Consider the following 57,671-nt stretch of genomic DNA (forward strand, 5'->3'; position numbering starts at 1 on the left):
TAGAGGAAGTCTCCTAAACACTGATGAAGGAGTCTAATATGAGTGATAAACGAGATGTTTTGTTAGAGAATAGGAATATTCTGTCTGATAAACTAGTCAGCAGAATTAATGCTTTTCTGAATTATGAAGATTCATCAAGCGTAAGAATTGTTGCTATTAGCAATGAAGAAAAGCTTAAGGCAAAGGCTTGTTCGGCATTAGAATCTGAATCAAGTTTTATTGTTGAAGGGTATGCAACTTCGCAGACTGAGGTGGAGGTATATGATTTACTTTTGGCGGATTACATCGTGGTGCATACCGCTGCGCTCAGAATGGCGCCGTTACAATTAGTTAATACGTTAAGGTTAGTTGACAGATTTAATAAAAAAGCATTTGTTATAGTTGATAAATGGGATATGCTGACCCCGACAAAAGAGAATATTGAAAAGGTTAGGAAAAATGCAATAAAGGAATTCTCTATGCTAAATATTGTTGGGATCTATAATGTTGGGGAAAGCAAAGATTTAGGTTTGGAGACAATTGAAGAAGTAATTGGGAAAATTCAGGCATATGTTGCGACGAGTGGTGAACAAGTAAAAGGACAACAAGTGGATAAAATCTATGAGTTTTATTTGGATGCTGTTAAATCAGAGTATCTGAATGTGAAGGGACAAGCAGATGAAGTTAGAGCTAAAATTGAAAGCTATATTACAAGTGTAGATAGTTTTCACTCTGCTAATAGCGTAAAGATAAAGAGCGTTAGTTCTGAATTGAACATGTATTCACAAGATCTATATACTAAATGGAATTTGATTAGTATTGAAGAGTGTGTAGGAGATATGTCTTACGATGACGTAGATGGATTGCGTAAGCATATTTTGAATGAATATGTACAGCGTGTTATGAAAGATTACACTGTAATAACCAAAACGGTATTAGATAATTATAAGAGAAGATTGGGCGCTATTAGAGAAAAGGTATTAGAAGAATTGTATCAAATCATCGATAAGATAGAAGGACTTAAATACACTAGCGATGAGTTGGTAGAGAAGTTTAGAAGAGATGTTGATGAATTAGAAACAATAGACAATATCATGAATGATATTCAGAGTGTAGCTAATGAGAGCATGGCAGAATTGGAAAGGAAAGTAAAACAAATTGCCTCGAAGACATTTGATGAAGAAACACTCCAAGCTACGGTTAGGAAAAAAATAGAAGAGCTAATATCAATGATCAAATCAGAGGGTGAGAAAGACAGTGTATCACAAAATATAATGGGGGAGGCTTCAATACGTAAGTATTATGCGGATATTCTAGAAAAGTGTACTACCCAACTGTTTTCTACAGTAGACGAATTTGTTTCTGTATTAAAACAAAATTTAAACAAAAAATCTGAGAATATTTTTGATACATATTACACATTGTTAGGGAAGGACCTTTCTGAAATAGAGACAGCTGTTGAAAAGGAATACATTGTTTTATGATTGACGGATTGACAGAATATGAATCATTAGTAGCTGAGGTTGAACAGAATCAGGACTTTGCTGATTGGACAAGAACTAAGATTGATATTGGATATGATCGTTTGAATTATGGAATAGATGATCGTCTCATGGCAAAAATGGGACGATCATCTAAAAATACTGCCTTTTATAGAAATCATATTTACGGAAACAAGAACGATTATAGCCTAATAATTTGCGATGAAAATGATATTTCTAGTGACGATAAATCAAAGCTGTTATATAAAAAGGCTAATACGAAATGTTTGTTTATTATAATGGTGTGCCCTACAAAAATGTTAAAAGAAGTACATGACGTCCATGATATTCCTAGTATTATACGCGAAAAAAGTGAAATATCTGGATTCCCTGTAGGGATAACTACTGAGAGCAGTTTTGCACAGCATATCAAGCAATACATGAGCTTGATAGAAAAATATGTGATGGTAAAGCATATTTCATTCCAAATTGAAAATAGAATAAATTCGTTGGAAAGCGTATTAGCAAGCCTTGCTAATAACGATAGTGATTTGTTCCAAAAAATGTACATATGGTGGAGCGTACAGTCTATAAAAAAGAGTTTAAAGAAACTATATGATTTATGGCAGGAGTGTGAAGCTGTCCTTAAGAAATTAGAAGCAGATTATTATAGATACTCAATAGATTGTAAGAGTGAAATTGCGGAAGAAATTTTTCATAAGGCTAATGTGGGTGATTGGGCAGCTGATATTGCATTCAAGTATGGAGGAATTCAAAATTTATTCAGCGAAAGCTTAAACGCTTTGAGAGATAGTCAATGCTCGGAAGATGATGCATTTAAATTGACTGTTAGTAACTGTATTACAAGGTTGGATGAGAAACCACAAGTTGCCTTTGTCGGAAACTTTTCATCTGGTAAAACATCATTTATTAATTGGATATTATCCATGGAAGGAAATAGGCAATTACGAACATCTGGGAAGCATAACACTGCCATTCTCACGTCTGTAAAATACGGGAATCCAGAAAGGGTTGTCGTGGAGTATAAAAAATCTCCAGATTTATTTCAGTGGAAATTGCTAGATGTGGAATATGAAAAGCAATTTGCAGATTATTATAGGGGAGAAAAAAAAGCAATTGTAACAGCAGTTGATGATGAAAAAAGAATTATAAAGTATAAGTATCAAGGAAAAAGTAAATATATTGTATTACAGAATAAGTCAGATCGAATCCTTGTTAAAAAGAATGATGTATTAAGACATGGTATGCAACTTACAGAGGGAGCAAGAGACCATGTTGACATGCCAAAATCCAATGCAAATATAAAACTATGTAATGTAGAAGAATATAAAGAGATTATTAAGTCTATAAATAATCAATCGTTAACAAATTGTACGTTGATAATATCATATGTTAGTCAGAAAAACGTGAAACAGAGACTTGGTGCGGAAACCAAAACTATTGAAAAGAATGCTAGCTATGAAATACTAAAGTTTTTATCTTTGCTAGAGAGCATAAGTTCCGAGATTGGTACGAATATAAGCTTTAATAAGCTAGAAGAAAATGGAGGATGGTCGCATAATGAAGTTTTCAACTTCCCTGAAAACGTAAATTTTATCTATGATGTAGTGATAAAAGGTGAGTGCAACTTTGGGGATACAAAAGAAGAATTAAATGAAAAAACATGGATTAAATATGGCGGTTCGGGCCAAGAAGGAGAAAATGTCTTTACAGAAACTCCTAAGTGCTATTTATATGCTAGCCAGATAACTTATTATTTAAACAAAGGTTTTTTAAACTATTCTGATATCATTGATACTCCTGGTTTGGGCTCAGTGAGTGGTGAACACGATGCAATTACGGAAAGATATATAAGAAAGAACATTAGCAATCTGCTAGTTATGATACGAATAGATAAAAACGGGAAGGATAGAAAAAAAAGAAAGTTTATAATTGACATCTCTTCAATTTATGATGACTCAAATAGGGATAAAAATACTGTATTCTTCGTGTGTAATATTTGGAGCAAAGATTATGGGACTAGCGATTTAAGGGAATTAGAAAGAATATGCGATTATTATTACAACGATATTATAGAATATGGATTTAGCAAAGATAATTTCTATGTTATAGATATTCTAAAAATGCAAGCTGGCTATAAAAATGATGAAATCTTTAAGAGATATCAATCTGCTGAAGTTTTTAGGGGGAACTTTATTGAACGCATTGCAAATGATGGGATTAAACAACAATTAAAGAAAATAGACAATGAAATAGTTAATCTATTTATCATGCAAATAAAAACCTATGAGAAAATTATTTCTGAAATACGTGGGAATGCTTTAGAAAAAGAGATAAAAATTGAAAAATTAAATTTGGCGCGAAAGCATATTAATAAAATTGAGTTTAAAAAGACATTTGAAGAATTGTTCTTCGAAAATGAAGTTTTACAGTATCTTTCTGATTTATCAAGTCAAATTCGAAATCTATCATATAGGCATGAATGGATTAAATTTGCATCAGAAGTACTCCTTAAGAATTATGGAGATGATAATTCAAAAGATGAGCTTGATGCGATAGAGTCATTATGTACAGATCCGGATGATGTTAGTAAATTTGAGGATAAAATAGCTACCTATTATGTTTTGCTAATTGAAAAGATCAAAAGAATCATAGTGTCTGATCTTGATTATGATAATACTCATCCAATTTGTGTATACATAGAAAATGAAAAAAGTGAGATTCGCTATATTGGAATGGGGTCTTTTCCTTTTAATGATTTTAAAAAAAGGATTAAGGCTCAACGTGATCATTTTGAGAGCATAATCCGTTTTATTCACAACACAAAAGTTAGCAAAAGAGATGCAGAGGAGATTTCGAATTATATTGATCAACAGATTGAGAAATGCCGACAGGAAAATCTGAAAAACTATAATCTTCTTATTGGAAAATTTAACGATATTAAAAATGCAGCACTAAGTAATATTGGCAAGCAAATAGATGGTTTTTCGGTTGATTCAGATGAAAGCTTATTAGTATGTAAATACGAGGACAATATTCGCGAATTAACCAGCTTACAAGATAAATGGACAAGAACAATTAGTAATACTGTACTAATGAAGGAGATTTTAGCATGAATGATCCGGTTGAAAACATGGTTCAAAAGATAAAACAAGATGCAAAAAAAAGTGAAGAGTCATTCCTTCAAGAAGTTGATAATGCGGTTAGGAGTGCAATAGCAGAGAATATAGATAACGCAAATTTTCAAGATTCTGTAAAAGCTTTGAAAGAAAATGCTGAAGAACTAGGGCAATTGAAGAATATCCCAGATATCATAAGGACAAATAACGAGAGCTGGCAGAATATTAAAGATATAAAGGCATCAGAAGAACAAACAGCAAATGAAATACAATTCATTAAGAATACTTTAAAACCTGAAGATGTCACTGATTTTAAAGCAAAAATGAAAGGAATTAGTGATAAAAATGAAAGTATTCTGGAAAAGGTTCAGAAGCTTGAAAGTACTTTGACTCCTAAAGATATTATAGACATAAAAACAAATTTGGATACCTTAGATAGCACAATTAAAGGAATAAGTGCTTCTGAAACTGACATTATTGCTAACATTAAGACTTTAAATGATGTTATAAAAGCAGAAGATATAGCAAGCATTTTAACTAAATTAAATGGAATAAGTGAAAGCAATGAGTCTGCATTAGAGATAATAAAGTCAATCCAAACATGTGTTATATCGGACAATGAGACTAGTGTTAAGTCAATATTATTAAAAATAAAAGAGTTACAAAGTGAAAAGTTTTCAAGCATCATAGTGACGCTGAACGATATAAAAGGTGATGTTACTGAACTTGAGGCAAGACAAGATGCGTCTACAAGTATAGAAGAATTACAAAAGAAGATAGAAGAGATTTGTGACACAGTTAATAAAATACATGATAAAAATGATGAAAGACTAGATAGAATAAGTAAAATAACGCAATGGGGATTATATTTGAATATGGTTTCTATTATAGGTATTATCGTTTTGTTTATTTTAAGGTTTTTGGGGTAATCGTTAGCTAAGGGGTTGTAAGAAATATGGATAAAGAATCAAAGAATTTAAGGACTTTAGACATGTATGTTCGCTTATGTGAGGGGAAAGTTCTTAACAAACACGAAGAAGCTCTTCGATTTGGCGTTGATGAACGCTCTATTCAGCGAGATTTAAATGGTATTCGTGAATATCTTGCAGATCATGCAGGAGAATCTAAGGGTGTTCGTGAAATAGTATACGACCGCGCTAAAGAAGGGTTTGTCATGAATGGTTCTGATGGCTCTCTTATGTCAAATGATGAAATACTTGCAGTGAGCAAGATTATGCTTGAGAGTAGGGCTTTTACCAAAAAGGAAATCAGTATTATTCTTGATAAGCTCATTTCTGGCTGCGTCCCTCAAAAGAACATGAAACTTGTTTCTGATCTTATTTCCAACGAAAAATATCACTATGTTGAGTTGCATCATAAATCTACTGTCAAAGATAAGCTATGGGCACTTGGAGAGGAAATAAAGCAGACCAATCTTCTCGAAATTACCTATGCAAAGCAGATTGCATCAAAAGAAGTTGTTACTCGTGTCATTCAACCACTTGCTATCATTTTTTCTGAGTATTATTTCTATCTTAATGCTTTTATTGTAGAGAAAAATGATGATGGAGAGTATATAAAGAAGTATGATTATCCCGCTATTTTTCGCATTGATAGAATAAAAAACTATCGTGAGATAGGAGAGAAGTTTGCTATCATCTATTCCAATCGATTTGAAGAGGGTGAGTTTAGAAAAAAAGTTCAGTTCATGTTTCCAGGCAAGCTGATGCGTCTTCAGTTTAAGTATACTGGGCGAAGTCTAGAAGCAATATTGGATAGATTGCCAACCGCAAAGGTTGTTTCTGAAGACGGTGAATCGAGTTTGATAGAGGCAGAAGTATATGGCAAAGGTATTATTATGTGGCTTTTGAGCCAGGGAAGTTCTATAGAGATTGTTCGCCCTAAAGAGATGAGAGAGGAATTTAAACAAATATTGGAAGATATGCTTTCAATGTATAATTAATCGGATTTTTTCGTTTCTTCTACGTCCTCCGACAGTAATGGCCCAATAATTTCTGTTAAACCAGGAAGATACTCCACATAAGTATTGTGAGCGGAATTATAATATGTAAAAGCCCTGATATTTACATCATGTGTAAGCTCAGCCAAAGCTATATCAAGACCAGATGTATGATATAGTTCTTTGTAATAACTAATTGGAAATAGCCTGTAATAATCATGGTTATCCAATAGTTCTTTTGCCAACATAGATTCAAAAGAATCGTTGCTCTCGCGCATAAACAGATTTATTTTACAATAAGCTTGAAGAAGCTTTGATATGGCTAGATAGTCATCCATTCCGTCTGTATAAAGCTCGATTGCTTCATCTATATGTTGCATGTAAAAGTTCAAAGTAAAAGAAACAATTGAAGTCTCTGATTCTGAATCAAACAGATCAGAGGCTTTTTTGTATGCCTGATTTATGATCTCCGAAGAATTTGTCTCGCTGGCATAGTCATTCCGGGAGAAAGTGTACTCAGAAGCAAGTTTTTCGCTCAGAGTATTACTTATTTTTTTTGATATTAGGCGGTTGTTTTTCATATCTGTATTATATTTTTTCACCTGGACAAAATACGTCTTGGGCTGATGATATATTTGCCTTACCACTGAAACAACAGAAGCCAATAATTGTGGGAAGGAGCACTATAGATGGTTCTGAGCAACATTCCAATAAAAGTCATGAATAATGAAATAATGTGGGACACCTTACAAAGTGATAAAGGCTGGAAATTAGAGCAAAACATTATAACAGGTCATGCGCGGATATTAAATCCAGAGGATATCAGGCTTGCTTGGGGTAGTGTTCAGGATATGACGGAAGCCTTTGAACGATTTGTAAAGCCATGGAAGGGATGTAAAAAGGGTGACATCATTGCAGTTCAAAGAATTGGCGGTGTTTACTCACATTATGCCGTGTACATAGGATATGGTAAGGTTATTCATTACGGAATGGATACTACAGCGGATGATAAAAACAGATGGATATGTACCATTCATAAGGCTGACTTTTCAGAATTCCTCGGAACAGATACCTGTTATGAAGTTTTGAGTTTTCCGGAAGATGGCTCCGATCCTATACATAAAAGCATAAATCTCTTTTCACAAAATGGAACCCTTAGCTTCCGCAGTACCTTTCGAATTTTTCCAGAGCTCAAGGCGATGCTAAGGCATCTGAAAGGATATCATCTGTATTCTGCAAAAGAGACTGTGGACCGTGCCTATACTCGACTTGGGGAGGATGAATACAGCCTGGCATTCAACAATTGCGAACACTTTGCGTTGTGGTGTAAGACAGGACTACGCGAGTCATCGCAGGTAGATGATTTTTGGAAAAGGTTTTGGGTAGGACGAAGCATTTTAGTATAAAAGGAGGTCAATTGATAATGGAAGAAAACGTTACAATGAATGCAACTGAAAACGTGGAGGCACCTAAGAAGAGCATCTATTCTCTGATAGAGGAAGACATCCTTGCGCGAGATTTGGATGAAAAGACTAAAGAGAAGAAGCTCAAGAAGCTAGAGAAACTCAAAAAACAACAAGTAAATATTATGCTCGTAGGCGCGACAGGAAGTGGCAAAAGCTCAACAGTAAATGCGCTGTTTGACATGAACCTCGCTAAGGTGGGCGAAGGAGCAGATCCTGAGACCACAGGAATTTCTCAGTACCAGTTTGAGAACCTGACGGTTTGGGATACTCCCGGTCTTGGAGATGGTGTCGAGAGAGATCAAGAGATTGCTGATGACATCCTTTTGAAGCTACAGGAAAAGGATGAAGACGGCAAGCAAGTGATTGATATGGCGGTTGTTGTCATGGATGCTTCTACCAAGGATTTTGGAAGCTATTATACATTACTTAATGATGTACTAATCCCTGAGTTTGGTGACGACGCAAATAAGAGAATAATAATTGCATTGAATCAGGCGGACATCGCAATGAAAGGAACGCACTGGAATGAAGAGATGAATGAGCCTGATGAAGTACTATCTGCCTTCCTCAAGAAGAAGGCAGCTTCTGTAAGAGCAAGGATTAAAGAGAACACGGGACTTGATGTTAAGCCTGTCTGCTATTGTGCAGGTTTCTTTGAGAATGGTAGTCAGAGAAAGCCCTATAACCTCGCAAAACTTCTCTACTTCATTGTGAAGGCTGCGCCAAAAGCTAAAAGACTCAACATTGCCGCCAATGTTAATGCAGACGAAGACAACTGGGAGTTCAACGAGAACTATGAATATACCAGCAGGCTTAACCGGGATTTTGGTGAGATTATCCTTTCCTGCATTGACGAAGGAATCGAGAATGGAGTTGAGCTGGGAGAGGAACTTCTTGGAATTCCTGGCATTATCATAGGTGGAATTGTCGGTGCTGCAGCTGGTGGTGTAAGAGGTGTGTTTGAGGCAGTATTCTAAAGAAATAGGGGTGGCGCTTCTATTGGGAATAAGAGTAGTACTGAAATCCCTATAGAAGCGACTACATCGGAAGTAAGCCCAGGCCAAGTAGTTTTTGAGAGGTTCGATAATTATTTTATACGACGTATTTTGATATGCTTTTTGAGGAGTAAAACATGCCAAAGTCAACAGAAAAAGCCGCGAGACTATTATGTATAAACGAGTATCTGAGAAGCGGGAAACAAATAAATCTTCAATCACTTGCGACTGAATTCATGGTTAGCAAACGAACTATACAGCGAGATTTGGATGATATTAAAGCTTTCTATGCAAACCAGATTGTTCGAGATGAATCTTACAAAAGTGTCTATTTTGACAATAAAACTAATACATATAGGCTTAAATGAGCGTTTTGTGGCATGAGGAAAAGAGTATGTTAGATGTACTATCAAGAGAAAACACCTGGATCGCTCCCAAATTGAGCGAACAAGATATCTTGAAAGCCACTGCAGAAGCAAGAAAAATCAGTGAGAGAGTAGCACTGCTTACGTTTATAACGATAGAACCTTACATTGACCTGTTTCTTGTGGAGATAATTGATCCAGAAGACAAGATATTTAATGTCTCCCGGTTTACATTTCATGAGGGATTATCTTGGAGTACAGAAGAAGAGGCGCAGTTTGAGAGAAAATGCCTAAAAAGTGAATACCCGCTGCGGTTTTGTTCTGCTGACTTTGATCATATCTACAAGTACTATTCAGAATTACATCCACAGTGGCACTTAAAAAGATATTACACTCATGAAATACGTCTTTTAGATCATATCCATCACTGCATGACTCAGAACACAATTAAAGAGCTTTTGTATAAGTCCGGTGTTGATGAGCTGGCTGTGAGGGCTCCTGAAGCACATGAAATCAATCTTCTGGCAACAAATCCATCGGAAATCTATGATCAAGTTCCCATGCGAGTCATCAGAGCTGTGAATACTGAGTACGGCGCCGAGTTATTGGCGAACAAAGAATATCGGGAATACCTGAAACAGCTGAACAATCAATATCCCGATATCTTCAAAGATCCTTTAAACGATGCCCAATGCGAATATCTTTTACGATTGAAAAAAGGAAACCTGACTAATCCAGAGATATATAGGCTATTTTTGTCGAAGAAGCCAAAGTTGACCAACATCTGGATCCATGCACAGTTTTTAAGATTTATGTATTCTGAGACAGCGCAGAAAACGCTTAATGAAAGAGCTAAAGAGCTTGTGAAGGTTGATCCATTCTATGCAACATATCTGCCCAAGTTAGATTCTTCTAAGATTTCAGAACTTCTTCATTATCTGACAACTTACAGGAAAGACCTTGATAAGGATATTCGAAGATCCAATAGAAAAAGAGATTACAACTGGCAGGAGCGCTATGATGGCTATGTTATCCGGTATCCTCAGACGATAAATGATTTTTGCAAAGAATCAATATACATGAGTAATTGCCTGATGACATATCTTGAGGCTTACATCGAAAATGATACGACCATTATGTTCCTTAGACGGGAAGATAACATATATGAGCCCTTCATTACGCTTGAAATCTATGATCAGGAACTTACTCAAGCCTACCACAGATTTAATACTGAATGCTCAGAAGAAGAGTGGAAGTGGATAAGAGAATTCTGCTTTAGGCACGACATAAATTGTGACTTATAGATAAGGGGAGTTTGCGATGATATCAGACATGAGGTTTAGGACCTCCAAAATACTCGTAATTGGTTTTGGAGAAATAGGTAAGAAGGTAACAGATAAGATACAACAGGATGATTTAGTCGACGTTGACACAGTTTTTGTTAATTCTGGGAAGATTGTTCTTAGACTTAATCAGATGTGGAACCCTGATAATTTCAATGGGGCAGAAATGATCATTATCGTTTTTGATTCCGCTGAAGATAATGAGGGGCTGTCATATATTGCTGCAAGTGCCAGAGATAAGGGGATTCTTGTATTAGGCATGGGAACAAGATCCTTTTTCCCATATAAAGATGAGGACAAAGCTTGTACCGAAGCTATTTCTTGTGGTATTGACGCTCTGAACATTATTTATAAAGATAAAACAGTAGAATATTATTCCGGAAAACAATGCATAAGCAAAAATTATTCTGCCGAGAGGGCCATAATTGGATCGATACAGCAGATTGTTCTCATGATGAATGTTCCAAATGTGATAAACATCGACATTGAGGATTTCAGCAATTTTATGCAGGAAGCGGGCATTATTCATATTGGAAATGGGTATGGCATCGGTGATAATAAGGCCGAAGAAGCAGTGCTCATGGCTTTAGATTCTTGTTCAAGTTCTCCGGATATCCGTAAAGCAACAAGATGGATTTGCTCAGTATTTGGTGACATAACACTTACAGATGCATCAGATGTCAGTGAATATATCAGAAGTTTATCAGGTAAAGATATAGATATTATTTTCGGCGCCAGCTACGACGATAGTCTGGAAGATGTGTGTTATGTTACAATCATTGCTGCGGATTTTGCTGAATCCCCAGTTATTTGTCCTGCTTGTTCCTCCAGTTCCTTGACTCCTTAACCGCTTCCTCCTTATCACTGGCTCGGGCGTAGATGTTGGTGGCAGCCATGGACTTATGACCCATGCGCTGCTGGAGGACCAGGATGTTTTTTTCATGCTTATAAAATTCCATGGCAAAACTGGAACGGAGTTTGTGAACGCTGATATCACTGCGGTTTAGGGAGGCTTTGACGTACTTTTTGAGCATCTGCTGAATCTCGCGGATGGAGAGCCTGGTGCCTTCCAGGGTAATAAAGAGAGGAGTACCCTCCTTAAACTTCTCGCCCTTCATCTCCCGTGAATCAAGATATGCCCTGAGATAATCTTTGGATTCATCAGAAAAATACACCTTACTGGTGTTGTTGCTTCTCTTGTGACCTTTTCTAAGGGCGTTGACATAGCACTCATTTTTCTCTGGGTGATATGGATTCTCGAAGATTACCACGTCATCTACATCAAGAGCCTGTAATTCTGAGACTCTAAGTCCTGTATCAAGGAAAAGGAATACAATCGCCAGGTCACGTTCTTTATATTTCTCATGATAAGCCTGTTGTTTCTTAGTCAGACCAGTTCCATTCTTAATACAATCCAGAAGTACGTTCTGCTCATCAAAGGTCAGGTATGTTACAGTCTCCGGCAGATCAATCTTAATTGATGATGAACCTGAAACCGGATTATATTCAAGCTTTCTTTCCGTATTAATAAGATACTCAAAAAGTACAGATATAGAGGTCCTGCGTCTAGCGAGGGTTTTGTCTTTGAGATGCTGATTTTCAGTCATCCAACTTACAAAGTTATCTATATCAACAGCTGTGATCATCTTTAGATCATCCAGTGATAGCTCTTTTACCGATTTGTCAGGGAAGTAACTATAGAAATTAACTGCATATTCAAAGAAATATCTAAGATCCAGCGCATAGTTCAGCTTTGTAAGTACTGATCGATTGGCAGATCCAAAGTAAAAGAAGTTATTGGTAAATTCCGGTAGCTCCGCGAGTACTGCATATAGCTTTTCTGAATTGGTCTTTGCAACTGGCTTTTCCATGATAAATACCTCGATTTATACGTCTATACCTATATTCTACCATCTGGCACCCGCACTTTCAAATATAACTTAAATTATACGCATACGAACAGGTGTTCCTGCGCCTCTATGCCCTCCGCTCAGATACGCTTTATCTCATAGCAGAACCTCAACCCGGTTCTTGCATGCTTTGATATGCTGTAAAGAGACAGAAATTCTGTTGGCACTCCAAAACGCTGGTACCGTTTGTCTTCGCCTATTGATTCAAGAACTCTCTTGTTGAAGTCGTAAAGATTTTCCCTGATAAACTCATCAAAGTCAGTAAATGTGAGGGTACTCCTTAATAGGATCTCAACATTTATAAAGTCAAAGGTCTTGGTGTTTTTGTTGCCTGTCTGCCTTACAATATCAGGCTTCGATATCGTAATGATCGGATCATTCATATCATAGCCTGCAAAATAGGTCGTATCGACAGGAGGAAATGAAAACCTGTCAGGCTCATGCTCAAACATCTCAAGCGCAGTATCAAAGTCTGTTACGTTAAGGTCATCAATAATGACCTTAAGGAACTTTGAAAACATATAGCGCCTCCTGCCTCCGGGGACTGACAGTCTCTTTCGTAGCGACATGTACCTTTCCTGATAACTGTCATCTGTATGACGCCAGTATATCCTTGGTCCTTTGTCCTCTTTATTGTATTTCCAGATGCCTCTATAATCCTTATAGTAGCTAGTAAATCCCTTGGAGGAATAATCTTCATATATCCTTGTTGCGCTTTTTTCCAACAATTCATCAAGATGATCCCGTAAGTAAACTTCCGCCTTATTTTCCGCATCCACCCAGTTCGCATGTTCATCCAGATAGTAAATGTCTATGAAAACCCCTTTTGCATCAAACTTGTCCCAGAATGAAGGCCAAAATGGTCTTCTGTACGTTTCTGGATTCACCGGAAATTCTAATAAATAATCCCTGCCATCATAATTATAAGTTCCGCTTGCAGTAGCATATTTTCTATATTTGTTTATATCTATTTCAAACATAGGTGTATCCCCATTTTGTGTATTACATAAAAAGCTCTGTATTGCGTTTTCAGAATCCAAAAGTGGATAATTCCACCCTGAGAGCAAAAATCTTTGAACGATTTTTAATCGTTTTGAAGCTTCTTGCAAAATGTGTTAATGGTAAGGTCATTTTGTTCTGTTGGCTTGGCCTTGGGATCGATAAGAATTATGTTTGCATAGAACTCCTCTATTCCAATGAAGTCTCGAAGCTTTGCAAAAGCTTTTTCTGCACCGGCACCACTCTGACATGCAAAGGCAGATATCCTTTTTCCGCCAAGTGCCGCCTTGTTCTCTTTTACAAATGTCCGGATAGGCGGAGTAAAGGTTCCTGCCCATACCGGGAATCCAATTACTACCTGATCATATTCTGAAAGATCTAATGTATAGGGCTCAAGTTCTGGTGTCTCAGCCATTACAGCGCTCTTGCCGCCCCAAAAGAACTTTGAAAAGCCCTTATCTGAATATGCTTTCTTAGGAACAAGCTTTAATACATCTGCAGAAAGCTTGCCTGCAATAACATTGGCTACGTACTCTGTATTTCCCTCAAGTGAATAATAAACAATAATTGTTTTCATCTCTTTTCCTTCTCCTTTAACATAGCATCCCGTATTGCCATGACAATGACTTCGTCTGGAGCTTTCTTGATAGCTTCAGCCTTAGGATTCTCTTTTATTTTGATCTCAGGTTTTGCAGTAGTTGCAGGTAAATTCTTCATCGCGCTCCTATCTGGCGAAAAACAACCTTATGTGATTCCATCTATCCAAACAGTATCTCGGGGCTTGCCTTCCTTAATCCAGCGAAGGATCACATCCGGAGTTGCATAAATGCAGGGCTCATCTCCATCAAGCACAGCATCAGCATTAGGATCTTCGTTTCCATAAGTTGATTCACATTCAGAATCATATAGCCAATAAGGATTGGCGTGGCATCTGAAGATCAGTCGCTCCAAAAGCAGATCTTCCACAGGCGACTCCTCTTCTTCGCTTCGGGAATACCATTTTTCTACCTTCTCAGCCTCTATATATTTGTTAATCGGATATTCGAGGAACTTGGCAAAATCCCTCTGTGTCATAGGCTTGCCATCTGACGCTTTAATCCCCTTCCTGATACGTACAATCTTCTCGTGGACAGAGGCTACATAGTCATACAGATAAAGATCATCTTCCTCTTCTTCCTTTTCTGCCAGCCGCCTCTTCCATTCCTCGTCAAACTGTTTGTATTCCTTCTCTTGCTTTTTGCGACCGAATTCTCCGAGCGCATCATATTCTTTCTGATTGTAGAAATGAGCGCCTTTAGAACCAATAGCTTTAATCAAGGTCATTCTGGCATTTTTGTAAAGAGATGGGGTAAGACCTTCAGTTTTTATCCGCTCTACATACATTTCAAGGTCTTGGCGATCGAACCTGGCATGATATTCGGAGTGCTGAATTCGCTCTTCTACAGGCATCGCCGGAGTATCCCATCCATAGCAGGTATAATAAGGATTTCGTCTGGCGCACTCATTCAAATAATGCTCGCTCAAAGCAGCTGGATCAAATGAATCCAGAATACCTATCCAATCTACGCCTTCTGTCATTTCTTTCGGCGGCAGATTTTTAACCATATCTTCTGTCTTAATCCCCATATCAGCCAATCCCCTTACTCAGATCTTTTCAAGATACTTCACCGGTACACTTTTTGTCAGCCAGACTTTATTTGCTGACAGGAAGAATTCATAACCATCTTTTGTCATCTCTCCTGCTTTGACCTTATAGATGACAGGTTTGCCATGACGAGAGCCAACTGTGACAGCGGTGTCATAGTCCTTTGACAGATGCACATAGAGCCTGGACTTAGAAATCAATCCTTCTTTATCTATTGAAGCTTCAAACTTTACTGCGCTGCCATGATATAAGATGTCCGGTGGAATTGCCCCCTCCAGCTCAACATCTACCGGTATGGAATGGCCTTGGTTAGCTCTGATCAGAGTTTTATCTTCATTAAAAGAGTACCTCTGCTTGTTGTCAGTTCTGACAATCTCTTCAAGCATTTCCATATTAAAGTCATGGTCCTTGGAAATGCCAGCTATAAGCTCATCGACATTTGCCCATCCATGTTCGTCCAGCGTAATTCCTATTGCTTCAGGCTTGTGCCTGAGTATAAGTGCTATATATTTACTAATCTCTGTTAGACTCATTTTCTGTCTTCCCCTTGTTTTCTATATAATTCAGTACTCCCATCATAGATGAATATGCCAGATCATGTTCTTTTTCCCCAAGACTACGGTACTTCTCAGCCGTCTTGTCCATCAACTGAATCGCATTGGACCAGTCCTCGTCTGTCATTTCACTACTACTCTTGTTTAGAGTTTTTGAAAAGTTCCACAGGTCACTACATATATTATAGAAAAGTTTCTGTTGGTCCATCTTTATCCTTATCTAAATCATTCAAATGCCAAAAGTACTACCTTTTAATTGTAGCAAAAATCCGCCCACAAAGTGAGCGGATCCATAGGGTAATCCAAATTATTAGTAAGAATTACTTCTTGTTTACAGCATCCTTAAGAGCCTTACCAGCCTTGAACTTAGGAACAACTGCTGCAGGAATCTTGATAGCAGCTCCAGTCTGAGGGTTCTTACCAGTTCTTGCTGCTCTCTTTGATGTCTCGAAAGTACCAAATCCAACAAGCTGAACCTTGCCCTTCTTCTTAAGCTCCTTTGATACAACATCAACGAAAGCCTTTACTGCCTTCTCAGAAGCTGCCTTTGAAAGGCCTGTGTCCTTTGCGATTGCTTCAACTAATTCTGTTTTGTTCATTGTGTTCTCTCCTCTCAAAAGAAAATCTTGTATGGAAACCTGACCGTGAAAGCCAAGAAACCTACTAAATGAGCGTAGTACAACTACTGTACCCTGTCAAATAATGTGTTTTGGCGGATTAAAGGTCGTAGCTGCCCTCTACACCATCCATAACAAAGTAAACCTTATTCTCTTCAGGTTTTACAAAGAGATCGATCTTCTTTACTGTTTCAGGATCACCGTTCATGTCATACTTGAGGACATTCTTTGCATTCTGTACAAGCTCGTCATATGAAAGATCCTTGTCAGCATACTGAAGAACTACATTAGCCTTAACATCTGTAGTAGCCTCAGCTTTTTTAGCAGAAGCCATTTTGCTCTTTGCTTCTTCTGCTTTCTTTGCAACTGTTTCTACCAGCTTAGTAGCTGCGTTAGCGGCCTTGTTAGCTGTAGCCTTTGTGTTTGTCTTTTTTGCCTTTGCCATTTTCATAATCTCCTCTCACAAAAAATATTAACAACGTTGAATCCATAATAGTCCCTTTAACACGCTAATGCAAGGCAGTGACCAAAAGGAAGGCTTGTCTACAACCGCTCAAACTCTTATCTGGTTCATGATTTTACCAATGCTGTCATGAAATACCAGATCCGCCTTTCCTTCCATTTTGGTCTTGCCCTTATTGATTATGACAAGGTATTTCCCATGATATATGTGCGCAAGTTGCGCAGCAGATCCGACTTCCAGAGATGTGCCTCCAATAATCAACAAATCCGCATATCTAATCCAGGCAACAGCCTGTTCATAATCATTTTGCGGAAGCAGCTCTCCATATAACGTCACATCGGGTCTGACCATCTTACCGCAATTAGGGCAGTGTGGTATTTCTTCGGTGTTTTCAAAGATGAAGTCAGGGCCGTACTCTGTCCGGCAACTTACACAATAACTTCTAAGGGCACTTCCGTGAATCTCACTTACTTTTTTACTGCCAGCCTTCTGATGGAGGCCGTCGATATTCTGAGTAATCACGCCATCAAGTTTGCCCTTTAACTCCATCTCAGCCAGTTTATAATGCGCATCGTTTGGCATTATTGTCCTGCAATCAAGATTCTTTCGGAAATAATCAAAGAATACTGCCGGTTTTTTATGGAGACAGTCGTAGCTAAGAAGATACTCCGGACGATATGCGCAAAATTTCTTATCTTTTCTATGATATAACCCATCCTTACTTCTAAAATCCGGGATTCCGCTCTCGGTAGAAACTCCAGCACCTCCCAGGAACACAATATGCTCCGAAGCACTGATCATATCATTAAGCGCCTCAATCTTCTGTTCATCCGTAAGGCCCTGGAAAAATCTTTCTTTTTCTTTAAGTGACGAAAAGTCCGGTATCATCGATGTGTCCTTCTATTCTACTCAAGAATCAATTGTGGTTTAAAATCCAGATAATCTCCTGATACAAGCGAGTACTTTACACCATTATGCATCCCTTTATAGCTATCGTTAAACCTTTCTTTCCCATGGCAGTGGGCATATATTACCTGCTCTGTTCCATATGCCTCAGCCATAAGTGTGAATCTGCTTCTCTTTTCCCATAGAGATGTAGGCGGATAATGAAGAAACATGATGAATTTCTCATATCCTTCTCTTCTTGCAGCCTCAAAAGACTCTTTTAGTCTCTTCGCTTCTCGCTCAACCAGCATATCCGCATGTTCTCTTGTATCAAGCCCTTCATAACAATAGCCCTTTGTCCCTACCAAAGCATAGTCTTTGTAAGTATAAAAATTGTTCTGTAGAAACAGCAGCCTTCCATCATATAACTGATTTAGCTTTTCCGTCTTCTTCGCATCCCAGAACATGTCGTGGTTCCCTCTCAAAAGAATCTTTCTACCGGGAAGATTCTCAATAAACTTCATGTCCTTTTCGCACTCTGACAGATTTCTGCCCCAACTGTGGTCTCCAACCAGTACCAAAGTATCCTCTTCAGTAAGGAGCTTGTTGCAATTCTTCTCTATTTTTCTTTCGTGATTTCTCCATACCTTCCCAAACATATCCATCTTTTTATCCGTCTGGAAGGAAAGATGAAGGTCTCCAAGAGCATATAGTGCCATTTCTTATTCCTTATTAGTTTTGCAAAAGGCGGCACCGGATGGTACCGCCTCTGCTCCAAAGCCCTCCTTGTAGGGCTTGCTCCTCAATTATAACATCGACGATGACGCTAGAAACGCCCTTCTTTTTGATGCCCTGACCAACACGTTATCATCGCCATAAGGCTGGTCATCATAATCCGGCATCGCAATTTCTCTTGCCTCCATGCCATCAAACTGGGCCTCCGCCCTGATTACGGTAATCTCCTTATCAAGCTGATTCATTATTCTCTTCCCCCTCCAACAAATTCCTTTTTTATTTTATCATCTGAGGGAAAAGAAATAACGTCTTGACTTTGGGGAAACCGGCACTTTAGTTCCAAAGGATATCATTTTCCAAGAGCAGAAAGCAACTCTTCATACTCCATAACACCAGTAATTGGCTTCATCTCATAACTGTTATATTGATCAATCACTGCTTTTACCTCATCTTCTGTCATCTTTTTGTCAGTTTCGTTATAGTATTCTGAGGATCCAACATAATCCCCAGATGCTTCCAGCTCATCTTCTGAAGGCCAGCCATCACCATCAAGATCATTAAAGTTTATGTGCTTCACCCAATAATCAGTGGCAAGCTCACCCTCTTCACGCTTGGACATGTATGACTCATAGTATATTGCGCCGGCATGGTCTGCATTTCCGTTGTAATAAACTCCTGTTCCAGGGATGTATGAATAACCGGCATTGCCCATAGCCCCATAAGCCCAGTCGTTCATCAGGCAATGCGCCTTACCATTCTCGTAAGCATAAAGAGATGCTCCATAGCCTGGAACATCAATTACAAGCTCAGGTATATCGTCATCATCTGCATAAATAAGGTCATACTTGTAACCCTCTCGTGCTACATGGTAGACCCTTGCAAGCTGAGCATATAACTCCTTATAACTTGCAAACGTACCATCGGAATTACCCCCAAGAAGCGTATCCTTAAGACTTGGTATAGTGAATTCTGCCCCCAACTCCGCCATCTTTTTTTCATCCAAATCTGCGAAATACTCAAATAAGTACTTTGTAGAAACAGCCTCATATAGCAGTACGTGCTTGCCGTAATCTGAGTCTCCCACGATGGCAATATCCTTCATGCCATCACAGTTTAGATCCAGGAATCCAATTGCAAGAATCTTGTTCAAATAACCATTGCCATCATCCGTATAGACCGAGGTATAAAGATCCATCAAATACTTTCCATCTTTAACCAGAGTAATGTCCGATTCATCAGGGTTTGCAGAGTATGTAATAAATCGCACAGGACCATCGAACTGCGGAAGCTCCACCTCAAAAGACTGCTCTTCATCGCAATAGTCATCCCACTGGATGGCATTTGACTCTACCATCGCATTTTCACCGGTCTTTGTAAGCGTGAGAACTCTGTCAGCCCATTTGCCATAGTTTTTTCCCGCATTAGATCCCGGAAGGTCCTCGGAATTAACCCTTAACCTCAGCGTATAGTGGTCGCCGTTCTTTTCTCCGGATACACATGTGTAGGTGGACTGATAAGCTGCCCAGTGCGTCTTATAATACGACTCATGTTTATCAACATAATCCCATGTAAGCGCATCTGTCGGAATACTGCTCAATCCAGTGTGCTTTGCAACATAATCCTCAAAGTCTTTCTTCCTTATTACAAAAAGATCTCCATAAAGCTCTTTCTGGTCGGTTGCTTCCAGATAATCGCTAATCTCTTCTCCGCTAATGCCCTCTACAGATAGCCCGGCGCCAAACTCCAGGACGCTTGCCCAGTTGATCTCTTCCGGCGAGCTAAATGATTCTGTCAGAAACCCGTTGTACTCTGCTGTATTGAAAAGAGCTGTAAACTCCCTTAACTCATCGTCGGATACCTCTATCGAAACTACCTCCTCGGCTATTTCAAGGCTTCCCTCTTCATTTGCCTCGCTAACTTCCAACTGGGCAGACTCTGAATCAGCAGCCTCATTATCATTTGAAACATTTGTATTGCCACAGGCTGAAACCATCAACACCGTAGCAAATACGCATAAAATGCTCTTAAACCTCATCTTTTCATTCTCCACAGAATACATCGAATAGCTAGCATTATAATAGCACACAGTACAAGCTATTCGTATTTCTAAAATACAGCAGTAGCTTTACGCTATTCCCGTATATCTGGTCTATAATAGAAATTGAATATTATCGTTGTGATTGTGGAGGCGAAAGAGTAATGAAAACAATCTCAAAGGTCATGTATGCACTATTAGGAATTATCATTGCATTGTGTTTGATTATCCTAATAAGTGCATTTAGTCCGCCTTTTGCAAAGGCACTTTATGGTATTAGAGATGCTTTTTCAAATAACGAGGCAGAAGTGGCCCATAGTTCAGAAGAAGCCTCAGACATTGATATCGATAGTTTATTGGCGCAAATAGAAGGTCACGAAGAAGAACCCAGTGAACTTGTTGATAATAAAGATTTGGGACTAATCGATGAAAATATATACCATTCATTGGATGACTATTATAACAAGCTTATTGAAGTAATACGTGATGAATACCATAAAGGTACTACTATTGCATTCAAATTAAACATCTCTGAAGATGTTTTCACTGAATGGTACAAAACAAACTTCATTAATCAATCAAATAATCATGCTGATTCAAACTTCGATTATTCGGTCTCATACGAGAAAACCGATGATTTCTACATAATAAATCATGTAGTTACTTTTAAATAATCTTCATGCTAAAAATCCCCAAAGGTCAAACATTTTGATCCTTTGGGGATTTTAGTTACTCACTATCAATGTTATCATTTACTGTTTCGTCATTGTTCTCGTCTGTAGAAGGTTCTGGAATTGCATCAAGAATTTCATTTGAAGTGGTATCCTCTTTGCTTTCCTCTTCTTCTGAAGGAGCTTCAGATATTATAAGAGTATTCTGCTCAGCTTCCGGTTCAGTTTCTGGCTCCAGTAATACCTCATAAACCACTTCCTCATCTTGAACATCTTCACTAACAGGCAGAGAAGATTGATCTTCGTTTGGTATTGAATTATTTTCAGCTTTTGGCTCTTGCTCAGCATCATTTTTGTCATGAGATTCATCTGGATCTGAACTTATGATAGTACATCCATTGTCATCAATATCAGCTACTGTTTCAGATAGAGAAGAATCGTCATTCTGAGCTCTCTCACAATTATCTTCTTTGCACTCGCCGCTGTCCAACGGATTAGTACCATCTAACGTGTCACTCTCATTGCTACATTCGTCAGAAGCAATAGATGGGCTTCCAACATCTGTTGAAGAAGTACTATTATCAGATACGTCTTGTTCCTGTACAGCCGATTTATCTACAATATTATCCTCCTCTGTCGCTGAGGCAGTCTCTAATGTAATTGCTAATGAAATGGCATCAGCAACTGATTGTGTATTATCAAGAGGATACTCAGCGCTGTTGTTAGCTTCTAATTGTTCCGATGTTTTTTCGGAATCAATACTTAAATCAGAATTTTCTCTTTCAATATCACATGCTTTATTTGAGTATTCCTCTGTAGCGCCATTTGATTCAATTGCTAATGAAATGGCATCGGCAATAGATTGTGCCTTTTTGCTCTCTGAATTACAGTCATCAAGAACAGGTTGCTCGATGTTTTTTTCATTGGCCGAAGTCTGTGCTGCTACTGTGCCCGCAACTATTTCTGCATTTTGAGCAATTTGCAAAGAACTACCGCTTGTAAGTATCCCTTTTTCGGATGTCCCCCCTCCATTTAGTGCGACATTTTCATCAACTGTAGAATAAACAAAGTCTCTACTGTCGGTCGGCACAAAGGCTTCTTGTGGTTGATTCAAAAGAGATAGATGCAATTGAGCAGTATTAGTGTCTGAAAAATCAAGTAATATGGATCCATTTGCAATATCTGTCCCAGACGAACAGTTCTGCAGATAGTTTAGGAGATCGACGCAAAACGCCAATGAGGTATCATTCGTTCCTGAAATGAACTTCTCTTCAAAATCCTTAGTCCCGGAGTATTGCGAACTGCCATTGCCTGAGATTTCCCTTATTACATCATCAAGCGTTTTTCCTTCATGTAACTTAGTCAAAACGTCATTAAGACCATCCCTAATAACTTCACTGTCCACCCTAAGATTGTTTGTAGCGCTACTTCCAGTAATGGCATTGTTTCCCTTACTAACAGAAGCTAGATACCCTAAATATGCGCAAGCTAAATATCCACTCACATATTTGCTAAAATACGAATCATCATCAAGCTGCATTTGTGAGTAATACTGGTAGTTTGACTTTAAGTCATCAGACACATATGTATTTTTACTCCAGTTATAACCATAATTTGCAATTTTATTTCCATTATCGTCTTGCATTTCATAGTGATAATTATCATATCTGAATTGGAAATTATTTGTAACAGTCGAAGCAATACCTTCCACAAACCATTGGGGATAGCAAACACCTGTCGTATCGCCTTTATCCTCATAATAATAGGTATTATTCTCCTTGTCATACTGTATTCCAGTCATGCCGGCTCTTGTATAATCGTCCATGTAGGCATGCATCATTTCATGAACTAATGTGTTGTCCAAATCAGAATAGGCTTTATCTGGAACAAACTGCCAATCACCAGCAGCATCTTTTTCATAAAAGTACTTGGCATTGATATTAACTCTATACTCTAGGCCTGGCTGATAATACCACCACTGAGTATTGACTGTCGCCAGGAAATCTTTGTAATCCTCCGTCGTACCATTTGGGTTTTCATAATCATCATAAAAAATGTATAGTCCAATATCTTTTCCTATCTCATCATTGTTCACCGCTTTTTCATATGCTGGGAATTTGCTTTCTAAAAGGTTTACAGCTTCTGGCTCCAAAGTTTTCTTTACCCAAACAATTAAGTCAGCCAATTTCTCAACACCAATAATACCAATTACATTTCCATCGCAATGTGCATTGGTAACAACAACTTTTTCAGCAGCTGAAAGACCTGAATCCGGAGGAGCTTTTTCGTTATCTGTTGGTGGAGTAGGATCGGGTTTTATAGGAGCCGGCGTAACGGGATCATCTGGAACAGTGGGATCGTCTGGCACTGACGGGACATCCGGGATAGTTGGGTCATCTGGTGCTGGTGGATCATTTGGTACTGAAGGATCATCAGGGGTCGTGGGATTGTCTGGCGCCTTTGGCGCTTCCGGGGGATTCCCATCATCATACGGATCTCTCATGTTACCGTCTGATGTAGTACTCGATGAATCAACATTAGACTCCACATTGATTTTAAAATCTGTAGTCTCAGGTAATAGTGTAGATATATATGTTCGGCCAGCCTCCGGGATAGATAACGCAGTCACTCCGTTTTGTCGCATAAGTGAAACAACAAAATCAGGCATCTCAATGTTATACCCTGCTTTTTCTCCAAAAATGAAAGAATACCCCTTGGGCATGTAAAAGACAAAGATAGGATAACTTCGAATAATATCATCTATTTCTATGGCAATATGAATGATATCGCCATCTTTATTTACCCATATGACTGGAATATCCCAGCTCACTCCATTATCAGCTACGATAGTTGCAGTATTGTCGAGTAAGCGACCATTTGTAGGTGCTTCAAGATTTGTTATTCTAAATGATCTTATATAGACGGTACTTCCACCAGTCAAATTACTATAAAACTTCTGAACATTGCCCTGCTCAGTATTTTGTATGGCGCCTATGATTTTGGAAGAATCAATATCGCCCAACGGTGCTGCGGTTGCAGTTATAGCATCAAAATGTGCTACAAAGATCAATATGCATAAAAGTAAGCTGAAAAGCTTTGAATGCTTTTTAACAGTCATAACCCTCACCTTTTGAATAAAAAAATACTAATCCATTAAGGTTATCGGCAATTTTATTTCATTTATTGACAATCTTGTGCATTCCTTTTTATGAAAATTAAAAGAAAAATAATTACCCTCTCTACAAATAATATGATTATTTATATTGACTACAACGTTGATTTCCCATGATTAGCCCACCGTCACATATAAATAATAGGTTGAATTATACCTACTATTTATTTATAATTTAATCATAGAAAGAGAGGTACCTCCCATGACAGTAGATACAAGTATCATGGTTTCCATCACAGAAGCCAATCGTAATTTTTCAAAAGTAGCTAAACTTGTTGAGGAGAAAGGCGCAGCACTTATTCTCAAGAATAATACTCCCTGCTTTCTCATCACAGATATAAGAAAGACAGATGAGAATAGCGAAGCCTCTGATGAAGATGTTCTTGCCATTTCTCAGAAGCTAATGGCACAGAACAAGGAAGCTTATGAGGTACTTTCAAAGTGAAAAGACTTACTCAAAAACAGATCCTCATGATGCACAAGCAGCTCGTCGAGCAGACTGGAGGCAGTGACAAGGTCTTGAATTATGACCTCTTGGACTCAGCTCTCGAAAATCCATTTCAGACCTTTGATGGAAAAGAGCTGTACCCTACCATCCAGGAAAAAGCTGCCCGATTAGGATATGGGCTCATCAAGAACCACTGCATGGAGGACGGAAATAAAAGAATTGGCGCTCATACCATGCTCGTTTTCCTGGCACTTAACGGAAATGAGCTCCAATACACGCAGAAAGAGCTTTACGAGATCATCCTTGATATTGCTGCAAGTAAGAAAGAATATGAAGATCTTATGCAATGGGTACTTGGTCACCAGGTCAAACAATGAAGTTGATGTCTCACAAAAACGCGAACTGCTACTACGAACCGCGCTACTCATAATACTCAAAAAGAAAAGCACCAAGAACTGTAATATATGACATATTCGCAGTCCTTGGTGCGTTATTGTACCTGAAAGTGCCAATTTACAAGAGTGGCAAATTGAGCATGCTATCAAAAGGCTTCGTTCTATTTACTATTTGATATGTAAGTAACCTTATCTGTTAAACCAAAGTTAATAGACCACTCGCCATATGATTTAACAACCAAACAATACTTCTTTCCCTTTTTCCCCTTTGAAAACACTTTTTGTCCAGAATAATCACCTATTTCATTTGTGATACCATAACGGTTTCCATCTTCATCATACATATGAGTAATGAAATTACTGCTACCTTTATAATTTATATCAATTGTTAAATTACCTTCATCCAATTCAAAATATGGTGTTACACAATAACCCGTGCCTTGAATATTCGATGTTCCATTATTTCGGATCTGCTCAATAGTTATTGTCCAATCGCCAGACGATTTTACTTCTATCATACCGTCATTAACCGGCCCCTCGGTAATAATATATCCTGTGAAATCTCCTATAACATTCATCCAACCATCACTAGATCCATTATCATCATAAAAATGTATTATAAAATTAGATTTTCCTGCATTCGTAAAGTAGACTTGATATAGTCCCTCAGGAATGCTTACATGTGATATAACGCTATCTCCTTTTCCAGAATACTCAATGGGCTCAGAAACATACTCGCCGCAACGATCACATACACCATTAATTGTTGTATGCCCTAACGCATTTCCAACACTTTTTCCGCAATTCTTGCATTGAGCAGGAGTAGTACATGTTGCCTCTGTAAGATCATGTCCCTTGGCTGGTATTGTCTCCTCAATCAACTCTCCACACCTTGAACACTTACTTATCCTTCGACCATTTTCTTCACATGTTGCGTCAACGACCTCTTGATCTCCTGAAAAAACATGTCCCAGTGCTTCTTCTTCCGTAATTTTCTGATCGGAGCATCTTGTACATTTGTATATCTTCTCCCCTTTATCTGTACACGACGGATCCTTCGAGGATATCATTTGATAGTCATGATCTAATGGGACTCCTTTTTCCTTCCCACATATGCTACAAACATAAGGCAAAACGCAAGTAGGCGGTTGATAATTATGTGCCATGCATATTCCAACCTTGCCATATATCCTTTTAGCTACTTCTGGTCTTCTAGCGTATGATAGCAGGAACGCTCCCGCTATTAGAACTGCTACTACCGCAACTACAATCAGCATAGTAGCCATCTTTTTCTTGTCAATGCTTCTGTGTGTGTGTGTTGTCTCCCCGTTCGAGTTATTTCCGTATGGGACAGTATTGTTTTCAGATATGCTTTCTTGTCCTGGCTGTGATAGAATGCTATTTAATTTATTCTTTTCATCATTATTTTGAGATGAGGCCACAGAGTCTTTTTTTGCCAAAAGAACCTTTATAGTTTTCATATCCACACCACAATGTGGACATCTATCAGCCTTATCAGAAATCCTATTACCACATTCGGGGCAATTAAACAGTGCCATTTTCAACCCTCCACTCAACCGCTAAACAATAAGCATAATGCTGCAGTATCATAATACTTACCGATTAATTACAAGTCATCGGATCCCTGTGAAGCTTGTATCTTTGTGCTTTGATAACCAATGATAAATGTCAAATCATTTGGACAGTATAATCTGCTCTTTATTATCATATCGTCCAAATTCCATAAACTCTCTTTAGCAAGATAACCCAGCTGAAGTGCCATACCTTCAGAACTACAATAGTTCGCCATTGACGAACGCTGATTGTTTGTTTTACTTGCATTCCCATACTTTGCAACAAGTTTCTCTACAATATTGTCATAAGCACTGATATATAAATCATAGTTTGAAAATCTTTCTTCTATTGAATAGACCACCATATATAGTTGATCATCTTCATTAAAGAAGTAACAAACCCACACATCATTTCCATCAAGAGTATCTGCAACAACTAATCCATCAACGCTTTCATCTAATATTTCGCATTTTTCGTATTTCTTTACTGTCTCTATCGAATCACCAAATTTCACATTACGTACATCAACGCTGTCTCGTTCATATTTCTTTTCATCATATAATGCCTTAATCTTGCTTAATTCAGTAGTATTCCCAACAATAGCAATTGCATCATCTATCTTCTCAATTGCCTCATCAAATTTCTTTTCTTTAATCAAGTCCTCAGCCTGTGTGACATAAATGTCCTTAATCTTCTCCGCTAGCTTCTTTACCTTCGCCTGAGCAGACTCATAATTCGGATCATTGCTAATGACTTTCGAATATAAATCATAAGCTTCCTGCAAATTGCTGCTCTCTTCAGCTTCAACAGCCTTCTTATAATTTGCCCGCGAGGTTGCTAAGCCATCAATTTTATTCGAAATAGTCATTACATAATCAGCGCATAATTGTGACTCTCCATAGCTTTTTATTGTTTTCTTTGCTTGTTCCTCGGAAATACTCTCATTCAAGTAACCATCATAAATCGCATCAGAAAGTCTCTTTATTTCACTTTCTAATTCCGTTTCAAGCTCACTTTTTCCTACAATCTTTTTATTGTAAAGCGTCAATGCCTTATCGTAATCATTTGCTACAAGATATTTAATATACTTGTCTACTGGGTCTCCACTTCCCAAATATAGCAATGCCACAACAGCACATACAGCTATTGCTACAGCACCTCCTACTATCGCAAGAGTAATACCTTTGGGTTTTGTATTCTTCTTTAGTGGAAAACCACATTGCGGGCAGGTAACATCTTCTGCTTTAATGACTTGCCCACACTCAGGACAGGTGAGTTCAGTTTTTACTTCTTCTGGTCTCGATTCCTCTATCTTTTTCTCTTCTGCTTTTAACGGATATCCACAATGCACGCAAACTGCCGCTATATCAGAAACATCTTGACCGCATTCTGGGCATTTAATGATTGCCATTTCACACTCCCTCCTTAATCGCTATTGGAAATTCCTTTTTTAATAATGGTCCCGCAACAGTTTCTAACATACTTACCGGCAGGAACTCTGTAAAACTAGTTATCTCTATAGAATCAATATAATCACCAGTAATAAATGCTTTCCATGCTATATAATCACCACTATTTCTATAATTGCTAATCCATGCCCCTATTCTAGATTTACTGTTAACCTCTAAACCATCAAATGTTTCTGTTACTTTCTTCAGTTCATAGTATTCATCTTTTAAAGAAGTATATTCCCCTTTTCTTACATTTTCGCAGACACGCTTCATTGTGGTATAGTACTTTACTGCATCGTCATAAACGCTTCTATCATATTCCAGAACAACCTTTAGTTCAGTCGTATCATATCCAAGATTGTCCAAGGCTTGGATGTTCTTATCAATATCATCAAACCTTGCTTCAGTGTATGCAGTATCTATTTGATCTATATAGTTTTGGATTTTTTCTTGTTTTACAATCTTTTGTTCATTTACTCTTTGCCTTACAAAATATCCGCTTGTGAATATAACTACTATCAGTATAGTTAACGCAACTAAAACATATGGTAATATAGTCTTCTTTTTATAGCCACAGTGAGGACAACTTCTTGCTTTGTCAGAATAGTTCTGATTACATTTGGGACATATTATTAATGCCACTATCCACCTCCAAAAGATTTAAAAGTCTTACTTTTGTGCGTATTAATTCTATCATTTATCATTCAAAAATACGATTAAACATTGATTAAATATAGGTAAAAAGCACATCAAACCAACCATTTCATCTTGGAATAGATTTTTTCCTATGTTACATTTGTTCACCTTAGCCGTTAAAATAATGTAACAACTGTACTTTTAGATATGAATATTTATTTCTCCCTAAAAGGCAGCAATAATCAGCATTTCAGGAGATCCCTGTTATATTTTCAAAATCTTCATTCCGATTTATATGCTTAATACCTCTTTTTTTATATTTTTTTCTATTATGTATTATTTTAAATTTATATTTTTATGGTAAGTTTTCTTCTAAAGAATATCGCTTGTTCCACCTTAAATAATTCAAAAAGATAGGAGAAAACATCATATGAGAGTAATCAGAAACGTAAGTACACTTCTTTTAGTATTTTTATGTTTCAATGTCATTAGCTTATCAGCATTAGCTGCCCCTAAAACAATGCCCGATGGCGGCATTTTCGACGCAGAGTTTTATGCTAAAAACAATCCTGATGTTGTAGCCGCTCTCGGAAGCAATGAAAGCACACTTTATGAACATTATCTAAATTATGGCAAAGCAGAAGGTCGATTACCATACGCAACTGATTCAGCTGGCGCAGCTACACCTCCGGCAAAAAGTGCTGGGAACTGTAGTAAGCAAACCCTCATGGATATTTCAGGCTTAGTGTATAACGCTGCAAGCATCGAAGCTAAACCGAACAAGATATTAGCAAAATTTGAGAAGGGATCAAAAGCAGAAAGATACGCTGCTGCAACAACTGTTGCGCCTGCATTGGCAAATGCCAAAGCAATATATGCACAAGCAGCTGAATTATGTGGAGACTATGATAATTTACAAATAACGAAAACATACTTATCGCAAATGGCAGCATCTATACCAAGCAGTGCTCCAGAGTATACTGATGAATCTATTGCCAAGTATTATAGCGGTATAGTTGCATATTTGCTGTGTGAAAAACCTTTATATGAAGAACTCACAAATCAGCTTGGTAATTACAAATAATCATACGAACAATTAAAGCACATCCTTTTACATGTATAATGGGCGGTACGTTCCAACGCACCGCCCACACTTATGCTCTCTATAAAACAATACTATTATAAAACTCTACCGCACTCATTATCTCTTCATCCGTAGGATGCCCCTTCTGAATTCCACCGACAAGCTTGAAAGGCCCAAAGCTGTCAAAGCCTTTACAGAGATATTTTCCAACTTCTACACACTGCTTATCAGCTGCGATTTTGCTAATTTCCTTGAAATAGCTCTTCATTGGATTACCACATGTGGCCATGAAAAAGACCTTTTTCTGTGGTGGAAGGTTTACCCGGGCGAAGTTTAAAACCTGCTCAGCGAACTCTCCATAGTAAATACCGCTGGCAAAACCGATTACATCATATCCATGAAGATCCTGCTCGCGCTTCTGCGTCACATCAATAAGATCAACCTCTGGATGTTCTGCCTTAATGGCATCAACAAGCTTCTTTGTATTCTCATGGTGCTTGGAATAATAGATAATGCAACTACTCAAAACTCTTTTCACTCTCCTGAAAAACGATAGGTATATGATACCATATCATAGTTCCAAGTATCTACATAAACACATTCGGTCTGCCATCCTCGCATATAATCTCATCATCACGGAAATCATCAACAACTGATTCACTGAAAGTACTTGGCAAAAAAGGTACCTGATAAAGCCCGTACTCAGATGCAGCAATAAAGTAATAGTTTATTTCATAATGGCATGCACTTCTGATAAAGCTCAGCTCTTTACCCTTAAAGACCCTGTCACTCCACTTGTCCGTAAGTAAAATGACCGTCTTGCGTTCATATCGATTACGAGGCCGTGGAATCAGATGCGCGGAATTAAGCATTTCCTGCATAACATCGCCAAGGCGCTTCTTCCCGGTACAAACATATAACCACACCGGCATATCCATGCGCTCTCGCAGAGGTCTATCCGACGGATAAAAAACTGAGTAGTCATTAAAATCTGCCATCGATGTAACACCCATAGAATTGGCGAGATCTTCAATTGTTCCAATAATTCCATGCTTAGGAACACCATCGTAAAACAATTCCATTAAATGCCCCGCCACAGTGATATCCTCCTTGTCTCGAAGCCTCCTAAGGAGTAATTCATAACTGTCCCTATCACTGGCAGCAATTACATTTCTGAGCTCTTCTATCTTTCTAGCCATAGTATATCCCTCCATATTTCTATGATACCATCTTCCATAGGCAACCTTACACGCTAAATCCAATCTTCTTCTCTTCCTTGCCGACCTTTCCGGCATTGACTTCAAAATCCTCTGCCTTCAACACCTTAAGAGCCTCTCTATCAATCTGTTTTCCTGCATTCTCCATCATTATTCTTCCAGCCTGAGCCATCTCAGCCTGCTCAAGAAGTGTTCTTACAAACCTTCCATTACCAAATTCCTTCTTCTGAGATGCATTACGGAATATCTCCATGCACTTATCTGCTGCACCATCCGCAAGAGAATATCCCTTCTTACCTGCCATAAGGTCCAGAATCTGACCCAGTTCCTCAGCCTTATAATCTGGGAAATCAATATGAAACGCTATTCTGCTTCTCAAGCCTTCATTCTTATCCAGAAAAGCCTTCATCTTCTCAGGATATCCGGCAAAGATCACGATAACATCATCCCTGTGATTCTCCATCTCCTGCACTATGGTATTTATGGCCTCGTCGCCAAAGCTGTTGCTGTCATCAACCAACGCATAAGCCTCATCGATGAAAAGAATGCCTCCCTTTGCCTCCCTGAACTTAGCCCTCACGGTCTTAGCTGTCCAGCCTACATACTTTCCTACAAGATCCGCACGTCCACACTCAACGAACCTATTACCATCCATCACTTCTTCCTTATATAAGATGTCTGCCAGCAGCCTAGCAACCGTCGTCTTAGCAGTGCCCGGATTTCCGGTAAAGATCATGTGCATAGAAGGCTTGTAGTTGTCCATTCCCATATCGCTTCTGATCTTTCTGACCTTTGCAGAATTCAAAATGTCATTAACAGTCTTCTTGACCTCTGTGAGGCCGATCATTCCCATAAGCTCTTTATATGGCTCGATCTCACACTTCTTCTCCTTGACGTCATAGTAGTTGACCTTTTCATAAGCCAGGTAATGCATCTTTTTGAGGCTGTCCTTATAGATCTTGTTGATTGTTGAGTATGCCTCTCCTACGGAAAAGAGCTGCTTATCAGGCAACGCTACGTCAATATCAGCATCAGTGACCTTCATTCCCTTTTCCTTCATCTGTTTCTTAATAAAATCAGCAGCAAGGTCGCGATTTACCGTTCCTTCTCTTAGCTCGACTATATCGACATTCTCCTGAATCGTGCTCATTAAGGCTCTTGAAAACCCCGGATTTTCAGTCAACTCAACAAAGATAAACAGTGTATTTACCTGATATTTTTCAATCTGCTTGTCAAAAAAGTGAATGACTTCATGGTACGCTGACGCATAGCTGCCATGGTCTTCTTCCGTCCCAGACATGTCTATCACTACAACTCCGCCCTGTGCATGATCAACTGTGTGAACGAACTCCTCCTCGTCGTAACAGCCCTCTGTGATTTCATAGATCTTATTCACTCTATTTCCAAGAAGTCTGTTGTTTGACCTTAAGGAGTTGACCAGAACATCGACCATCCCATTAGCTGAATCCATATTTGACGCAGAAACCTTATAGTGCACCGGATTTCCGTAGTATTTCTTTTCATTTCTGTCAGAATAAATTCTCTCAATCTCCTCAACCAACGACTTATCTGCCAGTATCTTAGTGGCTTCCTCTTTGGCTTTCGAAAGGCTCCACTTTTTGCCGTCCATCAGCTTTTCTTTTATGCTGAAGGCTCTTTCATTGAAGTAATCAGTCCCCATTTCAGAAATGGTGTCATAGGAACTGTTCAACAGCTCATAAAAAGGAGCCTTGTTGATCATTATGTTAAACTCAAGAACGGTTATCTCCCGAACTTCGGTAAAAGAAATATCGTCAACATCAAAGTGCTCTGTCAGATAGCCTGTGATCTTCTTCTTAAAATTCTTCATTGAATACTTATTAAGATCAATGGAAAAGACGACTTTCAGTTCCTCTGCTCTGGCTGAGTACACCAAAAGAGAAAACGGATCTTCGTGCCCATCTTTGTTACTGAAGATTCCGTTCATATTCCTGAGCTTAGTATTAAAGCATCGTTTTTCTTCATCACTGGATGGCGTATAAGTAAGCTTACGTTCCTCATCACAGCCAAATGGAAGACTCATAGCCTTATAAGTTACAATGGCACTATAAAAATTCATCCTTGTACCTCCGTCTGAATCACGCTTTTCCTTCTTTTCACCTTCATAGTATCAAAGGGGTGGTACAAAAATTTGCACATTAAAAGAGCCCCTTTTCGAGGCTCTTCCGGATCACTTAATACTTGATTTAATTGGTGGTTTCTCCGCCACGCAAGGCATATCATTGCAGTCTCGCACACCATTCAGCATAATCTCGCCAGTCCTGTTGTGTGGTGTTCTCATCAATAATAAAATCATCCTTAGCTATTTCAGAGGTTACCTTCCATGGGTATGTTATCTCTTCAGTGCTCTTAATCTCATTAAATGCACTCCATATATATCCAAATATTTGTTTCTTCGATCTCTCATTACCTTCATTATCAATCAGCCTAAATTCATCTGTCCACATATGCCTTTCCTCCTGTCTTATTAAACTTTCTTACCGTACTTTTGGCTCATCTTCTTGATCTCTTTTGCCAGTTCTTCTCTTAGACTTGGCGGAGATAATACTTCCACGTATGGTCCGTACTGAAGGGCCCAGCAGAAAATGGCGTTCTCATTACTTCTTACCATAATTTCCAGATCATCTTCAGTGCTTTTTAGGATCTTGAAATCCTTGCCAAACCAGTCTACAAGTACATCCATCATATTAGGAGTGGTCTTTAACGTTACATTCAGCGTCTCACCGCAGAACATATAGATGTGTTCTGCCATGTGCTTAGAAAGATTAAGCTGCCCTTCGAGACCCTTTACATCCTTTTGCGGCTTGACCTTCTCATCAAGGATCATCACGTTTGTCATCTTATCGATTCTGTAATAGGCGATATCATCGTATTTATCGAGGTTTCCTAAAAGGTAATAATGCCCTGCGGAAGCCACCATCTGATATGGATTTACCACATAGTTCCTGCCAAGGTCATGCATCTTGAAATCCAGACCATACTTACAGTAGTGAAAAGAGATCTTTTTCTTATTATCAATTGCCTCGTCAATGGCGCTGACGTTGTACAGAACCTGCTTATTATCAGTGCGGTTCATAGTCGGCGTCGGCTTAACATGAGAAACACGCATATCAAAGTATATATTGCCAAAGGACTTCAGCTTTTCGATAAGTCTTTTAGCATAAGCATCTGAAATGGTCTTAGAAAAGAGTACAGAATCAATGAGTAGGCGTAGCTCAGCATCCTCAAACTCTCTGCTTATAAGATAATAACCATTCCCCTCTTCCATGGATATCTCATAGCCCATATCCACCAAAGACAGGACATTCGCCTTCACAGAACGGCGGTCAATCTTCTCAACTCCATAGTCAGATCTGAGAATCCTGATGATTGCCTGCTGCGTCAAGGGATGATCCGCATCAGAATATCGCCGAAGCACATCCAATATAAGTAGATTCAGCATCTTTTTGGTTTCAGTTCCATATACCTTGATCATGACAATCTCCCAAAGTTTTTCAATACTCTTTATCAGTCCAAAAGCCTTAGACAACCATCCGCATACTCACGCCACTCTTCCTGAGTAGTCTTTGCTGTGACTTCAAACTCATTTCCGGAAACATCTGACCTGATGTAATAGACATCGTCCTCACCAATCCCCCTCTCGTCGAGGAACACTTTGAGGTGCTGAACCATCATCTTTTCCTTAAGAACATTTCCGTCTTTGTCCTTCAAAACAAAATTATCTGTCAACATATGTCTGGCTCCTTTCTTTTAAAAGAACTGTCTCATCCTCTTAAATGATAAGCCATGGTCATGTACATTTTTATGTTCATGGCGCCGTCACACATCTATATGGTACGTCAGCGCATCTGCGTCTTCTCCGGTCGTCTCCTTGAATGCCTTGATATATGCCGAAAGCTGCGCTTGGTACTTGGTATCGAGGTCACTTCCGTCAGCATTGGTCTTGTAATCTACGATATGCCACTGCCCATCCTTGGAGTAGATAACGTCCATGATTCCGTTCCAGATAACAAGTCCATCAGAATCATCTCTGTAGCAGAATGGAACCTCGCAGTATACTTCATCTGCACCTATAAGCGTATTCAGCATATCCTGTGGGAGGCCATTTGTCTGGGCATAGCCGCCAGATCTCATATGTTCTGCTACAGCCGTCAGCCTCTTTGCAATAACCTTCTCATATGGCTCAAACTCAGCTGTTCTGTACTCTCGGATTATCTCCATAATGGCATCGGAAACATCAAGCTTATTCCTAGTGGAAACCATCATTTCCATGAGTTTGTGGACCATGGTTCCAGTAAGAGCCGCCATCCCGCCACGAGAGCCTGCATCATCAGTCGGTTTCGCATCTTTGCCCTTTAACGAATCAGTACTCGAAGCCTCATTATTATCTACTGCAACTGTACTCTGGGCCTCATCTTTATCAGCAAGCTTTGATTTCAGCTCCAATCTGCTCGGATTCTCTATAGTATAGGTTCCTGTCTCTGCTCCCCTATCATTAAGAGCACATCCTTCCTGAGCTTCCTCATATAGCTTCTCAGCGTCAGCAACCTTTACCTCTGCCTTTTTCTTTTCTGTAGGCTCAGTCAGAACTGAGAAGATATCGCCATCTACTGACGCAAGCAGGTCTTTCCACTTACAATCCTGCACTTCATTCCCGCCTCTTAAGTAAACACTGTTGCAGATGATCAGCGCATTGCGGGCTCTGGTAGCCGCCACATAAACAAGCCTCTGCCCTTCTGCCTTCAGCGAAGCATCCTCAGCCGACTTCTCATCCGCAAAGCTACTCGTTTCAAAATATTTCCAAGTGCCTCCATTATCAAGTTTCTCACCCAGAGAGAACACATAGCCTTCCGAACCTTTCTCACCATGAACAAACCTGGATGTGGAGCCAAAAGTCTTGCCTGAAGAGGCCGCCAGTATTACAATTGGCGCTTCCAGACCTTTCACCTTATGAAGATTCGCCATATGAACACAGTCTTTGCTGTCATTTAAGCTAAGGCATCTCTCTTCATCGGACTCCCCGGCAATCAGCTCAGACAAAAGAGCTGCTCCGTCCTTCAAAGTCACAACCTCTCCGGACTTTTCTGCATTCCTGATAAGCTCCAGCGTATAATAAACCACTTCAAGGTTATCGGCTTCCACCGCCTCATATACCTTGAATTCATCCATTATTCTGGAGAAAAGAGCTGCCGGCGACAATCTCTGCGCCTCCCGGCTCAAGTCCTTCAGCATATCCAACTTCTCTTTTACCTTCTGAACAGCTTCACTCTGGTCTGATAGCTCTTTTGCATAATTCAGTGCAAGAACTCCGCCCTTGGAGCGGAACTCCATAATATCCTGCTTCGAAATTCCCAACACCTTGCCACTCAGTGCGCCATAAAGGGCAATCTTATCCTCAGGGTCCGCAACCGCAGTATAGATAAGCAGGATCTCCCGAAGCGCCTCATTCTCTCCGAAGGGAACAGAGCCCTCAACCTTAGTCGGAATCTCTCTTGAACTAAGTTCAGCACCAATAGGCGCAAGTCCTTTCTTTGCACCAGTGATGATCATGATATCGCTGTACCTGATAGGCCTTGGTGCATCATCACCCTCAGTGGATACGAGATACTCCGGCCTTCCAACAAGCATCTCGATCATGTCGGCAATCTTAACCGGATCTGCCTCATCCGGATTATCCTTGGCTGCTTGCCCTGTATATGCCTTATACGAATATATGCCCTGGAACTCGCCTTTTGTCTCTTCGGGAAGAGGAATCTCCTCGAACTTACTCTGATCCTCGGTTTCTTCCGGCAACATCTCTGAAAAGACCTTGTTATAGTATGTGCACAAGGCCTTGGTTGACCTGAAGTTCCTGGACAACATCGCTATTGCCCCACCGTTCTTCTCAAACAGCTTCTTCACATTCAGGAACGACGTAACGTCCGCGCTTCTAAACCTGTATATGGACTGCTTGGGATCACCAACTATGAAAAGAGATCCCGGCTTAGGCGCACAGTCTCTCCACTGAGGCACAGGCTTTTGGGCCGTCAGATAAAAGAACACCTCTGCCTGCATCGGGTTTGTATCCTGGAACTCATCGATCAGGAAATAGCTGTGGCGCTCATAGATATAATTGATGAGCTTTCCACCTTTTTTCGCATCATCTCTGAGCATATTCCTAAGGTAATAGAGATAGTCAAAGTATGTAAGGCATCCCTTTTCCAACATGGCCTGCTCAATAATAGGAATGCATTTATTCAAGAAAGTCATGGAAATGTTGTATTTAAGCTCACCGGCCTTAACAAACAAACCATCTTCCTGACCAACAGAACATTCAAGCCACTTGCCCTTAGCTCCGCCGGGTTCAAAGAGTCCTCCAAGAGAAGCTCCAAAATCATCAGCTGCACTAGGAATTGTTCGAATATCTTTCAGAGCCTTAAGCGCACTAAGTATACCGGTAAAGTCATTAGACCATTTTCGCTTAAGCACATTATAAATCGATTCAATTTTGGCCCATGCTTCTCTGCTTTCTTTTTTACCGTCATACATGACTTCAGGATGATCCTTAAGGCACTTTACGGCCTTTATTATCTCAGTCCTCTGATTGCCATATTCTTTATCCATGTCAAAAGAAGTGATCTCTTTGTAATTGAAATGCACGTTCCGATTGTCCATGATAAGCTGCATTCCCTTTACAAACACTTCCTCTGCAGACCTGTTAACTGAGCGGAAGCCCTTGGCTAGGTCCTGTATCCCTTTTCCGTACTCACCATCACAGATCTTCACATACTGCTGTTTATATATTGTCTCAACATCCACGTCAGAAACTATCGTTGAATCTGAAGGAATGCCTGCTTCAGAAGGGTGCTCTGATAAGACCATTCCGCAAAAAGAGTCAATGGTCCCCATGAAGCACAAGTCGATGTTCTGAAGTGCTTTTTCACATCTGGCCCTAGTCTCGTCTGATGGCGCGGGAAGCTGCCCGGCAAAGCCCTTATCCTTCCAGACAAAAGCAGGGTTGTTGCGCTCAATAAGAGCTCTCTGAAACCTGTCATAAAACTCTCCGGCAGCTGCTTTTGTGAAGGTAATGGCGCATATCCTGCCAATATCAATGCCAGCCTCAACCATAGCAACCATGCGGCTTACAAGCATGGTTGTCTTACCGGATCCTGCACCGGCTTCAACAAAGAAATTGGTATTTATTTCAGAAATAATCCTGTTTCTGGACAAAGAATCTATCTCAAGGTTTGACTTTGGTTTTCCCATAAATCACACCTCGCTTTCTGCGGAGCTCTTGCCGCATATGTTGCCATATTTGCAGTACTTGCAAGGGTTCTTATCCTTGATCTCCTCTGGATCAGGCACCGGAAATTCTCCATTAACCATGGCTTCCTTAAATGATTTCAGTCTCTCAAGCAGAGCATTCTTCATTTCATCATCATACTTGCAGGTCACAGTTTCTCCCAGACGGATATATCTGTATTCTCCGCCCGAGATCTTAAGCCCCTTCTTCTCCATAAGGTAGGCATATATGAGTACCTGCAGGCAGGTCTCAATGTCGTCCTGAACGTGTTTAACACTACGACCGGTCTTAAAGTCAACAATCAGGCATGTACCATCATCCAGCTTTTCAACACGATCCGGGAATCCATGAATCTTAACTCCACTCTCATGAACGCAGTGCACGTCCTCTTCCTCCAGAACGACTTCTCTGTGAGGATCCATTTCATAGGCAGTCTCCATCATTTCCAGGAACTGTTCTTTTTCTGCTTCAACCTTGCCTGCGATCAACGGCGGATTCTCAGATATGAATTTATCAAAAGAGCTTTCGGCCATCTTCTGGAACTCGTCGTCGGTAATCGTGGTATTGCCCAGCTCTTCCATCAGAGAATGCGCCATGGAACCGGCTTCAGCAGCAGATATGATCTCAAACGGATCATCGTCGTCCGGCTCAGGGATACCAAGGATATAACTTAGAAGGAATCTTCTCGGACAGCTAAAGAAAGTATCAAGAGCCGTTGGTGAATACTCATTATCAAGATTCCAGCCGAAGTTAAGGGCTACTTCAGAATTATCCGAGCCCATTGATATCTTTAGTCCTTTATCATAAGCATCACCAACTTTTCTGGTAACAGAAACAGCAGGTGCAAAGTAAGCGACCTTCTCTACCACCGCCTCAAGCTCTTTTGCTGTAGCATCTGCCCCGTGCTCCTGGCGGAACAGTTCAAAGAGAAGTGACGATGCGTTATCACGCTTAAGTTCAGATACGTTCAATCCCGCATAGGACACATGAATATCTGAACCCAGAGCTGAAGCAAGACTTGCAAGCCTAAGAAGGCTCTCTCGATTCCTAAGAATCTTTCCATCAGCAGTCAGGAAATCTGCTCCAGTACCAAAGAGCTTAAGGTCAGAATCCAGGAGAAGGTAATTCTCTCTTGGCGATCCGGGATATTTGGACGCAGACAGCCCAGCAATGTACAGATTCTTTCTGACAGCAGAAACAGCCCCACTGATACTTGTCACATGAAGCTTTCCGGCCTCGCTCCTTTGCGAGCAAACATTATTCTTAAGTATTGAAAGGATAAGGCCTTCAGTATCCTGCTCGATTCCGGCCTTATGAATCGTGCTTAGTTCTCCATAGATAGTGGCGGATGCTGCTATATCCAGACTCATAAGCAGGGCATCCCTGTTCTTATCAGTTCCGGTACGGATAAAGGAATACTTAGAGATAAACTCTTCTACCGGAAGTGCCAGCTCGTTTGCCACAACTTCTAGACAAGGGATCACCTGCTTCTTTTTCTCATCAGTAGTGTTCTTAAGAGCAGCTATCTTCTCATCATTTGTCTTTTTATCATTAGTAAGCTTAAGGCTTCCCAGAGTCTCGTAGAACACTCTCCAGCTAAAGCCCTCCCCGGTTTCCGGGAACATATCATACAATTTGGATCTGTTAAAAGGCACACTGCCAAGCATCTCATTTATCGCTGCAGCGCCAAAGAAGCCCCTGGTCATCCAGTTATAGTACAGGGACAAAAGTTTTGCCGGGTTAGAGTTAACGATAGGAATCCCGCATCCGAAGGTCACGGGAATGTCATATAGAAGCGCATAGTCAAAGAACAGCTGCGCATAGGTTGCAACATCAGTCACAGCCACGGTACATTCATCAAGCTTCTTGCCATCATAAATTTCTGCAATGATGTTCTCCACCTCATTCGGAGCACCATAGCAGTTCTTGAAGCTGGAGATCCGGGTTCCGGAATCCTGCTTATCAAACAGACTACAGATATCCTTCTGCTGGTGCTTTCCACCTGAAACTCTTTTCAAAAAAGCTTCATCCAGGGGCGTCAACGGACATTCCTGAAGCGTAATAAAGTCTGCGTCTATCGGATCACAGTTCATTGCTGCCCTGCGCTCAAGAGTTATGGCATCAACGACTTTTTGGTTTGTCAGCAGGTCGATGTATTTCTTATACACACTGATCAGCGCAGCATTCTTCTCAGCAAAGATGCCCTTGCTGAGGGTATCTTCAATAGCCTTTGCCTCATCGGCATCAGAAACAAGGCTCCTCATACGCCTGATGGCAGAAGCAAGCTCCTTGATATCTGAGTATGAAGGTCGCTCAAAGTAGTTCTCACCTTCAACTGCCTTGGCTACAAGAGTAGTCTCTTCATCGGAATCTATGAAGTCCTCTTTAATAGAAATCCCAGAACGCATCAAGGCTGTACGAGCCAGCTCGCCAGCGTTGCAAATGCGTAGATTGATGCAGTTCATACCGTGCATGGCAAGGTTTTTTAATAATTCCTGGCCGTTCAGGCCGGGAGCGAAAACGATGGTTTCTCTCATTTGACAGTCTCCAGTGCTAGTTCATATATACATAAGTTTAAACTAGACCTTGTACAATAATTCGCACAAGGGGAGACAGCTCTTAGCCATCTCCCCATATTTGCACTTCAAATCTGAAGGCTAGTTTATAAAAGTATTGTTATGTACTATCTTCTTGCGCTTGAAATAAATAGTTACTGCATCACAGCAACTACATCCTCTGCTGTCGAATATTCAGTAGCACTTCCATCTTTTTCATAGATAACGAATCTCTCCTTGGAACGATTATATTTTATCTCAAATATTTCTCCTGATTTTTTGTCTGTAGCCTTAATTTGATGATGTACATCCTCCCATCCTTTCGCCTGTTCATATTCCAAGTCGTATTTATTCAAATTATCAAGCATGCAATATAGAGCAAAAGAATAATACTCGTCGTTATATCCATACAATCTAGTACTTCCCATAAGAAAAATGTTACTTCCTTCAAACCTAATGAATCTTTCCTTTGGTTTATATGAAGAGTAGTCGTGCAAAGAATCCATTATTTCAGGTACTTTTATAAAATACTTTCTCCAATCAGCGATTTTCCCCGCATCTCGAGACAAAATATTTAGCAATCCCTGATTGATATCTTTTGCATCAAACAATGGATCATTAATCAGTGCCAACAATATTTCACGACGCTTTTTATACATTCCTGATTTATCACTACTCTGTATTCTTAGCAGACGTTTCCAACTGATATCTCTATCAAAATCAATAAGAAAACTTGAATTGCTGCTATCATTCAGATGGAAATCACCTTTACAAAGAAGCGCTCGACGTAAATTATTCGCAAATTGTCTGTTAATTCCTATATATTTCTCTTTCTTTGTACCATAATTAAATTCTCCAAAAATTGAACTATAAATCTCATAATACTTCTTAAAAGCTTTTTTATTTGCATTGTCCTCTTTTGGAGTCCAGTTATCTATTTCACCATTTTCATATTTCTGAATAATCCCTGAAGCTTCTAACAAAAAGCCTATTTGTCCGTTAAAGTACCTATTTGCTTCCGCATTAAGAATTAGATCTTTCCAGCCGTCATCCTTAAGAATTAGTTTTGCCTTTATGCACTCTTCTTCAAAGCAGTCTGCATCAAAGCCATAACCAGAGCGATCTACTATTGCCGAAAGGTATTCTAAAATATGATAACTATTCGGAAGCATTCTTCTTACACCTTTACTAATAGCTCTAGCATAGTCATCACTTCCATTATAATTTGTTTCTCTACTAAGTGTAGTTATTACACGCATCCATTTAACAAGATGCTCCTTAAACTCCTCTGGCTTTGAAATTTCAGAACGGTTATTAAGGATGAAACCAAAATACGCATCTGCTTGAATCCTTGTCGTATATGATATCCCAAGCTTACTTTCAGCTTTCTCCGTATCATTATTCTCAATTACCCATTTAAACAGTTGGTTTTCTTCAAAATACTTATTACCATCCGCAAATAAGCGTTGCTTTTTTCCATCTGTCATCAAATCAAATAAATCAAAGATATCTACAAAGGAATCCGCAACCTTTTGTCCATCCCATTTTGCATTGTATCCGTGGAAACGATTGATAAATTCTAGCTGACTGTATCCTATTACATCTCGTAGTTCTGCTCTAACCGCATCTCGGCCAACAGTTACCATGTGTGCTGCATATTCATTAATCATATAATTCATGAAAAGATTCATAATCTTATCATCATAGAGTTTTGTTTCGGGTTCTCTAAACGCCCAAAAAACATCTGACCATTCTCCATCAAGTTTGGCAATATAATCATCTTTAGGGGTATCAATTTCATCAGTTATATATTTTGACAATCTAGCTTTGAAATTCTCATAGCACGTAAGGTCTTTTCCTCTGGCATTGAGTTTTATATATATGCTATCTTCCAGATTATATTCACCCAAATCTAAAAAATAAAAATACAACGGGCAGTCATCATCAGCATTACCGGTTAAAAGCATGTAGTAATCTGACAGATTAGCGGTTTTGAATAATTCGTGAATCGAATCTAACATCGTTAGCATGGACTTTATAGTTGGATCATTTTTCCATGAAGAACTAAACCAATTGTTATTTTTAATCTCCTCACTTATCTTTATCACATCTGAAATTTGACCACTATTTCTTATTACAAGTGTTTCTCCAACTAAATTCTTACAAAAGTCTCTAGAAGTAGTTCTAGTCTCATAAGTAAACTTTCTTATTCGCTTGTTAGCCCCACTATCCATCTTTTTGCCAAGAGCAATCATAATGTACACATGCAAAAGAAACAGTGTTGTCAATCTCTGCTGACCGTCAATTGGCGTAAAAACATTACCTTTTACAGTCCCATATACAAAATTAAGATCCAAACCAGCTCTTGTATCTAATGCTTCCTTTATAGATTCAAGAAAATTATTCCTAATATCCTCAACATTGTCCCTGCCTTGTGCATAGTCCCTCTGTATTACCGGTATTTCAACCGAGTATTCATTCAACAGTTCCCAAAAAGTTGTTTTTCCTTCCATTTCATTTTTCCTCCTCATTATCAACATCATTAGAATTGGAAAGATATGTGGAAATAGTTTGTACCATTCTATCAAAATAATCCTGGCGGTCATTTTTGTCCCACAAATACATCTGCGAGACTGTCTTCGAATAGTATTTCAAAAATACATTCTTCGTACACAATGGGATAAAGCTTTCTACCCCACTCTTCTCTAAAATCTTATTTCTTTTAACAGGGAATATAGCATTACCATATCCTCGGTTTGTCTTTTGATCAAGCAATGTAAGATTTGATATCTCATTTATAGGAATATCTTCAGCATCTGATTCGCCGGAAAAGAATGCTATTATCCGGTTATACACATCATCATACTCAGTTGCGTTTTCATCATCATATAGTTGTTGATTATATATTTTTTCAATTTCATCACTTAAATCGCTAGGTAATCCTGCCGCCTTATCAATGTATGGCTTTGCTTCTTTCAGCCACGCTTCCCTCTCTTTTCTATTTTGTGCTCGATCAGTAGTAACAGAATGTATATGCTCAATATCCCACTTTTGACTTTGATACGCTCCAAAAGGAAATCTAGGATAAGAATCATTGTTTTGTTGCATGGATATCACGTTAAAAAGTAAAAGTGCATTTCTAATCTTATCCTTTTCTTCTTTTTTTCCTGAATATTGCAATGAATTTAAATATTCCCTTACAACCTCATTATTGAATTCAAAATCCTCTTTGTCTTCACCTTCAAAATCTAATTCATCTATAATCTTCTGTTTCAACTCCTCCACAAACTCAGTCTTTGTATGACTACGGTAAAGATCACATAATCCCTCAAAATATTCTTCTGATTGATTTTGCTCATTTGAGAGCAACGCCCCAATAAGATGATACCATTCTCGTTCCTCATACCAATCAACAAACATATTGTAGAAGCTCTCTATTTTTCTCCAAAATCCCTCTAACAGCTTTGAATAACTATATTCTTTTTCAGATTGTTTATACTCGCGTTTCAGATAGTCCAACTCACGGCTAAAAACGATAAATGTATATGTTTCCTTATTTAACTGTTCTTCATTCTCAATATAAAACTCTGGATTCTGCTCTTTTCTGTTTTCTATGATTTCTCTAGCCATAATCTGGAATATCAATTCAATATGTGTATCAATACTGCTGAACTTTCCAGATCCAGTCAAAAAACGCCACATATCTTCCTTTTGAAGCGTTGATTCCATGTTATCCCATGCTGTACTAATTCTTATTTGGCTTGATTTAATATCCTCCTCATTCTCCCCTTTGTAGTTATCTTTTTTTAATAATAATGCTTTTATCAGCTCTGCATTGGTCAACTTTATCTTTCCCATATTGATATTAGTAAAGATGATTTCTGGATTAAAATCGCCTTTTACCTCATACCAAATAAAGCGAGTATATGACCTTATTTTCTCTCGTATTTCTGCGCCAACCGCTAGCAAATCATCCGTTTCTTCAAGCCATTTTTTTACAGTCAGATATGCATTAGTGATATGATATGCATCAATATCTTCTTCATTTAATTTTATATCTGAACCAACTACTCCAAGAGAATCAAGCCAATCGTGCATCTGAGCCTTATTCTGATATTCCATCACATATAGGTTTGCTTTTTCTTTATATAACATTTTCTCTATGCATGTAAGTATAATGAATAACGTAGTCAACCTCTGCTGTCCGTCTATTACGATCCATCCTTTATCTTTATCCTCCATTACAACCAAAGGCTGTAGACAATAAAATTTATTCTCATTGTCTTTTTCATATTCAAATTCACGAATATCATTCAATAGCTGTTGAACCTGTGATTCCTTCCATCTATATCCCCTCTGATAATTTGGAATAAAAAAATGCATGCCTTCTGGCATTGATTTATTTGCAACCAATTCTCCAACCTTAATCCTTCTTATTTCATTTGCTTCCGTCATGCCCTGCCCTCCAGTATTATTGTTAATCTTCATTTATATAACTGCATAGTCATGTCAATCTATGTACTCAAAAAGTGAAGATATTAGTGCCCACAGATACTATAATTATAATCTATTTTCCGTCTATTTTTTATATATATAAGGTTAATATAATCTTAAAAAAGTATTCTTCTGCCGAAAGAGATTCAAAGAAAGCGCTAAACAAATTGGGAAACCACGCTTACTTTGTATTTTTGTTAGGCATAAAAAAAGGAGTGTGCACACTTTACATGTGACTTCTCACTCCTCTACACTATCTGATGTATTTAACTAAATGATAGCCCTTGCTCAGGCCCTTTATGAGTACAATCTGATAACATAAAGACACATAATGCAAATGAAATTACTCTCTTTAATGTCATGCCTGCTCCATCATTGCTTATTACCCCAGTAATTTAGCTTACCGTCATCCCACTCTCCAACAATCTTCTTAAACCCACGATTATCTGTCCAAATCACATCCCCAGAGTATGGATATTTCTCGCCAAGAATATAATACTTGCCCCGTTCAACATGCTCAAATAAAAGAATATCATCAGAACATGACTTGAGATTTGCCTTATTTGTCTTGTTGTAACACATATCAGACACTAAAAACATAGAATCAAGTACAATTCCCTTGCTTTCAATGTATGCAATTATCTCTTTTGTTTCCTTTACTTCTTTTCTTGCGCCAAACTGTTTCACATAGTCATTGATAACAGTTGCAACCTCTTCTCTACACGACTGCAAGCTCATACAGATATCTCCATTAGCATAATCTTCTGTACTTATTAATGTTTATGCCCTCTCTTTTAGCCATTTCAAGGAGTTGATCCTCGGATGCATTCTGAGCGTCACACATATCTGAATATCCCATAGTGCCAGTAATTGTAACCATTTGAGCGCCAAATTCATCTATTAAATCTTTTCGTAGGCGTTCGAAATCTATACCATCTTCTTTCCCTGCAGAAAACATAATCCTGGTTCCTTTTTTCACACATTATTGTTTATTCACTTCACATACTTAGCGTTAAGATAGCTTGCCAATGACTTTTGCGGCCTTTTATCCACTTCTTCACCGAAATATGTTAAAACCTCATTACATTCGTCATCTGACAGACTCGCAATAATATTAAGGCTAAATCTTGCTCTAGAAGTTCCCACATAAAAGTTATTGTCGTCATCATCACAAAAAGTATCCTTATCAGCATCGATGAGAATAATTACGTCAGCCTCCAACCCTTTGAACTTTCTACATGTTGTAAATTTATAGTTATGCTTATTATAGTTATACACCCCATTTTTAGCAGTTCCAGCTAGTGCTGACTCTTGTTCAGATTTGCATGTAAGTATTACTATATCGGTTACATTTTCATTTTGATATTCGTCCAGTATAGCTTTTAGCCTTGTTTCTACATTATTGGCTTCGGCAATATAAAGTCTTGGCTCATCTCCAAGAATCGCAGCTCCAAACATTTTGGGTTTCTTGGCGCCTTTTACTGGTCGCATCGATGTTATAGCAATGTTCTCAGTGTTTCTACAATTTTTGTATAAGCACAATTTACAATCGGCATTCTGAATATAATCAGGCACTTTCTTTCCCTGAACTAATTGAAGTTTGTCATAAAAGATATAAAATGTGCCATCCACAGTATCACTTAAAACTATTGTTTCAAGCATGCTTAAAATATTAGACTCTTCAATATTATTCTGGCCAAAGTCTTGTCCTTCATCGATAATTACATGTTTATACGGAAACTCATTATTATAATATAGTTCTTCCAATTTGCCAGCTAACTGCTTTATATCTGCGTTGTCCGATTTGCATAATTTACAAGCCAAGCCATCAATCGTGTAATAATCTACATTCTCATGACTATAATCCTTTCTAAGCGAATCATTTAAGAATGCGTTATAGCACAAAAACAGTGTTTTTTCCTCTTTTTCAGCACATTTCTTAGCCTTTGCTATTGCTAGCATTGTTTTTCCACTTCCAGCAACGCCACTGATTACAGCATTAGGCTGGTCTTCAAGATAGTTAAAAATCTTCGCCTGTTCCTCTATAAGACGGTTATAAACAACCTTCTTAGTGTTCATATCATGCTTAACTGTTGGTACAATATCAAATGATGGGCATAATACATCGTTAAACAGACGCTTAACCTGGTATCCGCTCAAATCAGTCTTAGTATCAGCTTTATTCACCTTAAGTCTAAATAAAGCTTCTATGTACTTTTCAGGATCTTCAAGTGCTTCTGACGTTAATGTTAATGCTTTTTCCGTCTCCGAAGTCATTGGTAATTTATTGAAATATGCTCTGTCTATAGATGGAAACCATACAGCATGAACAAACTTACAATTATCCAATATATCTGTCATCTGGTGATCCTTAAGATAGTTGTAAAGTTTCCATTTATTAGATGATGCCTGAGAATAAGGGCCATCATTGTTCATTGGATCTCCGTTCCCATAAAACCAGGTTCCATCCTTATAACTAACTCTTCCTGCTTTCGCTTCTAAGCATAAAATGCCTTTAGAAGCATTAAATATCACAAAGTCTGTTTCACTTTCTAAAATAGTATTGTCCTTTACTGTCACTATCTTAAATGAATGAAAAACATAGTACTCTGGCGGTAGATTCTCCAGAGCATAAAACATAACATCTTCCAAGCTGTACTTTTCAAACTTTTTGGGTCTTTCTGGTAACATTGTTGCCATTTTATTCTACCTCTATCGATTTCAATAATTTATTAGTATCTATTTTTCCAGCCGCGTAGCAAAAACAGTTCCATCCACTTGTTTGCAACTTTTTAAAACCATCAAGGTTTTCGGCCAAAAACAGAGCTGTCTTTGATTCTTTCCAAATCAAATCCACAGCAATCTCTTGCCCATTGTACAGAACTTTACCAGCATAAATTGGTTTCTCATACATACCTGTGGAAGCCTCTATGAGTTCATCAAACATCGTCTGTTCATCCTCATCATCAGAGTCATCCTTAATATAATTCCAAATATCTGTATAAGGTCCGGTCTTTAGAGATCCCTTATCGAGAACGTCCACTTTTGCATCTGTTACTTTTTCATTTTCAGCGGTATCAGCTTTTTTCTTCGTGTTTGCCTTTTTAGGCGTTTTACCAGCCTCATCACGTTTACTATAGAATCCTATTTCTGGTTGCTCAAAAGTCCCGACAACTAACGCTCTATCCAAAAAGACATTAAAGCTTTCGCAACTAGTTTCAGGAATTAAGCAACAAGAATGACACGCTGCCAGATTCAACGAATCTAATCCTTGTCCTGAACTAGTTATACAAACTGGATCATTTGAGCACATTCTTGCTTTATCAACTGCTTCCTTGAATATTCTTGGGAAGCAATCACTTCTTCCTTGTCTAACTAATCCCCCAAGTGTGCCCTCTGAATCTCCGCTTGCAGTATATACCAAAATTCCAGCCATTCTATTATCAGCATTCGCATCATTATAGTAAATTCTCTCGCGCAACGAAGCGATATTATAGCCACATTCAAAACTAAGTTGCTTCAACAAAAGATGAGCTATTGTATGCAAAAAAGTAAACTCAGAATCTGGCTTTTTACCAAAACGTCTTGCTAAAGAAGCTTTATCATAATTATCAGCCATATTTTCTCTACGTCTGATTATTTCATCGGTTTCTGCCCATTCTTTCAAAATATCTTCATCAAACTGAAGAAAGATACCCTCGCCTCGTATTTCATATCCTGGATACCAATCAGTATCACTTTCTTTAATATTCACGAATCCGGGTTCTTCCATATCGTCTGCCTTCATTGGTTGAAGTCTAGAGAATCCCACAAGCGCCCTTACTTCACGTAATTTTTTAACCAGTACAACTTTTTTCAAACCGTAGATATCATATTCTTTAATGTCGGTTTCTTCGCGCAAAAAGTCCTGAGAACCTTTTATTTCAGTTCCATTAATGCCTGCAAGGGCCTCATATTCTTCATACCTGTATTCAGGACTGTCAACGGGATATGCAGCTTCATTATTGTCATCGTCCTGGAGCAATAATCTCTTCAAAGTTCTTGTGACCACTTTTTCGTCTAAAGACAGTTCTTTAGAAATTGCTTCAGACCATTTGCCTAATCTTTTATCAATTTTTTCAAGCTTTTCGTCCTCATCATCGCAATCTTCAAGAATAGTAAGTATTTTTTTGTACTCATTACATTCCTTTATCTGATTGACTTCGGATTCCGCATTAGAAGGAATAACTATGGAACTCACTGAACATGAAAAATAAACAGAAGAATCTCCTCTTCTTTTTGCAACGGGGACTTCTGGGCACTGTTTCCTTGTTCCGTTCCATGGATGCTTCCCTTGACAACAAAACTCTGTTCGCCCGTCCTGATGAATCAGCGTATCAAAAATATCCGGAATAAAAGCATCTCGCAACGTAGCACTTGCCTTACATGTCTCGCATTCGACAATATATCCCTGCATACCTTCATTTAGTGCTGCACTTGTTCTGAATTTTAGCTCAGGTTTCGGACAAACTGGCTTAGATGGCATGCTCTTGATATGTGCCCACTCCACCCAAGGAAAGTCATCGATATGTCCCTTTTTACATACAGTAATGATATTTGCTGGTACAATATCGCACTTGCATCTTAAGCACTTAGGTCTCTTGTTCATTTTTTCGTTATCAGTTGTCGACGTAAGCCTATTAAACTCACTCTCCCATTTTTTGAAAGGCATAAATCTTCTACAAACGGGACAAAAATACCATTCAGGAAAACGAACATACGATATTCCTTCCCTAGTATTAGCGTTATTGGCCACTGTACCTGGCATGCCAAATCTTTGCACATGTAATGCCCTTGCAAGACGCGGGTCCTGAATAAAAGTGACACTTCTTTCCCATACCTCAGGCTTAGCTGTCATAAGCGTCTGATCTGGAAAATCAACCATCGCGCCAACTCCATACTGTAATATGGACTGCGTAGCGCGCGTAGTATATCCTGGTTTATTAATGGGGTATCTTATTTTTACATTGTTTCCCATATCATTCCTCCCAAACAACCACATTAACATTCACTGAGGCGTCTACATTTCTCATAGATGTAAGCGTATCAAATGTGATAAGTTCTTCTTGATCTGTGCCAAACGGCTTCATCACTCTAAGAGTTCCTTCATTTCTCGGTTTGAATCCTGCAATATTTCCATACTCTAGCGAATGATCAGATGTCTCAGCAAGAATTCCTATCTTCTCGTAAATAACATCTAATTCATCCTCAACATCATCTTTTTCGCTCTTAACCTTATATGTAAGCCTTGAATTAATGTCTTCCATACGGGTTACAATATAATCTGATATTTCTTTTAATTCATCCTTTAATGCATCAGCGTCAAACTGTGATATATCTGCATCCGTAGAAAGCCCCATTCCATGTCTAAGCATTGATATTGCAACCGCATGGAGTGCTCTCTTTCTAGCTGGTTCAGAAAATGGTGTGACACCTGTTGGCTCTACATATTTATAGAAAGACTCATGGTATGCCTTGAACTGCTCATAATGAGATCTATCCCTACTCCTTACTCCATCATACATTGTAAAGACCACACCTGGGAAAGTTCTTCCAACTCTACTAGATGCCTGAATATATTCACTGGTAAGCTTTGGTTGCCCTACCATAAGCATCACATTTAATCTATCCACATCTATTCCTACAGAAATCATATTTGTAGCCAAAAGAATGTTACTTGGATATTTCTTTTCTTCTTTATTGCTTGAATACTGGATTTTTTCCAGTTTTTCAAGGGTTTGATTCAATTCTGTCGTGCTTACTCTGCTAGTCAACTCATCAGGACGTAATATGTTTCTTCTGCCATAAATAAACATATTACGATCCGCCAGCCTTCTAATATCATCTCGTACATCATCCTGAATAATCGTTGAACATTTTCCTAATTCCTTAAGGCTATTGAAGTATGCAGTTACAGTCCAATAACAATCTTTGATTTCATCAGGTGCTTGGTACTCTTGCTCAATTTGCATTAAAGATGCAAGTATTCTACCCTCTGCTCTAGCCTTTGTTTTTCCAGCTGGCAATAACCCCACATAAGTTCTTCCAAACTTTTCATCCAAATCTGCAGACCTCGCGAAAAATGAGTCTGCTTCATCCAATCCTTGGGGTGGGAACTGAAATACTTTTCTATTGTACAGTGATGAACACTGTTCCTTAGCTCTACATATTGTCGCTGTAGAAGCTATTATTTTAGGTCTTACACCTTTGCTTGAACACAAATAATCCATTACAGTTTCATAAAGGCCAACCATACTTCCTAACGGTCCTGAAATAAGGTGTAACTCATCCTGTATAATTAATTCCGGTCCCCTATTATGGCTATTGATAGCAAAGAAATTACCCACTTCTGCATACCAAGGGAGCATAGCAAATTTATCCACCGTAGCAAACAACAATGTTGGTGGATTCTTATATAGTTCTTCATCTACGACTTGTACCGGCAATTTTCTTTCGAAACTACAATTTTCGTTTGTACATGATATGAAGAAATCTTTGTCTTTCAGAAGATGATAGCCCCATCTTCCAATCATCTTTTTTCCATCTTGTGAAAGCCCTTTAACAAGTTTTGTTCCGCACCAAGGGCATTTTAGCAATTGGAATTTATTATATCTTTCTGAAACAATAGTTAAATTCTTAGCATATGCTTCAGATAAAGCCTCATAACACTCTTTTGCTGTTCCGGATTTTGTAGAACTGTTTCCTTTGATGCGATTAGGAGTATGTTCACCTCCAATCCATAAGCCTATAGAAATTTCAGTGTTACCCAAAGAATATTTTGGATACTTTGGGCGCTTTTCACTACAATCCCTCCTAATATACTCGCATGCACATATAAGAGTCGCCGCTCTAGTAAACTGCTGTGCAGCCAATAATCGCAATGTGTATCGCATAATTACTGTCGTTCCATCAGACTCGTCTAGATGAACCAGTTTTCTATAAAAGATAGTAAAAGCAGTTAAGCCCAAATAAGCTTCTGTCTTTCCACCTCCTGTAGGAAACCAGATCAAATCTACTACATCGCGGTCGCTATTTCCTTCTTGATCATTAACTATCGATGTAATACTCATCAGTAAAAATGCAATCTGAAAAGGTCTCCATTCAATAGGCGCCTTGCTATTGAAACTATAGTAGTTTAAACCCTCTAAAATATCCGCTAATCTATCGCACTCAGGGGCAACATCTGGATAAACTGTATCAAATTCTTTTTGGATTAAAATATGAACACGCTGCATATACATTGCTCGATTTGCTAATTGGAAAGCATCCCAAGCTTTGTCATTATTCTCCAAAACAGCAATGCCTTCTCGCATTCTGCTTAAGCACAGCTTACAATTGTCGATGTGCCTTTTTGCGGTTTCTGTATATTGAGCAGATAGCCTTGTTGCTTCCTTTTCAAGCGATGTAATCCATTCATCATATGCTCCCACTAATGACTCTAGGGTTTTTACCTTATTATCCTTTTCGGTATTATCCAAATCAGAAAGGTACTTCATGTTTAAAGATGAACCATCAACATTGTACTTTTCATCTACTTTAAATTCCATTTGAGGAACATCAACTCTAGGGAAAAAGTCGCTACAAATAAAGCCCTCACCATTTTCGTCAATCTGCCAATTTACAGCAGTTCCAAGGCCAGCACCATAATTCTTTTTATTTCTGTAAAGAAGTGCATTTGAAGCTTCTTCCTCATCAAAAACCCTATTGCCACCAATTACAGAATAATCGCAAAACTTTAATCCATCATTATTCTCACTATTTATTATAATTTCAGGTTGAAAAATACTTCTAGGTCCAGTATGTTTTCCTGATAGTGAATTCAATAGCATTATTGTGTAAGAAAAATAACCATTGCCTAAATCGTATCTTAACGCATTGATCTTAGCATTAGTGTCACCCAGGTTGGTCTTTGGCTTATAATAATCGCCATCGACAAAGCTAACACGTTCATCGAATTCATGCGGTTCTCTCACATAGCCATTACTCAATAGTCCCAGCATTTTGTATGCATAAGGTTTGAAAGCTCCATCATCTGCTTTATCCTGATCATACCAATACTTAATCTGTTTTTTATCAAATTTCTCAATAAGCTTTAGCTCTTTAGTTTCCTTATCAAAACTAAAGAAGGCAGAGAACACTTCCGGAATAGCAAAGTTTTCAACAACACTATCATCCAATCGTATTTTACAATCAGACAGAATTGCTCTTTTATATGTTCCAAATTTTATTTTCACATTCAAAGAATCTATTTTTTTATCAGTAATAAATGTGATTCCCATTGAAGATGGCAAAAGTTTTGTAGCCATGCTAACAGTCTCATCCATGCTATCTTCCATATCAGCATGGTTACGAACTTTTTTATCCTCGTCATCATCATTTACTGGCTTAAACTGCTCTTCTTCTCCTAACAGCTCTTCCTTACCATCTGAATCAATACCAACAGAGTCATCTGATTCCATATTCAACTTATTATCCTGTGGGTATAATATCCCCAGGCAATATCTCGTCTCTGGGTTTGTAGATATCAATTCATAATTAACATCAATGGTATTTGGTTCTGATCCCGGTCCAAGCATTTCTTTTTTTAGTTGATCTATAAGTTCATTTCTTGCCTTGTATTGCTCTTCAAATTTCATACCTGTTCTCCTTACATGTCTAGAGGCCTATTAGCGCGATTTATGCTTATCTTAAACGGTTCAATATTTTCTATATGCTCAATTTGCCTAATAATTGCAATTTTCCTAATTTCATCAATCATATCAGCAAACATCTTTTCTTCTATTTGTTTTGAACCATTCAAATCATCTACCACAACACTTTGAATCAACTTGAGAATCCTAGTCCTAATTCTTCTGACCACTTGTGTCGCTTCTGCAAACCTTTGATAGTTTTCCTCAACCTCCTTGTCACATAAAACTCTACCAATATAAATAAACATTTCTTTTTCTTTCGGCCCCACAATATGCGAGTCCTCATCAATCCACTGTCTTATCGTTTGAGCTGTAACGACACATCCAGCCTTGTCAAACATCTTAACAATATCAACATATGTCCAGTCATTTGAGTCCTTTAGTTCTCTAAAGTCCTCCTTCCATCGTTTAACCAGCTTGTACGCATCATTTACTTCTTCGTTCCTATCGCATAATTCACACAATAGATCATCTACTATATCTTTTGTTTTATCATCATTAATGGTGAATATGAGCTGATCGCCTGCTTCTATAGCGTCAACATCTTTCTCTACTACCTCGCCTCTTAATGAATCTACTACATATGCGGTATATCCTTTACTAAATAATAACTTTTCACCTGAATCACATTGAGCGTATCTGCATACTTCAATACCTTTTTCCCTTGTTCCACCTCCTAGGAAATATTCTCTTGACTGATACATCTCTGCTTGCAAGAACATATTTCTAAACACATCATCTATAACATGTTCTTCAGTATCTTCTTCAACAATTGTCTCTATCTCTTTTGAATCAGATAGAATAGCGTCATCCTCATATATTATTTTTTCAGTTAATTCGGATGGACACTTTTCTTCTAATCTCTTTACAAAAAGATGAAACTCCCTCTCAAGAAATTTACATAATCTAATCTGAGTATCATATATAAAAATGACAACCTCATTAGCAGACATCAAGCTATATGGATTGATAGCATCATAATTTAATAATGCCGGGAAAATAACACAATCATAAGAAGATAGCTGCATATCTTTTACTCGAGATTCTGTAGTAATCCTATACTTGAAATTTCTAAATCGCATATTACTCTTTATGTAACTATCGCATATTTGCTCATAGTTTCTGCCTGGAACTACAAATAAAATTCTGTTGTAACCTTTATCAAATACATATTTCTTGATATAGTCCTTTTTGGGATTCTTTATACAAAAATCCTGATAAATGCTACTTATGTAAGTCAGAACCTCATTTGCTTTATCTTGCAAATAATCCGCAAAAAGAACAATTATCTCCTTTTGTTTTGCTATTATTTCCTCTCTTGTCTCTAATCCCAACTTTCTCGCATTATCTTCATATTCTTTTATATCAAAGAAAGCCATATTAAGCAGTTTAAGCATTGAATATGCCCATCTGGCAAACTGAATAACATTTATATCATCACCGCTATTATCCAACAGGTACTTTATTGTCGTCCTTACCTTTTTGTATTGACTCCACTTGAAAGTACTGTTGACAACTTCGTACCTTATACGGCGATAAGCCACTGACTCTAGCTCCTTATATAAAGATAATGATGTATCATTATTCGGAGTAAATGTCACGTTCATATTCCTGATTATATTTGGGGTCAAAGAAAGCATTTCAGCATCAGAATCCAATAACCCCTCAAGTAATTGGTTCTTTTCTATAGGTGCTATCAGCCAACTGTACCGTAGCTTTCTTCTTCTAAACAAACTCTCAAAATCATTCAATCCCTTTTTATAGGATTTTGCATTTAAAGCAACAAAACCTATTACATCATTCTGATCACGATCAATGACTAATTCCCTAGCACGTAAAATACTGTTCGTTGCTTTTATAGCAGGTTCTACATTACTGGCATTTCCTTTTTTCCTAAATTCCTTTGTGTCCGTATAATATGTTACCGTTACTAAATCAAGTAACTCATATGTCTTATCTTTATCCACAAAATTTAGAATAATATTATCGAGAAGATAATCTAACTTTTCATTATCAATCATTACAACTGTTGATAATTTCGCTGTTGCAGTTATTTGACTTGCATCGAGTTCAAGAATATCTGACAAGAACTCCATTCTCTTTGATTTTGTAGTTCTTACCCCTCGCCCTTTTATATCTGTTGCTTTTCCATAGTATGGTACAAGCTTTCCAATCGAATTTTGAGAAATAAATCTTTTTCCAGTAGGATCCTTAACCTCCACCAACTCAATCATTCCAGGCATCCTGTCTGAATTACCTTTGTATATATATAAAAGATTCTTCTTATCTCCTTCGTATGAAACTACGCTCCCTACCTCAAGCGCCCCTGATTTATCATCAATATCATTTTCATCAAAAATAATATTGATCAGTGCTAACAGAACAAAGGCAATAGCGTCATATACTATAGAACCAGTATGTAAAAATACCGAAGAAGTATGCGATTCCTTAATCGTATCAACCAAAAACCTTGATGCCACTTCAACGATTAGTTCATTAGAGACAACATCTCCATCCAATACAACTTCACATTTTTTTAATGCTTGTATTAGTGAAGCCTTTCTATCTTCTTTATTATTCTCTTCCTTTTCTTTGCTAATACCGTTTTCACTCGTAGCTTTTGTAACAATATCAGATTCGGTCTTTTTCACCGGATTGCTACTAGCTGATAATTTTATTCTTGCCATCTTTCCACCCCATTAACACCCATTTACAAATATAAAGCAAAAAAATCACACCTTGATATACTTTCCTGTCTTCACTCTTTTATCAACTGGCCTTTCAGCATCTATAGGTATGGCCCATGAATGCCCAAAACGCATAGCCCCGATAATAATTCCATCTTTGCACATGGTCTGAATTCTTCTTTCAGATAGATTCCACTTTTGAGCCACTTCCTTAATTGTTAAATAGTCCATTAATAATCCCTTTTCTGCAGATTAACGCCGACATTAATATTATATTCGTTGAAACGCCAACTATCAACAAAACCATTGTTATACACTTAAAAAGGCTACGCCATCAAATGCGTAGCCTTCAATTCATAAATCATTAAGTTTTATTTCTCTATCTAATGAAAACATTTTTCTCATTTCTGAATGTGAATACTGTTTCTCTGCATTCATTTCTATCATCTTAATAAAGGTCGCAACTGAGATTCCTGATCCATGAACACCGGATTCCTCAACTTCTGACGCAATTTGTTTATCAAAAGTAGAAATGAAGCCTCCTGCTACATATAGGAAAAAACCAATTGGATATGTTGATTCACTGTAATTTCTAATTTTTTCTATATAGTTATGAACCATACGATTATGATGGTCCCCAGTAACACTGTACCTACTATACGCC

50 protein-coding genes (2 of these 50 cut by a window edge) are annotated in these 57,671 nt (G+C 38.4%); 14 read left to right on the forward strand and 36 right to left on the reverse strand.

Translation table 11 applies throughout. The annotated features are described in order from the left end of the window. The 5 genes in view from G631_RS0108780 to G631_RS18670 are tightly spaced (at most 26 nt apart) and all read left to right on the forward strand, a layout consistent with a single transcriptional unit that may run on beyond the window. A protein-coding gene (locus tag G631_RS0108780) for a dynamin family protein (protein ID WP_026489131.1) crosses the window boundary here: on the forward strand, positions 1-37 show its end. It extends 1,889 nt beyond the left edge of the window; the window shows 37 of its 1,926 coding nt (coding positions 1,890-1,926); its start codon lies beyond the left edge, outside the window; it ends in the stop codon at positions 35-37. Position 38: 1 nt separating this feature from the next. Continuing rightward, positions 39-1,463: a hypothetical protein gene (locus G631_RS0108785; protein ID WP_035789567.1), complete on the forward strand. Its 1,425-nt coding sequence runs from the start codon at positions 39-41 to the stop codon at positions 1,461-1,463. Then, entirely contained in the window at positions 1,460-4,597 is a 3,138-nt protein-coding gene (locus G631_RS0108790; protein ID WP_026489133.1) for a hypothetical protein, read from the forward strand. The genes G631_RS0108785 and G631_RS0108790 overlap by 4 nt, the downstream gene beginning before the upstream one ends. Further along, positions 4,594-5,529, forward strand: coding sequence for a hypothetical protein (locus G631_RS0108795; protein ID WP_026489134.1), 936 nt, complete (start codon positions 4,594-4,596; stop codon positions 5,527-5,529). Before G631_RS0108790 ends, G631_RS0108795 begins: the two co-directional genes overlap by 4 nt. Positions 5,530-5,555: 26 nt before the next feature. After that, positions 5,556-6,563 carry a helix-turn-helix transcriptional regulator gene (locus tag G631_RS18670; protein ID WP_035789568.1) on the forward strand — a complete coding sequence of 336 codons (1,008 nt, stop codon included), beginning with the start codon at positions 5,556-5,558 and terminating at the stop codon, positions 6,561-6,563. Here the strand turns inward: G631_RS18670 and G631_RS0108805 are convergent. Further along, a complete protein-coding gene (locus tag G631_RS0108805) occupies positions 6,560-7,162 on the reverse strand; it encodes a hypothetical protein (protein ID WP_155833902.1) in 603 nt (200 codons plus the stop codon). The two genes, G631_RS18670 and G631_RS0108805, sit on opposite strands and share 4 nt — an antisense overlap. A gap of 87 nt (positions 7,163-7,249) precedes the next feature. Between G631_RS0108805 and G631_RS20210 the strand changes: the two genes are divergently transcribed. The 5 genes from G631_RS20210 (at position 7,250) to G631_RS0108830 (ending at position 11,576) form a co-directional block, all read left to right on the forward strand. Continuing rightward, a complete protein-coding gene (locus tag G631_RS20210; RefSeq protein ID WP_051197079.1) occupies positions 7,250-7,966 on the forward strand; it encodes a lecithin retinol acyltransferase family protein in 717 nt (238 codons plus the stop codon). A gap of 17 nt (positions 7,967-7,983) precedes the next feature. Beyond that, positions 7,984-9,003, forward strand: a complete 1,020-nt coding sequence (locus tag G631_RS0108815) for a GTPase family protein (RefSeq protein ID WP_051197080.1) — start codon at positions 7,984-7,986, stop codon at positions 9,001-9,003. Positions 9,004-9,158: 155 nt separating this feature from the next. Beyond that, entirely contained in the window at positions 9,159-9,389 is a 231-nt protein-coding gene (locus G631_RS21570) for an HTH domain-containing protein (RefSeq protein ID WP_026489137.1), read from the forward strand. Between the two features lie 26 nt (positions 9,390-9,415). Beyond that, a complete protein-coding gene (locus tag G631_RS0108825) occupies positions 9,416-10,690 on the forward strand; it encodes a PcfJ domain-containing protein (protein ID WP_026489138.1) in 1,275 nt (424 codons plus the stop codon). 16 nt (positions 10,691-10,706) lie between these two features. Next, positions 10,707-11,576, forward strand: coding sequence for a hypothetical protein (locus G631_RS0108830; RefSeq protein ID WP_026489139.1), 870 nt, complete (start codon positions 10,707-10,709; stop codon positions 11,574-11,576). Here G631_RS0108830 and G631_RS0108835 read toward each other — a convergent pair. The 13 genes from G631_RS0108835 to G631_RS0108895 all read right to left on the reverse strand — a co-directional run bounded on the left by G631_RS0108835 (position 11,536) and on the right by G631_RS0108895 (position 20,572). Continuing rightward, the gene (locus tag G631_RS0108835; protein ID WP_026489140.1) at positions 11,536-12,600 is read right to left on the reverse strand and encodes a tyrosine-type recombinase/integrase; all 1,065 of its coding nucleotides are present in this window, start codon (positions 12,598-12,600) and stop codon (positions 11,536-11,538) included. The two genes, G631_RS0108830 and G631_RS0108835, sit on opposite strands and share 41 nt — an antisense overlap. Before the next feature lie 119 nt (positions 12,601-12,719). Next, entirely contained in the window at positions 12,720-13,619 is a 900-nt protein-coding gene (locus tag G631_RS0108840) for a hypothetical protein (protein ID WP_026489141.1), read from the reverse strand. Positions 13,620-13,723: 104 nt separating this feature from the next. Further along, complete coding sequence (locus G631_RS0108845; RefSeq protein ID WP_026489142.1) at positions 13,724-14,215, reverse strand: flavodoxin family protein; 492 nt, start codon at positions 14,213-14,215, stop codon at positions 13,724-13,726. Continuing rightward, positions 14,212-14,355 (reverse strand): hypothetical protein, encoded by a 144-nt coding sequence (locus G631_RS20925; RefSeq protein WP_155833903.1) that lies wholly within the window; start codon positions 14,353-14,355, stop codon positions 14,212-14,214. Before G631_RS20925 ends, G631_RS0108845 begins: the two co-directional genes overlap by 4 nt. 27 nt (positions 14,356-14,382) lie before the next feature. Next, positions 14,383-15,264, reverse strand: a complete 882-nt coding sequence (locus G631_RS0108855) for a hypothetical protein (RefSeq protein WP_026489143.1) — start codon at positions 15,262-15,264, stop codon at positions 14,383-14,385. A gap of 18 nt (positions 15,265-15,282) precedes the next feature. Beyond that, positions 15,283-15,816, reverse strand: coding sequence for an RNA 2'-phosphotransferase (locus G631_RS0108860; protein WP_026489144.1), 534 nt, complete (start codon positions 15,814-15,816; stop codon positions 15,283-15,285). Then, positions 15,797-16,045 carry a hypothetical protein gene (locus G631_RS0108865; protein WP_026489145.1) on the reverse strand — a complete coding sequence of 83 codons (249 nt, stop codon included), beginning with the start codon at positions 16,043-16,045 and terminating at the stop codon, positions 15,797-15,799. The genes G631_RS0108860 and G631_RS0108865 overlap by 20 nt, the downstream gene beginning before the upstream one ends. 112 nt (positions 16,046-16,157) lie before the next feature. After that, positions 16,158-16,436 (reverse strand): HU family DNA-binding protein, encoded by a 279-nt coding sequence (locus G631_RS0108870; RefSeq protein ID WP_022769149.1) that lies wholly within the window; start codon positions 16,434-16,436, stop codon positions 16,158-16,160. A 118-nt stretch (positions 16,437-16,554) separates the two neighbouring features. After that, positions 16,555-16,899, reverse strand: a complete 345-nt coding sequence (locus G631_RS18680) for a DUF6465 family protein (protein WP_051197082.1) — start codon at positions 16,897-16,899, stop codon at positions 16,555-16,557. 108 nt (positions 16,900-17,007) lie between these two features. Next, complete coding sequence (locus tag G631_RS0108880; protein WP_081671300.1) at positions 17,008-17,805, reverse strand: NAD-dependent protein deacylase; 798 nt, start codon at positions 17,803-17,805, stop codon at positions 17,008-17,010. A gap of 17 nt (positions 17,806-17,822) precedes the next feature. Further along, positions 17,823-18,521 carry a metallophosphoesterase gene (locus G631_RS0108885; protein ID WP_026489147.1) on the reverse strand — a complete coding sequence of 233 codons (699 nt, stop codon included), beginning with the start codon at positions 18,519-18,521 and terminating at the stop codon, positions 17,823-17,825. Between the two features lie 87 nt (positions 18,522-18,608). Continuing rightward, the gene (locus G631_RS20930) at positions 18,609-18,782 is read right to left on the reverse strand and encodes a hypothetical protein (RefSeq protein ID WP_155833904.1); all 174 of its coding nucleotides are present in this window, start codon (positions 18,780-18,782) and stop codon (positions 18,609-18,611) included. Between the two features lie 104 nt (positions 18,783-18,886). Then, the gene (locus tag G631_RS0108895; protein ID WP_026489148.1) at positions 18,887-20,572 is read right to left on the reverse strand and encodes a hypothetical protein; all 1,686 of its coding nucleotides are present in this window, start codon (positions 20,570-20,572) and stop codon (positions 18,887-18,889) included. A 164-nt stretch (positions 20,573-20,736) separates the two neighbouring features. Here G631_RS0108895 and G631_RS0108900 point away from each other — a divergent pair, with 164 nt between their 5' ends. Continuing rightward, positions 20,737-21,246: a hypothetical protein gene (locus G631_RS0108900; protein ID WP_026489149.1), complete on the forward strand. Its 510-nt coding sequence runs from the start codon at positions 20,737-20,739 to the stop codon at positions 21,244-21,246. A 55-nt stretch (positions 21,247-21,301) separates the two neighbouring features. Here G631_RS0108900 and G631_RS20215 read toward each other — a convergent pair whose 3' ends face one another. Next, positions 21,302-24,361, reverse strand: a complete 3,060-nt coding sequence (locus G631_RS20215) for a hypothetical protein (protein WP_026489150.1) — start codon at positions 24,359-24,361, stop codon at positions 21,302-21,304. A gap of 256 nt (positions 24,362-24,617) precedes the next feature. Between G631_RS20215 and G631_RS0108910 the strand changes: the two genes are divergently transcribed. Together G631_RS0108910 and G631_RS0108915 are read left to right on the forward strand one after the other, a co-directional pair. Beyond that, the gene (locus G631_RS0108910; protein ID WP_026489151.1) at positions 24,618-24,860 is read left to right on the forward strand and encodes a type II toxin-antitoxin system Phd/YefM family antitoxin; all 243 of its coding nucleotides are present in this window, start codon (positions 24,618-24,620) and stop codon (positions 24,858-24,860) included. Then, entirely contained in the window at positions 24,857-25,240 is a 384-nt protein-coding gene (locus G631_RS0108915) for a type II toxin-antitoxin system death-on-curing family toxin (RefSeq protein ID WP_026489152.1), read from the forward strand. The genes G631_RS0108910 and G631_RS0108915 overlap by 4 nt, the downstream gene beginning before the upstream one ends. Positions 25,241-25,419: 179 nt before the next feature. Here the strand turns inward: G631_RS0108915 and G631_RS0108920 are convergent, their stop codons facing one another. From G631_RS0108920 to G631_RS0108930, 3 genes are all read right to left on the reverse strand, one after another. Continuing rightward, a complete protein-coding gene (locus tag G631_RS0108920) occupies positions 25,420-26,817 on the reverse strand; it encodes a hypothetical protein (protein ID WP_026489153.1) in 1,398 nt (465 codons plus the stop codon). Between the two features lie 68 nt (positions 26,818-26,885). Continuing rightward, positions 26,886-28,244: a zinc ribbon domain-containing protein gene (locus G631_RS0108925; RefSeq protein ID WP_026489154.1), complete on the reverse strand. Its 1,359-nt coding sequence runs from the start codon at positions 28,242-28,244 to the stop codon at positions 26,886-26,888. A 1-nt stretch (position 28,245) separates the two neighbouring features. Next, positions 28,246-28,926, reverse strand: a complete 681-nt coding sequence (locus G631_RS0108930) for a zinc ribbon domain-containing protein (RefSeq protein ID WP_026489155.1) — start codon at positions 28,924-28,926, stop codon at positions 28,246-28,248. Between the two features lie 424 nt (positions 28,927-29,350). Here G631_RS0108930 and G631_RS0108935 point away from each other — a divergent pair, with 424 nt between their 5' ends. After that, the gene (locus G631_RS0108935) at positions 29,351-30,004 is read left to right on the forward strand and encodes a hypothetical protein (protein ID WP_026489156.1); all 654 of its coding nucleotides are present in this window, start codon (positions 29,351-29,353) and stop codon (positions 30,002-30,004) included. Between the two features lie 79 nt (positions 30,005-30,083). On the opposite strand, the gene G631_RS0108940 is transcribed toward G631_RS0108935, so the two are convergent. From G631_RS0108940 to G631_RS0109030, 18 genes are all read right to left on the reverse strand, one after another. Then, complete coding sequence (locus G631_RS0108940; RefSeq protein WP_026489157.1) at positions 30,084-30,530, reverse strand: flavodoxin domain-containing protein; 447 nt, start codon at positions 30,528-30,530, stop codon at positions 30,084-30,086. Positions 30,531-30,591: 61 nt separating this feature from the next. Beyond that, entirely contained in the window at positions 30,592-31,203 is a 612-nt protein-coding gene (locus tag G631_RS0108945; protein ID WP_026489158.1) for a hypothetical protein, read from the reverse strand. Between the two features lie 46 nt (positions 31,204-31,249). Next, positions 31,250-33,319 carry an AAA family ATPase gene (locus tag G631_RS20220; protein ID WP_051197084.1) on the reverse strand — a complete coding sequence of 690 codons (2,070 nt, stop codon included), beginning with the start codon at positions 33,317-33,319 and terminating at the stop codon, positions 31,250-31,252. 160 nt (positions 33,320-33,479) lie between these two features. Further along, positions 33,480-33,707, reverse strand: a complete 228-nt coding sequence (locus tag G631_RS0108960) for a hypothetical protein (RefSeq protein ID WP_026489159.1) — start codon at positions 33,705-33,707, stop codon at positions 33,480-33,482. Between the two features lie 20 nt (positions 33,708-33,727). Next, positions 33,728-34,735: a helix-turn-helix transcriptional regulator gene (locus tag G631_RS0108965; RefSeq protein WP_026489160.1), complete on the reverse strand. Its 1,008-nt coding sequence runs from the start codon at positions 34,733-34,735 to the stop codon at positions 33,728-33,730. Positions 34,736-34,767: 32 nt separating this feature from the next. Beyond that, positions 34,768-34,992, reverse strand: a complete 225-nt coding sequence (locus G631_RS0108970; protein WP_026489161.1) for a hypothetical protein — start codon at positions 34,990-34,992, stop codon at positions 34,768-34,770. 87 nt (positions 34,993-35,079) lie between these two features. Continuing rightward, complete coding sequence (locus G631_RS0108975) at positions 35,080-38,505, reverse strand: UvrD-helicase domain-containing protein (protein ID WP_026489162.1); 3,426 nt, start codon at positions 38,503-38,505, stop codon at positions 35,080-35,082. A 3-nt stretch (positions 38,506-38,508) separates the two neighbouring features. Further along, positions 38,509-41,079 carry a PD-(D/E)XK nuclease family protein gene (locus G631_RS0108980; RefSeq protein WP_026489163.1) on the reverse strand — a complete coding sequence of 857 codons (2,571 nt, stop codon included), beginning with the start codon at positions 41,077-41,079 and terminating at the stop codon, positions 38,509-38,511. Positions 41,080-41,252: 173 nt separating this feature from the next. Then, the gene (locus G631_RS0108985; RefSeq protein ID WP_026489164.1) at positions 41,253-43,610 is read right to left on the reverse strand and encodes a DUF262 domain-containing protein; all 2,358 of its coding nucleotides are present in this window, start codon (positions 43,608-43,610) and stop codon (positions 41,253-41,255) included. A gap of 1 nt (position 43,611) precedes the next feature. Then, positions 43,612-45,552, reverse strand: a complete 1,941-nt coding sequence (locus tag G631_RS0108990; RefSeq protein ID WP_026489165.1) for a DUF262 domain-containing protein — start codon at positions 45,550-45,552, stop codon at positions 43,612-43,614. Positions 45,553-45,963: 411 nt separating this feature from the next. Then, positions 45,964-46,329 (reverse strand): DUF7225 domain-containing protein, encoded by a 366-nt coding sequence (locus G631_RS0108995; RefSeq protein WP_026489166.1) that lies wholly within the window; start codon positions 46,327-46,329, stop codon positions 45,964-45,966. Between the two features lie 13 nt (positions 46,330-46,342). Continuing rightward, complete coding sequence (locus G631_RS0109000) at positions 46,343-46,549, reverse strand: hypothetical protein (RefSeq protein WP_026489167.1); 207 nt, start codon at positions 46,547-46,549, stop codon at positions 46,343-46,345. Positions 46,550-46,584: 35 nt separating this feature from the next. After that, complete coding sequence (locus tag G631_RS0109005; RefSeq protein ID WP_026489168.1) at positions 46,585-48,291, reverse strand: ATP-binding domain-containing protein; 1,707 nt, start codon at positions 48,289-48,291, stop codon at positions 46,585-46,587. 1 nt (position 48,292) lies between these two features. Beyond that, complete coding sequence (gene drmB, locus G631_RS18695; RefSeq protein WP_051197087.1) at positions 48,293-50,608, reverse strand: DUF1998 domain-containing protein; 2,316 nt, start codon at positions 50,606-50,608, stop codon at positions 48,293-48,295. A gap of 1 nt (position 50,609) precedes the next feature. Next, positions 50,610-54,266: a helicase-related protein gene (locus G631_RS0109015; RefSeq protein ID WP_026489169.1), complete on the reverse strand. Its 3,657-nt coding sequence runs from the start codon at positions 54,264-54,266 to the stop codon at positions 50,610-50,612. An 11-nt stretch (positions 54,267-54,277) separates the two neighbouring features. Continuing rightward, positions 54,278-57,007 (reverse strand): DrmE family protein, encoded by a 2,730-nt coding sequence (locus G631_RS0109020; RefSeq protein ID WP_026489170.1) that lies wholly within the window; start codon positions 57,005-57,007, stop codon positions 54,278-54,280. 45 nt (positions 57,008-57,052) lie between these two features. Further along, the gene (locus G631_RS0109025) at positions 57,053-57,238 is read right to left on the reverse strand and encodes a helix-turn-helix domain-containing protein (protein ID WP_026489171.1); all 186 of its coding nucleotides are present in this window, start codon (positions 57,236-57,238) and stop codon (positions 57,053-57,055) included. A 123-nt stretch (positions 57,239-57,361) separates the two neighbouring features. Beyond that, positions 57,362-57,671, reverse strand: partial view of an AlwI family type II restriction endonuclease gene (locus tag G631_RS0109030; protein WP_035789569.1) — the end only. The gene runs 1,241 nt beyond the window's last position; 310 of the gene's 1,551 nt are visible here — the last part of the coding sequence; its start codon lies beyond the right edge, outside the window — the gene reads right to left on this strand; it ends in the stop codon at positions 57,362-57,364.

Origin of the sequence: Butyrivibrio sp. XBB1001 (assembly GCF_000424505.1) — a bacterium.
In the GTDB taxonomy this organism is placed as follows: domain Bacteria; phylum Bacillota; class Clostridia; order Lachnospirales; family Lachnospiraceae; genus Butyrivibrio.

What these genes read in the sequence shown, in the direction of transcription:
- G631_RS0108785 (WP_035789567.1), top strand. Translation starts at nt 39, where the DNA reads ATGAGTGATAAACGAGATGTTTTGTTAGAGAATAGGAATATTCTGTCT.
- G631_RS0108790 (WP_026489133.1), top strand. Translation starts at nt 1,460, where the DNA reads ATGATTGACGGATTGACAGAATATGAATCATTAGTAGCTGAGGTTGAA.
- G631_RS0108795 (WP_026489134.1), top strand. Translation starts at nt 4,594, where the DNA reads ATGAATGATCCGGTTGAAAACATGGTTCAAAAGATAAAACAAGATGCA.
- G631_RS18670 (WP_035789568.1), top strand. Translation starts at nt 5,556, where the DNA reads ATGGATAAAGAATCAAAGAATTTAAGGACTTTAGACATGTATGTTCGC.
- G631_RS20210 (WP_051197079.1), top strand. Translation starts at nt 7,250, where the DNA reads ATGGTTCTGAGCAACATTCCAATAAAAGTCATGAATAATGAAATAATG.
- G631_RS0108815 (WP_051197080.1), top strand. Translation starts at nt 7,984, where the DNA reads ATGGAAGAAAACGTTACAATGAATGCAACTGAAAACGTGGAGGCACCT.
- G631_RS21570 (WP_026489137.1), top strand. Translation starts at nt 9,159, where the DNA reads ATGCCAAAGTCAACAGAAAAAGCCGCGAGACTATTATGTATAAACGAG.
- G631_RS0108825 (WP_026489138.1), top strand. Translation starts at nt 9,416, where the DNA reads ATGTTAGATGTACTATCAAGAGAAAACACCTGGATCGCTCCCAAATTG.
- G631_RS0108830 (WP_026489139.1), top strand. Translation starts at nt 10,707, where the DNA reads ATGATATCAGACATGAGGTTTAGGACCTCCAAAATACTCGTAATTGGT.
- G631_RS0108835 (WP_026489140.1), bottom strand. Translation starts at nt 12,600, where the DNA reads ATGGAAAAGCCAGTTGCAAAGACCAATTCAGAAAAGCTATATGCAGTA.
- G631_RS0108840 (WP_026489141.1), bottom strand. Translation starts at nt 13,619, where the DNA reads ATGTTTGAAATAGATATAAACAAATATAGAAAATATGCTACTGCAAGC.
- G631_RS0108845 (WP_026489142.1), bottom strand. Translation starts at nt 14,215, where the DNA reads ATGAAAACAATTATTGTTTATTATTCACTTGAGGGAAATACAGAGTAC.
- G631_RS20925 (WP_155833903.1), bottom strand. Translation starts at nt 14,355, where the DNA reads ATGAAGAATTTACCTGCAACTACTGCAAAACCTGAGATCAAAATAAAA.
- G631_RS0108855 (WP_026489143.1), bottom strand. Translation starts at nt 15,264, where the DNA reads ATGGGGATTAAGACAGAAGATATGGTTAAAAATCTGCCGCCGAAAGAA.
- G631_RS0108860 (WP_026489144.1), bottom strand. Translation starts at nt 15,816, where the DNA reads ATGAGTCTAACAGAGATTAGTAAATATATAGCACTTATACTCAGGCAC.
- G631_RS0108865 (WP_026489145.1), bottom strand. Translation starts at nt 16,045, where the DNA reads ATGGACCAACAGAAACTTTTCTATAATATATGTAGTGACCTGTGGAAC.
- G631_RS0108870 (WP_022769149.1), bottom strand. Translation starts at nt 16,436, where the DNA reads ATGAACAAAACAGAATTAGTTGAAGCAATCGCAAAGGACACAGGCCTT.
- G631_RS18680 (WP_051197082.1), bottom strand. Translation starts at nt 16,899, where the DNA reads ATGGCAAAGGCAAAAAAGACAAACACAAAGGCTACAGCTAACAAGGCC.
- G631_RS0108880 (WP_081671300.1), bottom strand. Translation starts at nt 17,805, where the DNA reads ATGATACCGGACTTTTCGTCACTTAAAGAAAAAGAAAGATTTTTCCAG.
- G631_RS0108885 (WP_026489147.1), bottom strand. Translation starts at nt 18,521, where the DNA reads ATGGCACTATATGCTCTTGGAGACCTTCATCTTTCCTTCCAGACGGAT.
- G631_RS20930 (WP_155833904.1), bottom strand. Translation starts at nt 18,782, where the DNA reads ATGAATCAGCTTGATAAGGAGATTACCGTAATCAGGGCGGAGGCCCAG.
- G631_RS0108895 (WP_026489148.1), bottom strand. Translation starts at nt 20,572, where the DNA reads ATGAGGTTTAAGAGCATTTTATGCGTATTTGCTACGGTGTTGATGGTT.
- G631_RS0108900 (WP_026489149.1), top strand. Translation starts at nt 20,737, where the DNA reads ATGAAAACAATCTCAAAGGTCATGTATGCACTATTAGGAATTATCATT.
- G631_RS20215 (WP_026489150.1), bottom strand. Translation starts at nt 24,361, where the DNA reads ATGACTGTTAAAAAGCATTCAAAGCTTTTCAGCTTACTTTTATGCATA.
- G631_RS0108910 (WP_026489151.1), top strand. Translation starts at nt 24,618, where the DNA reads ATGACAGTAGATACAAGTATCATGGTTTCCATCACAGAAGCCAATCGT.
- G631_RS0108920 (WP_026489153.1), bottom strand. Translation starts at nt 26,817, where the DNA reads ATGGCACTGTTTAATTGCCCCGAATGTGGTAATAGGATTTCTGATAAG.
- G631_RS0108925 (WP_026489154.1), bottom strand. Translation starts at nt 28,244, where the DNA reads ATGGCAATCATTAAATGCCCAGAATGCGGTCAAGATGTTTCTGATATA.
- G631_RS0108935 (WP_026489156.1), top strand. Translation starts at nt 29,351, where the DNA reads ATGAGAGTAATCAGAAACGTAAGTACACTTCTTTTAGTATTTTTATGT.
- G631_RS0108945 (WP_026489158.1), bottom strand. Translation starts at nt 31,203, where the DNA reads ATGGCTAGAAAGATAGAAGAGCTCAGAAATGTAATTGCTGCCAGTGAT.
- G631_RS20220 (WP_051197084.1), bottom strand. Translation starts at nt 33,319, where the DNA reads ATGAATTTTTATAGTGCCATTGTAACTTATAAGGCTATGAGTCTTCCA.
- G631_RS0108960 (WP_026489159.1), bottom strand. Translation starts at nt 33,707, where the DNA reads ATGTGGACAGATGAATTTAGGCTGATTGATAATGAAGGTAATGAGAGA.
- G631_RS0108965 (WP_026489160.1), bottom strand. Translation starts at nt 34,735, where the DNA reads ATGATCAAGGTATATGGAACTGAAACCAAAAAGATGCTGAATCTACTT.
- G631_RS0108970 (WP_026489161.1), bottom strand. Translation starts at nt 34,992, where the DNA reads ATGTTGACAGATAATTTTGTTTTGAAGGACAAAGACGGAAATGTTCTT.
- G631_RS0108975 (WP_026489162.1), bottom strand. Translation starts at nt 38,505, where the DNA reads ATGGGAAAACCAAAGTCAAACCTTGAGATAGATTCTTTGTCCAGAAAC.
- G631_RS0108980 (WP_026489163.1), bottom strand. Translation starts at nt 41,079, where the DNA reads ATGAGAGAAACCATCGTTTTCGCTCCCGGCCTGAACGGCCAGGAATTA.
- G631_RS0108985 (WP_026489164.1), bottom strand. Translation starts at nt 43,610, where the DNA reads ATGGAAGGAAAAACAACTTTTTGGGAACTGTTGAATGAATACTCGGTT.
- G631_RS0108990 (WP_026489165.1), bottom strand. Translation starts at nt 45,552, where the DNA reads ATGACGGAAGCAAATGAAATAAGAAGGATTAAGGTTGGAGAATTGGTT.
- G631_RS0108995 (WP_026489166.1), bottom strand. Translation starts at nt 46,329, where the DNA reads ATGAGCTTGCAGTCGTGTAGAGAAGAGGTTGCAACTGTTATCAATGAC.
- G631_RS0109000 (WP_026489167.1), bottom strand. Translation starts at nt 46,549, where the DNA reads ATGTTTTCTGCAGGGAAAGAAGATGGTATAGATTTCGAACGCCTACGA.
- G631_RS0109005 (WP_026489168.1), bottom strand. Translation starts at nt 48,291, where the DNA reads ATGGCAACAATGTTACCAGAAAGACCCAAAAAGTTTGAAAAGTACAGC.
- drmB (WP_051197087.1), bottom strand. Translation starts at nt 50,608, where the DNA reads ATGGGAAACAATGTAAAAATAAGATACCCCATTAATAAACCAGGATAT.
- G631_RS0109015 (WP_026489169.1), bottom strand. Translation starts at nt 54,266, where the DNA reads ATGAAATTTGAAGAGCAATACAAGGCAAGAAATGAACTTATAGATCAA.
- G631_RS0109020 (WP_026489170.1), bottom strand. Translation starts at nt 57,007, where the DNA reads ATGGCAAGAATAAAATTATCAGCTAGTAGCAATCCGGTGAAAAAGACC.
- G631_RS0109025 (WP_026489171.1), bottom strand. Translation starts at nt 57,238, where the DNA reads ATGGACTATTTAACAATTAAGGAAGTGGCTCAAAAGTGGAATCTATCT.